Genomic DNA, 55,918 nt, shown 5'->3' with positions numbered 1-55,918 from the left:
ATTACAGCGGCGACATCCACAAGAACGACTACAAGTGGTTCCAGTTCAACGTGATGCACACCATCGATCAGCTGCCCTACGCTGAGTCCGAAGGTGGTTACAACGATACCTACTTCGAAATGGAGTTTGGTGGCCGTTCCGGTATCTTCGATCTGTACGGTTACGTCGACGTTTTCGACATCTTCCAGAACCGTCACGACGACAAGCACAACCAGGACAACCTGTTCATCAAATTTGCACCGCGCATCTCCATCGATGCCATGACCGGCAAAGATCTCTCCTTCGGCCCGGTGCAGGAAGTCTACATCGCCAACCTGATCAACGTCGGTGGTCCGGATGGTCTGTTTGAAGCCATGACCGGTCTGGGTGCAGACGTCATGGTGCCCTGGTTCGGCAAAATGGGCATGAACCTGTATGCCCGTCACGTCAATGAAGGCGGTGGCGAGCAGGGCTGGAACGGCTATCAGTTCTCCATGAACTGGTTCAAGCCTTTCTACACCTTCTCCAACGGCAGCTTCGTAGCCTATCAGGGTTACCTGGATCACCTGTTTGATGCCAAGGACACTTCCACCGACGGTACCGCCATGTTCAACGGCCTGTACTGGCACTCCGACCGCTACGCCGTCGGTTACGGTCTGAAGTACTTCAACGACATCTATGGCATCCAGAACGGCTCCTACGGTCTGAAGACCACTGGTTTCGGCCACTACTTCTCCGTGACCTACAAGTTCTAATCGAACTCGTCACACGGACACAAAAAAACCGGAGCAGCTGCTCCGGTTTTTTTATGCCCTCATGCTGGCAGTGGGGGGAGAGCCGCGCCCTCCCCGTTCGCCATCAATCGCGGAAGTTCTGGAACTGCATCGGCTGGCCCAGTTCGGCGCCACGCACCAGCGCCATGGTCTCTTGCAGATCGTCGCGCTTCTTGCCGGTGACCCGCACCTCGTCGCCCTGGATGGCGGCCTGCACCTTGATCTTGGAATCCTTGATGAGCTTCACCAGCTTCTTGGCCACTTCCTTGTCGATCCCCTGCTTGAACTTCACGGTCAGGTGGAAACGCTTGCCGGAGTGGACGCTGTCACCCACGTCCATGGAACTGTTCTCGATCTGGCGCTTGAGCAGGGCGCCGCGCAGGATCTCGACCATCTGCTTGAGCTGGAAATCGGCGTCGGCTTCCAGCTTTACTTCTTCCTTGTTCAATTCGAAGCTGGCTTCCACACCACGAAAATCGAAACGGGTCGCCAGTTCACGGTTGGCGTTATCAACGGCGTTCAACACCTCGTTCATTTTGACTTCAGAGACAATATCGAATGACGGCATAGCCGGGCTCCTCATGCTGTACTTCAGGTTGTGCTGACAGGTGGGCAAATCTACCAGAAAACGGGCAAATTTGCTGATTTCGATGGGATTGCTCTGCTAGAATCCCCTGCGCACAGGAATGGTGAGACCCGTTAGAACCCGTTTAGGAGCGACCGCGAGAGGTCCGACACTCGGTGAAGTGCAGCCCAGGAACCCGTATGGTCATGCATACATGAGGCTCCCTGGCTGCGCATGAGCCTTGAGCACGACCCGACAGCCAGCTCATGCACCGGTTCCAGGTATTCACCAAGCGACATCTTCCCTTATCCCGGGTTGGCGGTTGACAGGATGGCAGCCCTTCCCATGATCGAGCCTCTTCATGCCAAGCGGATTACGCGACAACAACCTGAAAACACGCCGTCACCCTGTCTCTCCCGAGTGGACCTTGCTGGGCTGCGGCGCCCTGGGTGGCGTCTTCGCCTCCCTGTTGACCCAAAGCGGCCAAGCAACCCGCCTCCTGCTGCGCGAGCGCCATCGTGCTACCTTGCACCCCGGCGTCGACTTTACCTCCCTTGAGGGGCATACCCAGCTCTTGGCCATCGAACGCGCCTTCATCGACAAGCCGGGCAGCATCAAACGCCTGCTGGTGATGACCAAGGCGGGGCAGGTGATATCGGCCCTCACTCCCCTGATCGGGCAACTGGCGGCAGGAGTGCCTATCGTGCTGCTGCACAACGGCATGGGGATCGCCGATCAGGTGGTCGCACTCTTCCCCGACAATCCGGTGATCGCCGGCGTCACCAGCCATGGCGCCATGCAGAGCGGCCACTTCGTGTTCCGCCACACCGGCAAGGGGGAGACCTGGCTGGGCCCAATCAACGAAGCGGCCCGTGCCCATGCCCACCTCGCCGACGAGCTGGCCAGCGCCCTGGGTCAGGCCGGCTGGGATGAGCAGATCCTGACACGCCAGTGGCAGAAACTCGCCGTCAACTGCGCCATCAATCCCCTCACCGCGCTCTACAAGCTCAAGAACGGCGAATTGGCCGGTCCGCGTTTTGCCGATGCCCTGCAGCAAATCTGTGTGGAAGTGGCTGACGTCATGCGGGCCGAAGGTCAGTCTACCGGCAGCGAAGAGCTGCTACGCCGTGTCATGATGGTGGTGGAGCTCACCGCCGACAATTACTCTTCCATGTATCAAGACATGGAACAGGGCCGCGAGACCGAGATCGAGGCCATCACCGGCTTCCTGCTGAACAAGGCCGCCCTTCACGGTATCGCGGTGCCGGTCAATCAGGGCCTCTATCAGGCCGTCAAAGAGAAGCGCTGAGCAGAGCAGCTGGCAAGCAAGGAGTGCTAGATGAGCGTACTGGTATTGGTGGCCCCCGGGTCGGAAGAGATAGAGACGGTTGCCATCGTCGATACCCTGGTTCGGGGTGGCATCGATGTGGTGCTGGCCTCCTGTTGCCCCACCGGAGCGCGCCAGATCCGCGCCTCTCGCGGGGTGCAACTGGTGGCGGATTGCCATCTCGACGAGCTGACTACCCGTGACTTCGATGCCATGGTCGTACCGGGCGGTCTGCCCGGCAGCGAAGTGATCCGCGACACCCCCCTCGCCATCGACCTGCTACGGGAGCAGGCAGGCCTCGGCCGCTGGCGCGCCGCCATCTGTGCCGCACCCGCCGTGGTACTGCACCATCACGGCTTGCTGGGAGATGCGAGCATCACCTGCCACCCGGGCTTTCAGGCCCGTCTGCCCGCGACACAATTGAGCACGGCAAGGGTAGTGACCGATGAAGCCCATCGCCTGATCACCAGCCAGGGCCCAGGCACCGCCATCGAGTTCGCTCTCGAGATAGTACGGGTACTGCGAGGTGACGAGGCCGCCCGTACGGTGGCCAGTCCCATGGTGTTGCCCCCTTCGCTATCGCCATAACCACATCGGGCACTCCTATGAAAGCGGCAGAGCCCCCTTGTTTGGTCTATGTTGGCTGCTCTTGTGCTAGATAAAACAATCCGGGCTTCCCCGGCCTGGCACCGACTGTTAACATGTGCCCCTTATGCCTGTTATGTGCTCTGGGGTGGCCGTCACGCCGCCCTGACCCTGCCCTGTGCGGCCTCTGCCGCCTGACTCCGGTTATGCCGACCGGCCGGTTTACCCGGCCATCAACAGCCAATCCAACCCTGTGATCCCCGCCATTTCCCCTGATTTGCGGGCCTGTGGCCATGGATCCTCAACGAGCGAGAAAATCCCCATGCTGGAACGTGCAAGACAAGAGTGGTTCTCCAACATACGGGGCGATCTGCTGTCGGGCATCGTCGTCGCCCTGGCGCTGATCCCGGAGGCCATCGCCTTCTCCATCATTGCGGGCGTCGACCCCAAGGTCGGCCTCTATGCCTCCTTCTGCATCGCCGTGGTCATCGCCTTCGTCGGCGGTCGTCCCGGCATGATTTCCGCCGCCACCGGCGCCATGGCACTCCTGATGGTGACCCTGGTCAAGGAACATGGCCTGCAGTATCTGCTGGCAGCCACCCTGCTCACCGGCCTCTTCCAGATAGCGGCGGGCTACCTCAGGCTCGGCAGCCTGATGCGATTCGTCTCCCGCTCCGTGGTGACCGGCTTCGTCAACGCCCTGGCCATCCTTATCTTCATGGCCCAGCTGCCCGAGCTCACCAACGTCACCTGGCAGGTCTACGCCATGACCGCGGCCGGGCTTGGCATCATCTATCTGTTCCCGCTCGTTCCCGTGGTGGGCAAACTGCTCCCCTCCCCCCTGCTGTGCATCGTCATCCTGACGGCGGTGGCCATCACCCTGGGCATCGACATCCGTACCGTGGGCGACATGGGCGAGCTGCCCGATACCCTGCCGGTCTTCCTCTGGCCCGACGTGCCCCTCAATCTGGAGACCCTGGCCATCATCTTCCCCTATTCAGCGGGGCTGGCGGTGGTGGGACTGCTCGAGTCCATGATGACGGCAGCCATCGTCGACGAGATGACCGACACCCCAAGCGATCGCAACCGCGAGTGCAAGGGTCAGGGGATCGCCAACATCGGCGCCGGTCTGCTGGGAGGCATGGCGGGGTGCGCCATGATTGGCCAGTCCGTCATCAACATCAAATCCGGTGGCCGCGGCCGCCTCTCCACCTTCGTGGCGGGGACCCTGCTCATCCTGATGGTGGTCTTCATGGATGAGTGGATCCGTCAGATCCCCATGGCAGCCCTGGTGGCCGTGATGATCATGGTCTCCATCGGCACGTTTTCCTGGGAGTCGGTATGCAACCTGAAGAGCCACCCCCTCTCCACCAACCTGGTGATGGTGACCACCGTCGCCGTGGTGGTCGCGACCCACAACCTGGCACTCGGGGTCTTCGTGGGGGTGCTGCTCGCCTCTCTCTTCTTCGCCCACAAGGTTGCCCGCGTCATGCTGGTCAAGAGCGACAGCGAGCGCAGCGGCGCCGTGCGTACCTATCTGGTGCGGGGCCAGATCTTCTTTGCCAGCGCCGAGCAGTTCCTGGCCGGTTTCGATTTCAGGGAGGAAGTGGAGAAGGTGGTCATCGACCTGACGCACGCCCACTTCTGGGACATCACCGCCATCACGGCCCTCGACAAGGTGGTCATCAAGTTCCGCCGTGAGGGGAAAGAGGTGGCGGTCATCGGCCTGAACGACGCCAGTGCCACCCTGGTCGATCGCTTTGCCATCCACGACAAACGCCAGGAGGGAGAGCCCCTGCTGGCCGAGCATTGATCCCGGCGCGCCCCAAGAGGGCGCTGCCTGCAAGCCATAAAAAAGCCCGTCTCTCCCCATGAGATGGGCTTTTTTGGGCTGTTGGATCACAGTCAACACACGCGCCTCGGCGCGCCCATCCCGAGCCGATGCGGCAATGCGGGGTCATGACCTGCCGTCAGGGTGCAAGAGGGGCCAGGAAAGCAGGAACAGGGTGCCGCCCCGCCCGCCGGATTGGCAGACCGCACTGCCGCCGTGAGCCTCGGCAATGGCCTTGACCACGGCCAGCCCGAGCCCGCTACCGCCACTCTTGCGTGAGCGTGACGGATCCCCCCGGCGAAACGCCTCGAAGATATGGGCGGCGACCTCCTCGCTGATGCCGGGCCCTTCGTCTTCCACGCTCAGGATGCACTGGGTGCCCGAACGATGCAGGCGCACTGTCAGCATGCCCGGCACCCCATGCTTCTGGGCATTTTCCAGCAGCGCCATCAGGGCCTGACGGATGCGAAGAGCATCGCAACAGACCCAGAGTTCGGCATCGAGCTCCCGCTTGATAGTGAAACCGCTCGCGGCCAGGGGGGTGGCAAACGCCTCAAGCACCACGGCAAGCTCGTCGGCCAGCCTGATCGCCTCTCGTTGCAGCTCCAGGTGGCCGCTGTCGTTGAGACTGAGTACCCGCAAGTCTTCGATCAGGTGGGTCAATCCCTCCACCTGGCGCAGCAAGCCTTCAAAGAGCGCACGTTCTGGCGGAAATACCCCTTCGGCCAGCCCCTGCAAGCGGCCACGCAAGATGGTCACCGGGGTGCGCAATTCGTGGGCGATGGCGGCATTCCAGAACTCCCGCTCACGGGTCATGCTCTGCAGCCGTTCGGCCATGGTGTTGAAGTCCCGCACCAGTTGCGCCGTCTCCCCGATCGCCTGTTCATCCAGCGGCACGCGCGCATCGAGTTTGCCCTCTGCCACCTCGCGCAGGCTGTTCGCCACCGAATTGAGCGGAGTCAGGATGCGGCGAGAGAGGCGCACCGCCACGTACAGCGCCATCCCCAATGCAATGAGAATGGTCGAGCCAATCCAGATCATCTCGACCCTGGAGGGCATCCAGCTCTCAGAGATGCTGCCAGGCACATAGGTCACGGCAATGGCGTAGAACACATAGGTGCCGATCACCGCGAGGCAGATGATGCCGAGCGCCATCAGCCCCAGGGAGCGGATGATTTGCCTGCGCAGGCCGGGTGCCGATGTCACGCATCACCCCCGAAGCGATAGCCGACGCCCCAGACACTGGCGGGCACCCCCTGGATGCCCTGTGCCTCCAGCTTCTTGCGCAGCTTGCTGATGTGGCTGTCCACCGTGCGCTCCTGGGTATCCCCCTCCGGCAGGCAGTGGGTCAGCAGTTCGGCGCGGCTGAACACCCGCTTGGGTGCCCGCATCAGAGAGGCGAGCAACTTGAACTCGGTAAGGGTCAGATCCAGCACCTGCTGCCCCTCATCGCGGCAAATGCTGGCCTCGTGGCTCTCCAGATCGATCTGGAAGGGGCCGACCCGCAGCACCCGGGCCATGGTCTGCTTCGCAGCCTGGCTGCGTCTGAGCACCGCCTGTACCCGGGCCACCACTTCGGCCGGGTTGAAGGGTTTGACCACATAGTCATCCGCCCCCATGCGCAGCCCCATCAGCTTGTCGAGGTCCTGATCCAGGGCGGTCAGCATGATCACCGGCGTGTCGCCACGGGCCCGGATCTCGCTGAGCACCTGCCAGCCATCGAGCTGCGGCATCTGCACATCCAGCAACAGGAGATCGGGTTTGCATGTCTGGTGCATGGCCAGGGCTTCGCGGCCATCGACGGCATGCAGGGTGCGCAATCCGTGGCGTTGCAGGTAAGCGGCGAGGATGTCGGCTATCTCGGCTTCATCCTCTGCAATCAGTACCAGTGACTGGGCCGCCGGGTTGGCGGAAGCAGGAAGATACGACATGGTCGGACTCGAAAATGGTGGGCTTGAACTTTATCACCGCCTCCATGGATTCTCCACAAAGCCTCGAATCATTCGCAATAGCCCCTCTCCATAATACCCGTTCGATGTGCTCTCGCGGCAGCACCATGCCCGGGAGACGGTTTAACGAGGTGAGTATGATGTTTGTCAAACAGCGGTATGCGGGCACCCTGCTCGCCGTCATTGCCGTATTCGGATTGGCAGGTTGCGATGGGGCGTCGCAAGCGCAAGATGCGCCGACCCGTCCTCAGGTGTCGGTGATGACGCTGGCAGGTCAGGACCTGGTCATCAGCGAGGATCTGCCCGCCCGGGTGGCCGCGGTGCGAAGCGCCGAAATTCGGGCCCAGATTAGCGGCATCGTGCAGCGCCGCCTGTTCGAGCAGGGCGCCGAAATCGGCGCAGGCACCGTGCTGTTCCAGATAAATCCGGCCCCCTTCAAGGCGGATGTCGACAGCGCCGCCGCAGCATTGCAGCGCGCGGAGGCCGTGCTGGCCCGCGCCCGTATCCAGATTGACCGTCTGGTGCCGCTGCTGCGCACCGAGGCCATCAGCCGCCAGACCTATGACGATGCGGTCTCCCAGCGTGATCAGGCGGCCGCCGACGTGGCTCAGGCCAGGGCGACCCTGGCCCGGCACCAGCTGAACCTGCAATTTGCCAGCGTGGAAGCCCCCATCGCCGGGCGCATCGATCAGGCGCTGGTGAGTGAAGGGGCTCTGGTGTCCCCCACCGACGCCACCCCCATGGCCAGGATCCAGCAGATCGATCAGGTCTACGTCGATGTCCGTCAACCGGCCTCTGTGCTCGACACCCTGCGCCAGCAGGCTGGCTCGACGGCACCGGAACTGGCGGTGGACATCCTCGGCAGCGACGGCAAGCCGCTCGGCATGCAGGGGCACATCCTCTTCTCCGGCATCGAGGTGGATGCCGGTACCGGTGACGTACTGCTGCGGGTACTGGTGGACAACCCGGAGCGGCGGCTCTTGCCTGGCCTCTACGTACAGGCGCGCATTCCCCGTGCCCGCTATGCCAACGCCCTGAGCGTGCCTCAGCAGGCGGTGGTGCGCACATCGGGCCAGACCAGCGTGTGGGTGGTGGATGGCCAGGGGCAGGCACAACTGGTTCCGGTCAACACCGCTGAACTGGTGAATAGCCAGTACCGCATCACGTCCGGGCTCAACGCCGGACAGCGGGTGGTGATCGAGGGGATCGACCGCCTGACCCCGGGGACGCAAGTCATTGCCCATCCCTGGCAATCCCCCGCAGTCAGCCAGCAGGCTGACGCCGGTAACCGTTGAATCGGAGACATTTCATGCCGCAGTTTTTCATTCATCGCCCGGTGTTTGCCTGGGTGATCGCCCTCTTCATCGTGCTGGCGGGGGTCATCGCCATCCCCAAGCTGCCCATCTCCCGCTATCCCTCGGTGGCGCCGGTGTCGGTGACCCTCTATGCCACCTATCCGGGCGCCACGCCGCAGACCCTGAACGATGCGGTGGTGAGCCTTATCGAGCGCGAGCTGTCTGGGGTGAAGAACCTGCTCTACTTCGAGTCATCGGTAGATGCCTCCGGCAGCGCGCAGATCACCGCCACCTTCAAGCCGGGCACCGATCCGAAGCTGGCCCAGATGGATGTGCAAAACCGCATCAAGGCGGTCGAGCCTCGCTTGCCACAGGCGGTGCGGCAAACCGGCCTGCAGGTGGAGTCCGCCTCGTCCGGCTTTCTGATGATGGTCGGTATGACTTCACCGGATGGCCGCTTCGATGAGGTCGCGCTGAACGACTACATGGCGCGCAATATCGTGCAGGAGCTGCGCCGCATCGACGGCGTGGGACGGGTGCAACTGTTCGGCGCCGAGCAGGCCATGCGCATCTGGGTGGATCCGGGCAAGCTCGCCGCCTACGGGTTGACCATCAGCGAGGTGGCGCAGGCCATTGAGCAGCAGAACGTGCAGATTGCACCGGGGCGCCTCGGCGACGAACCCGCCCTGCCTGGCCAACGACTGACGGTTCCCCTCACGGTAGAGGGGCAACTGACCACTCCCGAGGCGTTCGCCGCCATCGTGCTGCGGGCCGGAAGTGATGGCGCCAAGCTGGTGCTGGGTGACGTGGCCCGGGTCGAGCTGGGGGCGCAATCCTACGCCTTTTCCAACCGCGAGAACGGGGTGGCTGCCACCAGCGCCGCCATCCAGCTCTCCCCCGGCGCCAACGCCGTGCGCACCGCCGATGCGGTACGCACTCGCCTTGCCCAGCTCTCGCCAACCCTACCGGCGGGCATGGCCTATTCGATCCCCTTTGACTCGGCCCCCTTCGTCAAGGTCTCCATCGACAAGGTGATCCACACCCTGCTGGAAGCCATGGTGCTGGTGTTCCTGGTGATGTTTCTCTTCCTGCAGAACCTGCGCTACACCCTGATCCCGGCCATCGTCGCCCCCATCGCCCTGCTTGGCACCTTCGCGGTGATGCTGCTGGCCGGCTTTTCCATCAACTCCCTGACCATGTTCGGCATGGTGCTGGCCATCGGCATCATCGTCGACGACGCCATCGTGGTGGTGGAGAACGTCGAGCGCCTGATGGCCACCCAGGGGCTATCGCCCCGAGAGGCGACATCGCGGGCCATGAAGGAGATCACCGGGGCGGTGATCGGCATCACTCTGGTGCTCACGGCGGTGTTCATCCCCATGGCGTTCGGCAGCGGCTCCGTGGGGGTCATCTACCAGCAGTTCACCCTGTCGATGGCGGTGTCGATCCTGATTTCCGCCTTCCTCGCCCTGACCCTGACGCCGGCGCTCTGCGCCACCCTGCTGCGTCCGGTCAGCCCGGATCACCATGAGAAGCGCGGTTTCTTCGGCGCCTTCAACCGGGGCGTCGAGCGGCTCACCACAGGCTACGGCGTTCGGGTCACCCGGCTGGTCGGGCGCAGCGGACGCGTGATGGCTACCTTCGCCGTCCTCTGCGCCGTGCTGGCCATTGCGGCCACCCAGCTGCCCTCCTCTTTCCTGCCGGACGAGGATCAGGGCTATTTCATGACCTCCATCCAGTTGCCGACCGGCGCCACCAGCGAGCGCACCCTGGCCGTCATCAAGGAGTTCGAGGCCCATGTGGCCTCTCGCGAGGCGCTCGACACCAATCTGGTGGTGCAAGGCTTCAGCTTCTCCGGCGCCGGCCCCAATGCGGCCATGGCCTTCACCATGCTCAAAGAGTGGGATCAGCGCCATGGTGCCACGGCTGCCGAGGAGGCTGAGCTGGCACAGGCCGCCATGGCCAACAGCAAGGAAGGCACCGTGATGAGCCTGCTGCCGCCCGCCATCGACGAACTGGGCACCTCTTCGGGTTTCACGCTCTTCCTGCAAGACAGGGCCAACCAGGGGGAGGCCGCGCTGCTGGCCGCCCAGGCGCAACTGCTGGCACTGGCGGCCCAAAGCGAAGTGGTGAGCGATGTCTATCCCGACAGCCTGCCCCCCGGCGAGAGCATTCACCTCGAGATCAACCGGCAGAAGGCCGAGGCCATGGGACTCTCGTTCACCAGCGTGAGCAGCACCCTGTCGGCGGCGATGGGATCGCTCTACATCAACGACTTTCCCAACGGCGGGCACATGCAGCAGGTCATCCTGCAGGCCGACGCGTCGGCGCGCATGCAGCTCGATGACGTACTCGGCCTGCGGGTGCGCAATGCCAGCGGCGGCATGGTGCCCCTGCGGGAGGTGGTGACGCCGACCTGGCGCCAGTCGCCGCAACAGATGATGCGCTTCGAGGGCTTCCCCGCCGTGCGTCTCTCCGGGAGTGCCGCCCCCGGGGTTTCCAGTGGCGCCGCGATGGCGGAAATGGATCGCCTGGTGGCGCAATTGCCGCCAGGCTTCGCCCTGGCCTGGACGGGACAGTCGTTGCAGGAGCGCCAGTCGGCGGCCGAGGCCCCCCTGCTGATGCTGCTGTCGGCGCTGGTGGTCTTCCTGGTGCTGGCCGCGCTCTACGAGAGCTGGTCCATTCCGCTCTCCGTGATGCTGGTGGTCCCCCTGGGCCTGCTCGGCGCCGTGGCGGCGGTGATGCTGCGCGGCATGCCCAACGACGTCTTCTTCAAGGTGGGCATGATCACCATCATCGGTCTGTCGGCCAAGAACGCCATCCTCATCGTGGAGTTTGCCCGCCAGTTGCACGGCGAAGGGCGCTCGCTGCTTGACGCTGCGGTGACCGCCGCCCGCCTGCGCCTGCGCCCCATCCTGATGACGTCGCTCGCCTTCACCCTCGGCGTGGTGCCGTTGATGCTTGCCAGTGGTGCCAGCGCGGAGACCCAGCATGCCATCGGCACCGGCGTGTTCGGCGGCATGATCAGTGGCACCCTGCTGGCCATCTTCTTCGTGCCGGTCTTTTTTGTCTTCGTCATCGGCACCCAGGCGCGCATTCAGGCCTGGAGGGCCAGACGAGCCACGTAGCGGAGAGCGTCATGATGTTGCCCCCTGATGTCTGGCGCTCGGCAATGCCGGCAGGGGGCTGCAGGGAGTGGCTCTCAGCCCTCACTTCCAGTGTCATCACGGGCGCTGTGGTGGCGGCCAAGGTGAGAAGGCATGGGCTGGCAGGAGAGCACGGGAGGCGGGATTATCGTCACTGGCGGCAGCAATCTAACGGCCCAGACAATGACAGCGTTCAGACAACAGAGGCCATCGAGACCGTGAAAGAGACAGGCTCGGCGTTCGAGCCAGACATCCACCGGACTGACGGGCAGCCTGGCCGTGCTCGTCCGCATCTTGTTGGCCACCATTGAAGGAACTGACGGGTGGGAGAGCCCCGCTCAGGTTGTCACTCAATGGCACCTGCATGTAGCACGCGAATACGAAAAAGCCCAACTGAATAAATCAGTTGGGCTATATAGATGGCGGAGGAGGTGCCCGCCGTAATTAAGTCCAATCAACTCCACACCAATCCAGCAAGCCATTTACTATCAGTATATTAGAAACAAACACAGTCCAATCCATCCCAATCACATATTACCACTGCGCATGCTTGGTGGCATACTGAGTGGCATATTCAATTCTCAAGGAGGTTACCTGATGGCAATCCTCACCGATACCAAAGCCCGCAACATCAAGCCTGAAGATAAGCCCCTTGCTCATGGTGGCGTCACCGGGTTGACGCTACACCCCTCTACCATCAAGGGCAGAGGAAAGTGGGTGTTCCGCTATGTCAGCCCACTGACGAAGAAACGACGTAACGCTGGCCTCGGGACTTACCCCGAGATCTCTATCGCTGACGCTGCTCGAGACGCCCAGGCAATGCGGGAACAGCTGGCGAATAATCTGGACCCACTAGAGATCCGGCTGCAGGAGCAGAACAAGCCGAAGATCCCGACGTTGGAAGCATCCGCCAGACTCGTCTACGAAAGCTTGTTTATAACTCGGTACGAACCCTGGCGGCACGGCTCAAGTACTTCGAGGCGGTGAGTGGCGGCCTGACCCGCTATCTGCCGCTGACCTTGCGGTTGCGGGCCAAGAGCACCACCCAGTCTTACCGCACCCCGGTCTACTACGTGGATTTGACGCTGCGTGACGAGCTGACCCTGACCGAGGCGGTCGGTCAGGCACGGCAGGAGGCGATGCTGGACGATGAGGCAGGGCTGGCGATAAGCGAGATGGAAACCGTGGCGCGAGCGCTATTGCGTAATGGTCAGTTCGAGGACGTGGATGAAGAAGTGCCAATGCTACTGGAAGAGTTTTACCCCCAGGTGGAGGAAGGGGAGCATTTGACTACCGAACCAGCACCGCAAACAGTGGCCCAGCCACGGGGAACGCGAGCACGGGCATCCCCGTTAACCAACAAGCTAGGCAAGGGCGCCACACCGGCACCCAGTACACCCTGACTCAGGATTTGGCCAAGCGCTCGACCAGCCGCTCAAACGTCTCCAGCAGCAATGCCCGGTCATCGCTGTCCAGCCGGGCGAGTTTCTGCCCCAAGACGATACCCTGCTCGGTTGGGCGCGGGCTGGTTTCGCGCAAGAAATCGGCCAGCTCGCAGCCAAACAACTGAGCCAGTTCAGCCAGCCGGGCAATGGTCGGCACCACGATGCCGCGCTCCATCCGAGAGACGGCTTCCATCCCGATATTAAGGTGCTCTGCCACCTGATCCTGGGTCAATCCCGCCTGCTGGCGCTGCCGCCCGATCGCCTTGCCCACGCTTTTAGCCAACAGCTCACCTGGGCCTGGGATTCCCGTACCCTGACCTTACACAAATAGAATCGTCACTTTTCCACACTGATAACAGGGCACCCACGAGGTGCCCTGCTGCGTTTTTATGTCTGACCACAAGGAGTTATCTTCATGTCTCGATTCACCCCAGGCGATCATCTGGTGACCGCTCGCCTCGGTTATACCCACCACGGCCTCTATGTCGGGGGCGACCTCGTTATCCACTACCAGGGGCCTAATCACGGCCTACCCGGTGAGATAGTGATGACGTCTCTGGATGCGTTTTCCGATGGTAAGCCGGTCTGGTGCAAATTTTGCCCTGTTAGGCGGTATGACCGAACGGAGAGCCTCGAACGTGCCCGCACACGGCTGGGCGAACACCGTTACGATGTGTTGTTCAGTAACTGTGAACACTTCGTGATGTGGTGCATCCACGGTATCCACCACTCGACACAGGTTAGCCAGGTAGCAACGGCAGTGGCGAAAGCGGCCCTTCGTACTCCACAGGCCACCATCATTCCCCCAGCCATGACCGTGTTGAGCCGCGAGCGCACAACGTCTGATTGCATAACGCTCGCCACCTCTGCTATCACCCTGACCACCCTCGTGACATCGCCAAGCTGGGTCCCCCTGGCAACTGGCGCATTAGCCGTTTACGCAGTCAGCCGCCTCTGGTCCTGGCTCACCGACTGAGCCACTGCCTTACCCTCGCACAACAAGGAGCACTACCCATGACGATTCCCTTTCACCGGGACGGCTTTGCCCTGCCCGTTTGTCAGGCTCTACTGACCCTGCTCAGCCAAGAAGCCGAACGTACCGATCTCGATCTGGGGCGCTGCACCCAGCTGACCTTCAACTTCCGTAACCCCGGTTACAGCGCTGAACAGGGTGGCGTCCACCCGGTCGAGATCCGCTTGGTACGTGGTCTTGACGACTGGCTGGTCGATTACGTCACCGATTTCAGTTACCAGGGACTGGGCCAGGATGCCGAGCTCTGCAAGGAGCTTGATTTCAACTTCCTCGACGGGGAACACACCATGTTGGGCTGGGGGCCGCTACGGCTGGCTGAAGCCCGGGAGTTGTTCGATATCTGGCAGAGCAACTTCATTGCCTACTGCCGGTTGGAGTGTTTCACCGTTTCGGTCACTGGAGATTAGGAGGTTGCAATGAGCCAAGAATTAGCGCTTTCGCACTACTCACGCCAGTGGCTGGGACAGATCACTATCAAAGCAAAATTAAGGCCCACACAAAGTGGCAAACGCTGGTTGCTGCATCTGACACCTGGTAGCCCACATGCCCGCACCGTCACCTTACAAGTGCGTTGGTCTGGGGTTCAGTGGCAACTGCTCACCATCAGCAATGCTGACGACTGGCGCACCATGAGCCAACCGGTGGATGAGATCTGCGTTGATCCCAAGCGCAGGTGTTTCTGGCATTGCCAGGCAGGGCCGGTCCCGTTCACCGAGCAGCCCAGGGTACTGGCCAGCTTTCTGGCTGACCTGCAACGCATTTGTATTCATCGCGGTTTTACCGTGGAGAGTGACCCCTTACCCCATCAGGAAGGTGCCGATGACCAGAACACTGCTCGCCCTTGAGCTGGAGGGGGTTCACGACAACGGGGGGCAGACCCAGGTGGTGCTGGACTACGGTCTACGGGTCGATGGCTACGCCCTCTATCTGCGCTATCAGACCGAACGGGGTGACGCACTGGCCGAATGGCTGTGCGATCACCCGGAACGGGAGTGGCTTTATGGCATCGGCAACCTGCTGGCCACCAGTTACCAGATCCCGTTGCACGACCTGACACAGCAAAGGCTGCGCTCTGCCAATCACTGACCCACTCATCGCAATCACCACCCCCCTTATCGCAAAACACACCCCACCGGCCAGTGGGGCGAACGCTTTTGGAGAATGAATCATGTTGCATCACAAACTCAGTGCTGGGGAGCAACCCGGCACTTATCGGGTGACCGACTTAGTCACCGACGACGACTTGCTCACCATCGCCCAGGCACTGGCCCGCCAGAAGCTCGCCAAAGGCGTGGCCCTCACCGACAAGCATCTGGCCCACCACGCGCTACAAGGGCTGCTGCAAACGCGGGATCGCGAAGTGTTCGCCGCACTGTTCCTCGATAACCAGCACCGGATCCTGGCCTACGAGGAGCTGTTTCTCGGCACCCTCTCCGCTGCGACCGTCTACCCCCGCGACGTGGTCAAGCGGGCGCTGCACCACAATGCCGCCGCGCTGATGCTGGTCCACAACCATCCCTCAGGTTACCCAGAACCCAGCCGTGCAGATATCGAGATCACTCAGCGACTGCAAAGCGCCCTAGCGCTGGTCGATATCCGCACGCTGGATCATCTGGTGGTGGGGGCGGAGGGCGTGGTGTCACTGGCAGAGCGTGGACATTTGTAACAGTTGCGCCGATCAGGCCGTCCTTTTCGGGAGTAATGAGCATGGTCTGCGATGACCTGTGCAAGGACCCACCCTCATTTGGAGTAAAAACATGAGCACGATAGGCAGTTGGGGATTACACACCCAGGTTCAGCCCCGTTTTGGCGCACGAGCCATTGTCGAACGAAGCGGAGTCTCCCTGCTCTGGGATCGCAGCGGCGTCTATGGCGAGGCCGACGAGCAGTGGCTCACCGACATCGACACCGTTTTACCGGGGTTTATTGAGCGTCTTAGCAAACTATTTCAACAAGGGGAACTGCTGAGCGACCAAGATAAATTGGTAACATTGAGGCAAGGGGAATGGGTCTGCCTGGCCAATCCAAGGGCCAGCTATGGCTACCTCTATCTGGATGTCTACCGGCAAGAAAGCGGCAATGTTCCAGCCACAGAGGCATAAAGTCGACACAAAGGGTGAGCCACAGACTCACCCTTTGCCCAAAACTTCTTTTTTTGGCTCTCTACTGAACCCCTAATGCCTTGTAAACGGCATCAATCAGATCAAACTGACCGTTACCTGATTTTGCCGGTGCTAGCCTTCCTTGGTAGACTTTGCCACCCATTCATCGAACACAAAGCCTCTAATGAAGCTGCTCAACACTTACGACGACAAAGACGAAGCCGAAATTGCATTAACCAAGATCACGGGTGAAAAACGCTTGGCCAGTGAACGTGATAGCACAGTTGTGATCTATAACCTGTTCGGCCAGCCCACTTGGGGTAACTTTCATCGGCTCGGCATGTTCGATTTGCCTGAGCTGCAGAGCATGTTAGAACAACGAAAAGCAGGGCAGCCAATTGATACCGCCCGCCATCGTGAAATTCTCTCCATGCTGCGTTATGCCGCCAGATCTTTCGAGCTCACCATCCCCGAGCATTGGTTATAAAAAGGCCGGTTTCCCGGCCTTTTGTTTTTTTACTCTTCAAATTCAGCATTGCCAAACTTGAGCATACTGCAATTCTCTTTGATGGCTCGCTGCAAGTTGGCATCAAACCCTTTCCCTGAACGGGCGTTAATCTCAATTGAGATCTCCACATCCACTCCCAATTGGCTGGTGAAGTTTTGCACAACCTCATCCATCAGCGTGGCAAAATCCATCTTGGCCTTGATGGGGTCAATCCTGACCGAGCCATAGAACCGAGTTTTCTCGGCGATTGGAGGCGTAGGCAATGGACACAAGCCGTCTCCACCAGCTCCTTTTTCCCCATCAGTCCCTGTTGTTTTTTTGGTGTCGTTATCGCCGTCTTTTATAGAGGGCTTATCGATTTCCTTTTGTTCTTCTGTCTTACTTTTCTCTTTGTCCAGCTTGTCTCGATAACGTAGGGCTGCCTCGCGGTTTATCAGCAGGCTGTGCTCATCGATAAACACGGTGGCCGCTTTGCCAAAAGCAAAGCCCTCAAAACGATCTTCACGCTGGCTAGAGGCAAAGGCGAAATAGTCAGAGCCCTGGATAGCAGCTTCGATGCAGTGGCGCAATACCGAATCATTGACCAAGCGCGGCATATAAAGATACTGGCAAGCATCCTGCCACACCTTCAATGCGCTAACCGATTCAGCGCCTTTGCTGAAATAGTACTTATCCAACAAGTTGCGCAAATGAACGGGTGACCACTCTTTGATCAGCCACTCCTCTTCAACCAATCGGTTCTCGATCTCCTGGATCAATTTGGGCGCGCCTGAAGCGATCTGGGCTACCTCCCACTCCAGCATTTGGCCGGGTTCCTGCAACGGGGCCAGCAACCACTTGTAGGTATCACGGATCAAGCTATCAAACTGCTTTTTCGCACCATCACTGTTGGCTTTAGCCTGGGTCAGATGAGCCAGATCCTGATTGAGCACGCCGTTTTCAATATCGATGACAATGGAGTGCCAAGCCAGATAGGTTCTGCCCTGATCTTTCAAGCGACTCAGGCTGTCATAATCCGCAGCCAAAAAGAGCAGGCGGTTTTGCTTCACCCGAGGTTGCTCACCACGCTTGAGCAAGATGGCTTCTGCTGCTTTGAAAGCCTGATTGGTGCTACTGCTGCGGCTGTATGCCGACAACCCCTGAGGCTCCAGCACCACTAACCGTGGTCCACTGCCATATTCATCCGGCACATCGCCAGCAGGGGTAAAGACATGGATGCCAGCAAAGCCGTGCTGAGCACCAAAGCAGCCCGTCACCGACTTTTTCAACAGGGGGAGCAAATCCTCACGTTCGCTGACATTGCTCTTACGCGTTTCCATCTCCCGCCGCAGGTTTGGCTTGGTATCGAGCCACAGCCGCTCTTTATCGCCATAGAGATAGGTCAGGCGGTCTCGCAAGCGGGTCAACACATCCTTGAACGTGCCAACCGTTTGACCGGGAGAGCAGGCTCCGAGCAAGATCCGCTCCACTTCCAAACCACGGTGCATCTGATCACTGGAACTCGGCGCACTGCCCAAAAACAGCGTGCGCATCACTCGGCGGGCAGCATGATATTGCCCAAAACGGGTGTCATTTTTATCAAGATCGGCGGCTTCCGAGCGAACACCATCCACCTCTTTTTCGATGACCGGCTCCCACCCTTGCGGCAGATAATGGATGCTCTTGCCGCGCACATTGCTGTCATCAAGGGGCAGCGAACCCGGCATGATCAACGCATCGCGATTATCCGCTACCCACAAACGGTGGATCACGATGGCCATATACTGCAACACACCACGGGTACGCTGGAATTTGTCCAGGGTTGACCAGTCCTCATAAAGACGGTCGAAGACTTCCGGGTGGATGGGATATGACTTGCACAACCGATCGTAGTAATGGCCTGACTGCGTTTCGTTCGGAAAATCCGGTGCATGTTGGCGATAGAAATCTGCGTATTGTTGCGCAATGCCTTGCACCTGAGCTGGATCACCGGCTGATTCAAACAGGCGGCGGCGCACAATTTCAAACGCCTCTTCGGTTGCAACCGGCTTCCAGACCGATTCAACACGAGCAAAATACTTCTCAAGGGAATCAAGCGCCTTCTGCCCCATCGTGCCGCCGACTTCCAGTGCGGATTCTGGCAAAGAGGCCAACAGCATGGCGTTGGGTACAGCCTTCATCGCCTCGGTCAACGCCTGAATAAAGGTGATATTGGAGTCAAAGGTCCCGGCATTAAACTGCTTGCCCACCTCCAACTGGCGCAAGAACGCCACCAGCTCATCCATCAAGACGACGCAAGGAGCAGCCTTGGTCAGTAACGCAACCAGCAACTCCTTACCCGGTGAAGTACCATCCCGATCACTGTCAGCAACCAGCTCATAACCCTCGTCGCCCAACAGTTGCCAAGCCAACTCACCCCACAGGGTATTGGCCCGCACTGCACCATGCTGGCGCGGCTGACTCACCGACAAGTTGATGCCATCGATCACCGCGACTCTCGCGAGCGGCAATTGATCGATCCCGGCCGCATCCAGGATCGGCGGGATGCCCTGCAAACGATCCGTGGTCACGTTGCGTGATGCCAGATGATAAACGGCCAACATGGTGTGGGTCTTACCACCACCAAATGCCGTTTGGAGCTGAATAACCGGATCGCCTCCCTTGCCAGCCAACCGCTCGGCAACGGAGCCTAACAGCAGCCGCATCCCTTCGGTGATAAAGGTACGCGCAAAGAACTGCTCGGCATCTTGATACTCCAGCGGGGCCTTGCCGTTAGCCACCTGGGTAATATCTGCGGCAAACTCGGACTGTTTAAACGTGCCTTCCAGCACATCACGATGGGGGCGCGCAATCTCGCGCCAGGGTTTCAGACTCATTGTTAAGCCTCGTGCAATAAACGTTGAAGCCCTGTAATCAGAGCCTTAAAACTTGTTGAGCGATGGGCCTCATCCAGACGAAGGTAAGGCGCGATGCTTCTGGAGCCGCTCAACTTCTGATATGTGTTTTTTGTGATTTTTTTCAGTTCTTCAGCCGCGTTGACTAAGCGATCAGGATCACGAAATTTCTGGTTTCCTTGTAACTTGGCTAACCCTGCCAAATTCAATCCTTGTTCAACTGCTACTAGATCACCCAGATAAAAACTTTCCAGTTCACGACAGGCGATTCGGATCAAGGCGTTCGGTCGACCTGCCTGTTCGCACAAAGTGAATAATTGTGCTTTGATATCCACGCAATTACCCGAGTCTTGATCGCGCATCACAACAAACAGTGCATCCCCCTGCCAACCTCGCAAACGCATCACCAGTCTCTTATGGAGATCCTGTTTTCCTTCAAAAACGACAAAGCGAAACTGAATATCAGGAAATAAACGAGGGATCACTCCCTCCAGCATGGCCCTAGCGGATGGCTCCTCCAAGCAAAAAACCACTGTCGTCATTGAGGGTCTACTCCCTCAAAGAAGCCATGTTTCCACAGATAACCTAATTGATCGCCTTCAGCCATATAGGCAGCCACCTGCTTATTATCTCTGGCTCTGACAATCTCGGTTGCCCCTTGTTTTTTTACCAGCCAATAAACAGAGTCCAGCTCGACTGCATTAAGAAAATCAGGGGAATGGGTAGAGACGAACACCTGGCCACCGCGCTGGGCATAGGCGCTGAACTCTTCGGCCAGTTCCCACAACAACCCCGGATAAAGTTGATTTTCAGGCTCTTCAACACACAGCAGAGGATGGGGAACTGGATCATAAAGCAGCACCAGATAGGCAAACATCTTGATCGTGCCATCCGACACATACCGCGCCAGAAAAGGGTCCTCAAAGGCACCATCTTGGAAGCGTAATAGCACACGCCCCTCTTCTGTCGTTTTAGCATCGACCTTGGTAATGCCAGGAACTCTATGTGTCAGCTTGTCCAGAATGGCGGAAAAAACCTCCGGGTATCGGCTATGTAAATGCTGCGTCACCAGAGAAAGGTTATCCCCTTCACGAGAGAGGTGTTCAGCATAACCAGCCTCTTGTTCAGGACGAGCCCGATTGATATGGAAATCAGAGATATGCCAATTTTCGATCAGGGTACCGAGCGTGACGACAGCCGGGAACTGGGCAAATTGTGCCAACCCTTTAATCGCCAAAATGTCCGGCGACTTCAATCGCTGCTCCTCTCTCACCAACTGATTAACATCTTTGACTTTCTCGATTTCGTTGGTGACAGCCATACCCGCACCGCGAGAAAAATCCAGAAAATGCCATGGCTGTCCACCGCTACCGCGTCGGTACTTCAAAATTTCGCGCTCGACTATCGGGCGGCCGTTGTCTTCACCAATCTCAAGAAAATAGGTCACCAGCGGGGCTGTATCATGCTCACGAAATTTCAGCTCAATCTCGATATTGCCTTCTGCCCCGCGGCTTTTTACCTCCTGAAAGCCCCGACTTCCCCCGGCTTTCACCAAGGCAGTATGCAAATTGCTCGACAAGGCTTCACGCAGAAAATCAAATACCCCAAACAGGGTTGATTTTCCGGTTCCGTTTGCCCCCACCAACACACAAAACTTGGGGATCCCCTCCATCTGTGTGTTACGGAAACTTTTGAAGTTCTTTAAGGTGATCGACTCAATATGCATACGGCTGTCCTGTGTTCATGTTGTTGGCGAAAGCCAATCAGAAATCAAATCCTTGTTGGTCGCCAACCTGACCGCTTTCGACCATCGCGCCTTGCATCGCCTCCCACGCCATGACCAACTCGTTATAGGCGCGGGCATCGCTGGCCCAGCCTTTACGCTCGCAGAGGGTGTAAAGGCGATAGGCCAAGGAGCGGATGGCGTCGCTCTTGCTTGACATCAATGCCAGCATGGCCCCGGCGGCGCTGGCGCCTTGGCTATTTAACAGGCGAATCAGTTGATGCAACCCCTCCCACACCGGGGTGCGGCTGTCGCGCTCAGGCGTCCAGTCGCTCGGCAGTTCTGCCCATTTGAGCAGACGCAGGTCCCCTTGTCCGGCCTCAACGACCCCGGCCTCGACCAGGCCCGCGACGCTGGTGCCCTTGGCGCGGGCCAACACATCGGCCTCACCAAACTTGCCCACCCGCCAATCTTGCTGCTCAAACCAGTGCAAACAGAATTGGGTATCGGCGTCGAAGTCATCTTCGGCAAGGAAGCGGTTGATGAGTTGCAGTGCAGTTTTGACGCTCATCTTGCTGCCGTCGGCTTCCAGCACGGCGGCATATTTGCTGAAGATCCCCATACCGGGACCGATAATAGCTTGTGATAAATCCACCGGCGCGACGGCTGACTGGTTGTTGCCATGTGCATCGATGCCACCCTGCGTCATCTCATCCAAGGCATCGGGCAGCACGGCGTTAAGCTCACGAATAAACTGACGGCGGCTAATGGTGTCGGCGCTGGCCAAGCGCTTATTGCACACCAGTACCACGCTGGAAGCCAGCGCGTTAGTGCCAGAACCAATCATGCGATTTCCCATCTCGGTACGCATCGGCCAGGTGCCGCTAATCGCAAAGCCGGCATCGATCACCGCCTGCAAGAAGGTTTCCCAACCAGCGCTGGAGGTGCCGTCCGCCTTGGTTTCGGACTGCTTAAAGGCGTAGTAGATGGTGACCGGGAAGGCGGGGTGAGCCTGCTCGGCCATCTGGTGGATCGCCTTACCCATACCGTCCAAGAAGAAGGCTTCGGCCCCCTCTTTGCCACCGTGGCGATAGGGCGTGGCTACCAACTCCTCAGCCTTAGGTACCGCCATGGTGGCATAGAGATTCGGGAAGATCGGCCGTAACGATTTACGTAGCCAGACATAGAAAAAGTCCGACAAATCGGCGTAGCCGATATTGTCGTAATAGGGGGGGTCCGATGAAATTACCTTATTGCGACTAACAGTCTGTGTTTGAGCATCAGACTGGCTTACATTACCTCGTCCAGATGCTGGCAAATATTCACTTAATACTCGGATACCTTGATCCAGTGCATTTTCGTAGCTACCAGCCGACCCACCGATGAAGTTTGCTTCTGCAAAATCCCAGGTCATGGGAATAGCTTGTCTGCCAAAGGTATTTCTCAAGCTATCCCTAGTTGAGTCCCAGCCACAAATTGATGAGCCCCTGTCACTCATTTTATTGATACCAAAGCTAAGATACACCCCCACAGCCTGCGCATAAGCCGTTGCACCGGTGCCACCAGCATCCAACCCAACACCATCATCGGCCATCCCAGCAGAGAGGGCATCTTCGCGGCAACGCGCTATGGCTTCGCCAACCAACTCGGAAAACGTGGTTAACGCGACTAATTGGCGAGGGGTGAAAAGTTGGTCAAAGCGAGTCATCCCATATTCAACTACATTAGTCCTACCTGGCCAATGGGATATTTCAGGCGAAACGAACTGGGGAATATCCGCTGAGTCAGCAATCTGTTCCTGATCTGAACTTGGAGACAGATAGACTCTGCCACTCTTTCCTTCCGCAACGATCGCCATAAGTCGTCGACTAAATCTTCCGGCCTTAGCCTCAGCTCTTAGATATTTGAATTCCATTGGCGATTTGCTTATCAAACAAACCCCACCTTTACGACTAACCGTCCCATCTTTTAGTTCAGGTGAACCCTTGCCTTGTTTAACAACAAAACGGTACCCATCCCCTTCCACCACCGGCTCAACATAGGCCTCTTTACCGGCCTTGGAGGAGAGAATAAAGGTGGAGGCCAGCGGCACATCCACATGGGAGAACGCAGGGCTCGGGCTTTTTACTGTTCGAGCCCAGAGCCAAGCGATCACTGTCAGCTCTTCACCCAGATAGGGGGCCAAGTCGGGCCGCTCGGTCACCATCGCCTCGGTGATGACGACCTTGGGGTAGAGATAGCCGATACGCTTTAGCGCCTCTTCACGCATCCAGCCGCCGTAGCGGCGCACATCTTCCGCCAGCCCCTTGGCACCGGACCAATCCTCGAAAGCATCCTTGGTGGCTTTTTTCTTGCTTAGCTTATCACTGGCAGGCAGAGGCCCGACCGGCTCGCGTCCGGCAAATTTGGGCGGGATCTCGATCATCGCCTTATTGATGGTGACCGCCACCGGGTTGAGATCGGAGGCGTAGGATTCCAGCCCCAGCCGCTGCGCTTCCAGCGGCAGCGCACCACCGCCAGCAAAGGGGTCGTGAAAACCGGGCAATTTTTCGGGGTTAAACAGCTCGGCTGCTTGCGGGTGATCTTTGTTCAAATCGCAGATCTCGCGCCAGCTCTCCCAGATCGCGGCGCGGGCTTGGTTTAACACAGCCTCGTTATTGGTGTTTTCCCACTTCACCAGCTCGCGCAGGATATTAAACAGCTTTTCGCGCTTCTTGGCGGCTTCCTGCTTGTTGACCCCGTACTTAAACCCCGCCCCCTGCTGATAACCGGGATCGTTGACCATCTGGGCAAAGATTACCGCCCGCGCGGCCGCCAAGGGGCGACGCGCCCACCACAGATGCAATGTAGAAGGGTGACCATGACGAATGGATTTCTCGCGCGCCGCAGCAGCGTTGATATCATCCAGCGGCAAGGCCACTTCGATCAGTTTTTTGGGGGATTTGATGGGGGTCATGTTGATTTTTTGCCTGTTTAAGCGTTTTGCAGGGTATGTTTTATAGCTGTCGCAAATGGCAAATGCGCAGTAGCTGCGATTTCATCGGCCAGATATGCAGCAGCTAACAGAGGGTCATCGGCGGCCAGCTCAGCTATCTCTTCTGCTGTTTGCAGGTAGCCGGTTGCAGCAGCCTGGCGCTGCCAGCGCAGGGAGCCATCAGTTAAATTGAATAAGCGCAGCGTCTCGCTAGCACGCTCTTGGTCAGAGTCACTCAAGTCGGTGTGGACACTGATCGAGCCATCACTGTGAAATCGCAAGAACTGGTCTGGATCATCCTGATCCGGTTTGATCAATACAGCTGGCGGATAAACACCTTGTTTGTCCTTGTATGTGCCGCAGGTATTGGGGTTCCCGCAGGAACCCAACAGGTTTTGCCAAACAAAGGTTTGTGTTGGATCACGCCCCTTTTGACGGAAATGTTCGATATGGCGTTTGCCATCGCGGCTAATGTCGGCTTCACAATATGCGCAACGCTCACCTTGCATGGCAATCAGTTCGAGCCAGATCTCTTGCTTATCGACCGGGGTCACATTCTTCCAGTTGTCACGCCCATGCTGAAAACTACTTAAACATGCCGGGGCGACTCCTCGATTCAGCTTATGCATCGAAACTAGGCCCCTTCACAGGTTGGAGCACTGGCGGTAACCGTTTCTTGATCGTTTGCAGACGAATAAGGCGCTCACACTCCAGCATAAGCGGGTGAGTAGCACCAAAATGCGCTAACAACTGTTCACGCAATCGACCTGCATCTGGATGATTACTGAGCTGATCCATTTCTATCATCTGCTTGTAACGCGACAGGGCTTGCGCTTCTGACACATTGGGCACCGGATCAATACCCATAATTGTGGCCAGCACGTCTGCACTGGCTACGCCCTTGGTCTGCCACTGTGGGGTAATGACTGCTGTTCTCGTGACGCCATCTTGCTCACTCTGGCGTAAAAGACGAATGCAGTTGTTATCGATGGTCGTCAATACCTGCGGGCTATGAGTAGTGACAATAAATTGGATCTTGGGAAACGCCTGCTGCAACGAGGCCAATACTGTTTGCTGCCACGCTGGGTGAAGGAACATGTCCACTTCATCGATCAGTACGATGCCTTGGGTTTTGTGCGCCGCATCCACACCTAAGTGAGGGTTGAGCTTGATACAGCGAAAGGCGATATCCGACACCATGGCCACCATATTACGCAGGCCATCACTGAGCAGGGAAAGCGGCATATAGCCCAGTTCGGGATGCTCCATCACCAGTTGCTGCCCCATGCTGGAGCGGTATTGCAGATCCCGCCAACCGGTCAGCGAGGTCGTGAGGGTATTGATGGCGCGCTGCACGACTTCAATGGCAGCCGCGAAGTTGGCCAGCGCACTCTGGTCCTGCTTCTTAAGTCGATTCTCCAGCTGATCGATTTGCAGCTCGCGATAACTGCGAAATACCCAGCCATACCAGGTTTCAAACTGCTTATAGCTAGAGGTTGCCGTTAGGCAGTTCTGGTAGCCCCAAAGGCGGGAAAACACGCTGGTATCGAGCTTTTGATCTTTCGCTTCAGAGGCATAGCGCCCCTGATACCAGAGACGCCCAGTCCCTAAATAGACCACCAAGGGCAAATCGATAGCCTCTGGATCGGTTTGCTGCCCTTTATAGATTACTGACTGGTAACTCTTGGCGCTCTTAGTCAGTAGCTGTGTCGACTGATCCCCTTTGCTTTGGGTTCGTGACTTGACCTGATCGCGGCTCTGTTGCCACTGGAACGGAGAGGGCTTGTTATCCTTGACGGAGATGACTTGGATGATACCGCTGGCCTGTGCTGCGATCTGGCTGGGCAATATCGGTTCCATCTCTTGTTCACGGCGCTCAAGACGCACGTCTTCAATCTGAATAGTGGCCGACTTGCCGGTTTGGCTACCCAGATCAAAGCCTTTGACAAATGGCCACAGCGCAATGCGTACCGCATCGAGGATCGTAGTCTTGCCCGCACCATTGGGGGCGATCAAGACTGTCATCTGCGGATGAAAGGTCACATCCAGCAGCTCAAAACAGCGGAAATTTTTTAAGGTAATTTGTTCAATTTTCATAAGCTACCTTCGGCATCGGTGGCACGCGCCAGCAAATCCGCTAAGTCGTAATTAATGCTCGCCACCCCCATATCCGGCTCTTTGGTAAAGGGCTGGCGAATATAGAAGGGACCTTCGGCGTTGTCACCCTCTACCAGCACAATGGCCAGCAGGAATTTGTCGGCCTGGTTGAGGGCATAGAGGATCTCGTTGCGACTGACGGTGATGGTGGTCTGTCCCTTGCTGCGCCCTTTGACTTCGATATGGCGATCTTGTTGCAGCGAACCATCGGCATTCAACTGCGGGCGAGCGGTGATATCCCAGCCACATTTATCCGCCGATACGTCGATCACCATGTGGCCGAGGGCTTGCTCGGCCTGCGTCACAGCCTGCATTGCAATCTTCTCGATATGGGCCCGGCTGGCGGCATCTGGGCTAAAGATTGCTTCGCCTTTGCGTTTGGCCAGTAAACCTTGTGGGATCACTAAGGCACTGCCAATCACCACCGGGGTGCTAGAGACCACCTGCTTGAGTGCGGTGAGCTCTGCCGTGCGCTGTTGCAGACGTGCGGTCAATTCATCGACTCGGCGACGAGCGTTTTCGGGCTGCATTTTGGGTTGCTTGCCCGCTTTGACGTCATCGCTCAATTTCAAGAAGCGATCCTGCCAGTAGTTGATCTCTTTGATCAGTCGCTCATGCACAGCCGTGAGGGTTTTATCGGCTTGCAGTTCACGGCGCGTTTTCACTTCCGCAAAGTGTTCTGGCACCAGCTTTTCAGAGGCCAGTTGCAGCGCCAGCGGTTCGAGTGGCTGAGATAACCAGGGTGAGTGCAGGATATCCTGCACCAGTGCCAGATCAGCATCCGCTATCGGTTGCAGGTCTAAATGGGGGGCCCAACCGGCATAGCTGGCCCGACAGGCAGTATCGATGGCGACAAACTGCAACCGCCGTGAGGCGACACTCTTGGCTTGTTCGCTGGTTTCGCGGATTGAGTGCTCCAGCATCATGATGAGGCGAGGTTCGTCCCCTTCATCGGCCGGGTCCACCAGCACAGCCCCCTGCTTGAGCTTGGTGCGATGGGCTTGCAAGGTGAGATCGAGCAGCGAGTGCATCAGTGGATGTACGGGATGAAGCAGTTCGGCCAGCACCTTGCCGGTGGGCCTGATCAGCTGCTTTTCAAAACAGACGCGTTCATAACGGGACAACACAGGGGTGCGGCTTTCGCCGATGCTGCGATCCCGTTCGCGGATCACCGCTGGGACATGCTTTATTTCATAGCGGCCCTGTTCACGCTCCCTCAGTTCGCCGTTTAATCCGGCAAAGGCTTCTTGGAAAAACGCCCGAATAAAGAACGGCTGCAAGCGACGGGCTTCTGCTTTTTCCATCTGCTCTTTGATGGCGTAAAGCCCCTCTAAGCCCATATGGGATTCAACCAGTGCGTTGCGGCGCATGATCTCTTTGAGATGGTCGCTATCGAGTGCCCCTTCAATGACCTGATCCATCTTGGCGCGCACTGCGGGATCTTCACCATAGCGAATGGCGTCGATCAGCAAGTCTTTCAGAGAGACGTTATCAAAGGCTTCACCAAGGATGTCGAACACCTTACCACCCAAGGCTTTTTTTTCTATTTCCAGCTTATCAAACAGCTTTTGGAACACTTCCCCTTCACGGGTTTCATTGGCCACGATATTCCACAGGTGGCATACCTCTTTTTGGCCGATCCGGTGAATACGGCCAAAGCGCTGTTCGAGGCGGTTCGGGTTCCAGGGCAGGTCGTAGTTGACCATCAGGTTGGCGTTTTGCAGGTTGACGCCTTCCCCGGCCGCATCGGTCGCAATCAACACCAAGACGGTGGGATCACTGCGGAACTCGCTCTGGATCTTGCGGCGCTCATCCCGATTGGTGCCGCCGTAGATGACCCTGACTGCTTTGGGCTGACCCAGCAGATCACTGACACGTTGGCGTAGGTAATTCAGAGTGTCTTTATGCTCGGTGAAGATAATCAGTTTGCGACGACTGCCGTCGCGGTTCTTCATCTCGGGGGAGTCTTGCAGCAGTGATGAAAGCTGTTCCCACTTTTTGTCATTGCCAGACTGCACCAGCGTCAGCGCCTGCTGCTCAAGGTCTTTGAGTGAGTGGATCTCGGCGTCCAGCTCAATGATGGTTTCTGCTGCGGTGGCCTGATCTGCCACCTGTTCGGCATAGAGTTCGTACTCTTCGGCACTGAGATCTTCATCCAGCTCATCCCAGTTATCAGGCAGATCGATCTGTTTGGTGATGGTGTAAGTGCCGAGTGTTTCAGCAACACCCGCTTGTTTAGCCTTCTGGCCACGGGCTAGCAGCTTCATCTCAGCAAGTTTGTCTTGCAGTCGATTACGTCGGCGCTTCAGCGATTGATAGATTGCCTCCGGGCTGGAAGCCAAACGCCGTTGTAGCTGGGTTAATGCAAAACCCACTGTGGTTTTTTTCTTGTTATCGAGCTTGTCGGCCCGATTCATCTCTTCCCTGACGTACGTCGTTACCTGCTCATAAAGGCTGGCTTCAAGGGGGGAGAGATCATAGTTGGCCGTGTAGGCGCGGCGCTCAGGAAACAGGGGAGTGCCGTCGAAGGTGAGCAGCTCTTCTTTAACCATCCTGCGCATCATGTCGGTGATATCGACCTTGTGGGCGCCTTCGCGGAACTTGCCATAGAAGCGGTCGCTGTCGAGCAGTGACATCCAGACTTGGAAGTCTTCCTCTTTGCCATTGTGTGGGGTTGCTGTCATCAGCAGGAAGTGGCGGCAAATAGACCCCAGCAGCTCACCAAGGACGAAGCGCTTGGTTTTGTTGATTTTGCTGCCAAAGTAGTTGGCTGAGAGTTTATGCGCTTCATCGACGATGATTAGATCCCAGTCGGTATTGCGCAGCTTCTCTTGCAGCTCTTCGCTACGAGAGAGTTGGTCCAGTCGGCAGATCAGGCGATCGGTTTCAGAAAAATAGTTACCGGTCGCGCACTGCTCTTGTTTTTCTTTGCTAAAGATCTCAAATTGCAGACCAAATTTTTCAAACAGTTCGTCCTGCCACTGTTCAGTCAACGAGCCCGGCGAGACCACCATGACCCGTCGAGCATCTGCACGAAGCAGCAGTTCAGAGATGAACAAACCCGCCATGATGGTTTTGCCCGCACCTGGGTCATCGGCCAGAACATAACGCAATGGCTGCTTGGGTAGCATGTATTCGTAAACTGCTGAAATCTGGTGCGGTAGTGGGTCAACGTTCGCCATGTTGACCGCCATCATGGGGTCAAACAGTGCAGCCTGCGAGATCCGGTAGGCTTCCAAACCAAGTTTAAAATCTGCCCCTTTTGCATCAAATGACCAAGGACGGCCTACTGTGGCCAGATCCAATGCTATCTCATCGGTTCGGAACAACATTCGCTCAGCTAGATTGCCACTGCTGTCTTTGTAATAGACTGTCAGCGCATGTTCACCAATAGGTTCAACTGTCACAACTCGCACCACTTGCCCTTCGACAATGCCGCGAACCTGAGCATCCTTTTTGATTTCTTCGAGCTTGAGCATATTGTTCCTATCGATGGTCTGGCAGATAACGGGCTGGGGTAGGCAATGTCAGATCTTGGCTGGATCGAGCCCTGCCGCTTTCAAACGTGCAGTGAGGTTACGCATCTTGCTAAATTCGGTGCCAAGACTCTCTTTGAGTTCCACTTTTTCGCAAAACTCTTTAGCCGTCACGTGCTTGAGTTCGTCGGCATACTTGAGCATTTGCAGGTGCATTTCGACCATGTATTGCTTGCGAGGTGCAGCTAACAAGGCACTTTTGATCTGCTGGTAGATCTCTTCCTCAGTCACTCAGGGACTCCAAATCGGCAGGGCACAGCTAATTTAGCTAAATTAGCTTGCAGCCCCCTAAATGGCAAGACTGAAAAGTCTCAAATGTGACTTTCAACTCATACAACAGAACGCATTTACAGTGCATTCTCAGGCAAGATGCCCCATCACTCTCCTTCGAGAACCGCAGGCGGCGCACTCTGACCATCACACCTGACTTGCCCCAGGGAGTTGGTGCGACAGATGGTGCCATCGGAGGCGCGCAGGTTGCCGAGGCTATCCTTGCGCCAGGTGACCGTATCGCCGGTACCCGGATTGCTAACGCGCACATTGCCCAGGCTGTCTTTGCGATAGGTGGCGCCTTCGCTGCTGCGGACATTGCCGAGGGAATCTTTACGCCAAGTGGTGCCACTTTGCGAGTCTCTGACGTTACCGAGACTGTCTTTGCGCAGGGTGCCGCTCTTGCCATCGTCACACTGGTAGCGGGTATTGCCGAGGCTGTCTTTACGATAGGTGCAGTCAGCGGCCCCAGCACTCTGGGCCACCAGCAGCAACAATAAGACCGCACTGAACACAGTGCTAGATAAGAGTGACATTTCATGTCCTTGGGGCGGATTTTCAAGTTGGCTCAGTATATGTCGTCTGTATACTCATGCCGATACTGGTTACATTAACATGTCGCATTTTGGAGCACATATGCCCCCTAAGGCTCTCACTTGGGATCAGACCCTGCGCTTTCGACTACTTGAGATCGTGCTGCTATGGGAAGGCCGTCTTACCACCAATCACCTCTGCACCGCCTTCAACATAGGACAGCATCCGCTGCTCTACCCGCTGGTGCTGGCAAACCGGGACGAGTTGGTAGCCAAGGGCTGCATCTTCAAGCTCCGAAGCCCGGATTTGCGTGAGAGTTAAGGGACTTAGAGTGTTCCCAGAATAAAAACATGACTACAGGAAGGCTAGCCCCGTTTGTACCTACTTACTTGCTCAAGAAAGTAGCTGCCCAGTTCACCCTTATGCTGGCTTGCTTCGCTTTCTGCGCTGGCCAAGTGACCGTTGCGCTCCTTCCATACGGCATATGCGGCAGCCTTCTCGACCTCGACCCGTTCTTGCTGCTCTTTCGGTAGGGCACACAGATTGTGACCCATACTGACCTCTTTGTTATTTATTGGTGCCATGGTACGCCATCAGTGATATGCGGGACTTGCGCTGGTTCAAAGGTGGTGCGCTATAATACCTGTATATAAATACAGGTGTTGTTGCCATGAAGCTGTTAACCCCAGACCCATCACCCGCCGAGGTGACCATCCCGCTGTTCTTGCATCGCGCCTCTTGTGGCTTTCCCAGCCCAGCCAGCGACTATCTGGAAGGGAAGTTGGACCTCAACACCCACTGCGTGTCGCACCCTGCAGCAACCTTCTATCTGCGTGCCGAGGGGGAAAGCATGACCGGGGTCGGCATCTTTCCCGGTGACTTGCTGGTGGTCGATAAGAGCCTCACCCCACGCCATGGTGATGTGGTAATTGCACTGCTTGACGGCGGCTTCACGGTAAAGACCTTGCAGCTCAAGCCTAGGCTGCGGCTGTTGCCAGCCAATCCGGCGTTCGCGCCTATCGACCCTTGTATGAGTCTCTCCCTGGAGTTGTTCGGAGTGGTCACCCATGTGATTGGCAATCTGAGGCAGCGTGATGGCTATAGCGCTCGTTGATGTAAACAACTTCTACGCCAGCTGTGAGCGGTTGTTTCGCCCTGAGCTGCGTGGCCGCCCGATCGTGGTGCTCTCCAACAACGATGGATGCGTGGTGTCGCGCAGCCCCGAAGCCAAGGCGATGGGTATCAAGATGGCCGGGCCCTACTTCAAGATCCGCGAGCAGTTCGAGGCGCATGGCGGTGTGGCATTCAGCTCCAACTACGCGCTCTATGGAGACATGTCTGGCAGGGTGATGAGCACGTTGGAGACCATGGCCCCCGAGCTGGAGGTCTACTCTATCGATGAAGCATTCCTGTCACTGTCGGAGTCGTTTGCCGGGGACCTCATAGCCTATGGGCAACAGATCCGGCAGCGAGTGTGGCAGTGGACCGGCCTAACGGTAGGGGTTGGGATCGGCCCCACCAAGACCCTTGCTAAGCTGGCCAACTATGCAGCCAAAAAATGGCCTGCCACAGGCGGCGTCGTGGATTTGCGTGACGAGCTGCGCCGCGCACGGCTGATGGCTATCACCCCGGTGGACGAGGTGTGGGGCATAGGACGGCGCTTGGGAGCCAAGTTGGTGGCACAAGGCATCAACACCGTTGCTGACCTGGTGGCTAGCGACGCCAAAGGGTTACGCGCCCAATACGGCGTGGTGGTCGAGCGAATCGTACAGGAGCTGCGTGGCCTGCCTTGCGCAGAGCTGACCGTTGAACCGGCGGCGAAGCAGCAGATCCTCTCGAGCCGTTCCTTTGGTGAGCGCGTGACTGACCGTGGAGAAATGGCCCAAGCGTTGTCAGGCTTTATGGCTCGCGCAGCCGAGAAGTTGCGGGCCGAGGGGATGTGTTGCCAACGGGTGCACCTGTTCGTGCGAACCAGCCCCTTTGACGAACGAGCTCCTTACTACAGTGAGCAGGCTGGCGTCCGACTGGTCTGCCCTAGCGATGATACCCGGTTGCTGCTGCAGCAAGTGAACGTGCTGCTACCGCAGATTTGGCGCGACGGTTACCGCTATCAGAAGGGGGGCGTCATGCTGAGTGAGTTCACCCCCAAGGGGCAACAACAGGCAGATCTGTTTGCCCCGTCCTCCGCTCAATCGGACGCGCTGATGGCAGTGATGGACCAGATCAAAGCCAAGGGATTGGGGCGAGTAGGCTTTGCCAGCCAAGGTACGGGGTCGCCTGAGTGGATGATGCGACAAGAGCTCCTGAGCCCCTGTTACACCACCCGCTGGGAGGACCTGCCGGTGGCCAGGTAAGTGGATACAGTAATGTGCCTACCGTTTGCTAGATGTGGTACCCCACGTGGTACCCCAATACGAGGTTTTAGGATGATTTCTCAAGATCGACAAGTCGCGGCAGCAGACCGCGAGGATAGGCGCATCTCCTCCCCTCTGATAATCTGCCGTGGCCACGGTAGCCAACTATCCCGTTTTCATTTGGAGTTTTCATGTCACTGACCAAGAGTAAAACCTCGGCCAAGCGAAAAAAAGCCGAGCCGCGCCACGAGAGTCCGGCCCTTGCCTATTTTCATCGCCAGTGGCAGGCCATCGAAAAGCTGCAGGCCAAGCTGGCCAAACAGGAGCAAGAGGGGGCGGATATCTATCAGCGCTTTGTCAGCGACATTGAGCCTCTGGAGCGTGAGCAGTGTGGGCTGATTTTTCAGCTTTGCCAGCGGCTGGCCGGTTTCACCGCCCGCAAAAGTTTTACCCAGTGGCAGCGCGAGATGCTCCATGGCTGGATTGATGAATTGATGGGGTATCTTGAATCCAACCCGTTTCGGGGGGAGCTGGATCTGGAGTCACTCTATATGGCGGTGCAAGCGGGCAGCGTCAGCCAGCTCGATGATGATCAGCTCGAGGCGAGCTGCGATTTTATCACTGACATGCTGCAAGAGGCGTTTGGCGAGAGCCCCGATGATATCGAGCTGCTGCGCGAGATGGTCAGAAATCCCGAGAAGCTGCGCGACTATATGCAAGCCCAGGCCCAAAAACAGGGCGGTGATGAGCATGAGTGGGACGACGACGCGCCGGACTGTGGCGATGACCCCTTTGCCAATGACGAGGCTTTCGCACGTTGGCAGGATCATCATGACATGGCCGATCCGGATGAGGTTGCCAGGGTTGAGCAACTGCTCGATAACTCAAGCCTTAAGCAGCTCTATCGCAAGCTGGCTATGACGCTGCACCCGGATCGGGAGCAAGACCCGGTCAAGCGTGAAGAGAAGAGCCGCCTGATGGGCGAGCTCAGCCATGCGTGGGAAACGCGGGATATGTTTACTCTGTTGCACCTGGCTCACACCCATCTGCCCGAGGCAGACAAGCTGCTGAGTGAAGAGAATCTGGTGGCCATCAATCCGGCGCTCTGGCAGAAAAAACGTGAGCTCGAGATCTGCTTTTATAGTGGCCCGGAGGGAGTGCAAGGGGTTATCTTGCACAAGTTTAAACAGCGCTCGAAGAAGAAGACCGATCTCGCGTTCGAGGAGCATCAGCACTATCTACAGCGGGATATCAAGCAGTTGCATGGACAACTGGCGACCATCACCACCCTTGCAACCCTCAAACCCTATCTGGCCGAGCGCTGGGACGCACGTCAGCACGCCATCTGGGATGAAGAGCCGGACTTTGATGAGATCTTCTTTCGATAACACTTTTTTCGAAAACACATTTTTTGAAAACACCTATTTCGAAAACAAGAGAGAGCCAATGGCTCTCTCTTGTTTTGGGTAGCTTGAAGGATGTCGTGGCAATGAGACATCCAGATGAGTGCTATCGAGGCGCTGGACAGCCAAGGGCGCATGGAACACCAGCACAAGCTGACTGACCGAGTGAAAGGTGTTAGCGCCTTATTTATTCTCGGCCTGATACTGCACACCGCTCGCCGACATGGTAATGGCCGGTAGCTTTTGACGAACCGCCTCCCAAAAGCTGCTCTTGCGTTTGTGCTGCTGATAAAGCTGATTCAGATACTCCTGTGGCGAACAGAGAGGTCTCTCTCCATCCTCTTGTTCTACCTTTAAGGCCGCCTGATAATCCAGGCTCTTTTTCAGATCCGAGGCTGCCCCCGTGTAGTAGGTGCTCTTGCCCTGATTAACGACATTGGCCACCAATTGACGACGTAGCCGCACTGCCACCACGATAAATCCCTGCTGATAGAGGCGGCTCGACCAGGTTCGTACGGTTGAACCAGCAAGGAGTGAGAGATCCTCCTGCAAGTCTGCATCTGTACATTGCTCAAGCCGTTGTGCCAGTTGTGGCCATGCATCAACCTCCTCCAACAGCAACAAGACCTCGCGTAGCCCCCATGATTCGGCAATGGCAACAAACTGGCCTAATGCTACTTCTCTAGGCTCATCTCCACTTTGGCAATAACTCGCAAAAAACGAGTTTGCCCGTGTGCTAGCAAACGCGCGTAATGCCTGAGCATGAGCGTCAGCTCGGCGTCCCTCTTCCAGATAGGCCCGGATCAACACTTGATGCCACAGGTTCAATTGGCGGTGGCGCTGCAACAGAGCCGAGTCCATTGCCTCTAATACCGCGATGGCTTGATCGGCGCGTAATTCGTCGGTCAGCAGTCTGGCATAGTCAATCTGCTGACGGGGGTGGCTAAAGAGACCAGCCTGTTGCACCGAGTCAAAGAATGCAATATCACGCAACTCAAAGCTCAACCCCAACGCCTCTGGCAATAGACCTGCCGCCGCATAGTTATCGCGCAAGGCTCGCATCACTGGGGAGCCGAGCACATCACGGTAATCAAACAGGCAAGTAATGCTGATCGATGGATCAATGTCTGACAATCCGTCACGTAATCGACGAGCCAGCACCTCTGGGGGGACAGACTCTCGTTGAGCAGCGATCGCCATCAACCACTGTTCGACCAGCGCAAGATGGTAGTCCTCCCAGCTGCCACTGGATGTATCCATCTTTTCATACAAGGCTCTGGCATTCGCCAGCAACTCGAGGGCGAAGAGTTCTCCCTCCCTTGGAGAGGCGACGATCCCCTTGGCCAGCAACGGAATAAACTGATTTTGCAAGGTATCGAAGAAGGCATCCACCTCCTTATAATCCCAGGAAGGGGGGCGACGAGTGAGCTTGCTATACTCTTTTTTTGCCAATGCCAATAAGGCATCCTCAGCAGTAAGGTACTGGTTAATCAGGTGCTTTTTTGCGAGGGGAAGATGCGTTGCCAGGTCAAGCACGATAGCCAACAGCTCGGCTTGGCTTTTGCTTTCCAGTTTACTCAATTGCGCTTTGGTTAATATTCGTGCCATCAGCTGAACTACCCATTATCAGGTCTATCTAATCGAACATTGTGCCTGAGACCGATATAGATGCCTATCCATTGGAGCGACATCCCCCGGATGACAGAGACCATAAAGAACACATGGTTAAGAAACCATGTCTACGTCGCTGGAGGCGCTCAGCAATGAACACCTGCAAGAGCAAGCCACCAAGGCCCGATTTGCTGCTCGTATCCTTCATGCCCACTTTCTGGCACAACGTAGCGAACACCAGTGGTGGTACCCATCAAGATTGGCCGCAACGAGCCGTGTCCCTTTGGCTGCGGCTAGAAGTACAAGCAGTGCTGTTTGCACTGACCAACACAATAGATAGCAAGAGAGGGCCATTGGCCCTCTCTTGCTTTGGTTAAACTGAAAGGAGTAACGACGATGACCTGTCCAAAGAAATGCTATCGAGGAGCAGGACAGCCAACACCTAATGGCATACTCACTGGCATACCAAAAATCTCAGATACAAAAAAGCCCAACCGAATCAATCAGTTGGGCTATATATATGGCGGAGGAGGTGGGATTTGAACCCACGGATGGTCGCCCATCGCCGGTTTTCAAGACCGGTGCATTCAGCCGCTCTGCCACCCCTCCGCAGCAGTGCGACGCATATTACCCATGCCCCCAGCCCTTGTAAATCCCCACTCCGTTTGTTTGCCCATTTATTGGGCTATCTGGCGCACAAAACCGGCAAAACCGCTACAAACCGTGCTTTTTCAAGCGTATGGCTTGACTTGAAAACAGACTCACCCACTATAGGGGCCACTACCACATCCCCAGCAAGATGGACTTATGAGAATCAAACATGCCCTGTTCGCCGCCCTGACCGGCGCGACCCTGCTTGCGGCGCCCGTGCAGGCGAGCGAGCTGACCAAGAGCGATGTCGAGCAGATCGTGCGCGACTATCTGGTCAAGAATCCGGAGATCCTGGTCGAGATGTCCAACGCCCTGCGTGCCAAGCAGGAGAGCCAGCAGGCCGAGAACGACAAGACGCTGATAGAAGCCCATGCCAAGCAGCTCTTCGCCAACCAGGATCCCGAGAGCGGCAATCCCAAGGGCAGCCTGACGGTGGTGGAGTTCTTCGACTACAACTGCGGCTACTGCAAGCGCGCTCATCCTCTCATTCAGCAACTGCTCTCTGAGGACAAGGAGATCCGCTACATCTACAAGCAGTTCCCCATCCTGAGCGAAACCTCCTACTACGCCGCCCGCGCGGCGCTGGCGGTGAAGCTCGGCCAGCCCGACAAATACCAGACCTTCCACGACAAGCTGTACGCCCATCAGGGGCCCCTCTCCGACGAAGCCCAGGTGAAAGACATCGCCAGAGCCGCCGGCGTGGACTGGAGCAAGGTCGAGGCGAAGATCAAGGACGGCAGCATCGATCAGAATCTGGGTACCAACCGGGCGCTGGCCGAAGCCATGGCTATTTCCGGCACCCCGGCCTTCATCATCGGCGATCAGATCCTGCGCGGCGCACCGCGGGATCTGGCCAGCCTCAAGGCCATCATCAAGGATGTCCGCGCCGGCAAGAGCATTCAGTAACCCGCGCGTTGTGCATGAAAAAACGCCCCGGCATGCCGGGGCGTTTTGCTATTCATGCTGCAAACCATCAGGTCTGATGGGCCGTCGCGAGAAGCTGTCAGCAAGGCGAAGAGCAGCGCAGGGACCCGAGTTTATATGAATAAATGAGGTTCCTGAGCAGCGCATGACCCTTGATCACGGCTTCGCAGCAGGGCCATAACCGTTCGGGTTCTGGCTTTGCCAGCGCCAGGTATCCACCATCATCTGCTCCAGACCCCGCTCAGCCTGCCAGCCCAGCTCGTCACGGGCCAGGGCCGGTTCAGCCCAGCACTCGGCAATGTCGCCGGGGCGACGGGGCTTGATCTGGTAGGGAATGGCACGGCCACTGGCTGCCTCGAACGCCTTGACCATCTCCAGCACGGAATAGCCCTGACCGGTGCCAAGGTTATAGGTGAAGACGCCGGTATCACTCTTGATGCGGGCCAACGCTTTGAGGTGACCGATGGCGAGATCCACCACGTGGATATAGTCGCGCACCCCGGTGCCGTCTGGGGTCGGATAGTCGTTGCCAAAGACCCCCAGCTCCTTGAGCTTGCCCACGCCGACCTGACTGATGTAAGGCAGCAGGTTGTTGGGGATGCCGTTGGGATCTTCACCGATGAGGCCGCTCTCGTGAGCCCCCACCGGGTTGAAGTAGCGCAGCAGCACGATGGCCCAGCGAGGATCGGATTTGGAGAGGTCACGCAGGATCTCTTCAACCATCAGCTTGGAGCGGCCATAGGGGTTGGTGGCGCTGGTGGGGAAATCTTCCCGCAGGGGTACCGAGGCCGGATCCCCATAGACGGTGGCCGAGGAGCTGAACACCAGCCGGAACACGCCGGCCCTGGCCATCTCTTCGCACAGCACCAGGGTGCCGGTCACGTTGTTCTGATAGTAGGTGAGCGGGATCTGGCCGGATTCCCCCACCGCCTTGAGGCCGGCGAAGTGGATCACGGATGCTATCCTGTGTTCGGCAAACAGCCGTTGCAGGCAGGCTCTGTCCAGAATGTCCCCTTCCACGAAGGTGACCGGCTTGCCGGTGATCCGCTCGACCCGCTTGAGAGACTCGGGGGAAGCATTGGAGAGGTTGTCCAGTACTACGACCTGCTGCCCGGTACCAAGCAGCTCGACCAGGGTGTGGGAACCGATGTAACCGGCTCCCCCCGTCACCAGAATTGTCATTTTTTATCCCGTACTTTGCTGAAACTGGGGTTGAGTCTACCCGCACGACCCGCCCGAGAAAAGCTCGGGATACCAATGACGCCCGTCAATACTCCAGGCTCACATCCCCTCTGGCGGTGCAGGAACAGGCCAGCGCCACCCCGTTCTCGAGGTCCTGCGCGCTCAGGGTCATCACGCTCTGGCGCTCGATTTCGCCTTCCGTGGTGCAGCGACAGGCGCCGCACACCCCGGCGCGGCAAGCGGCCATCATGGTCTCCCCCGCCCCCTCCAGTGCCGCCAGCAGGGTCTGGCCAGGCAGTATCTTCACTTTCTTGCCGCTCTTTTTGAGGGTCAGCCAGAAGTGGTCGCTATCGGCCGCAACTGGCGCCGCACTCGATGTTCCAGCAGGCAGGCCGAACGACTCCTGGTGCAACTGCTCGGGGGGCAGCCCGAGCCCGGCCAGCATCTCGCTCACCACCGCCATATAGGGGGCTGGCCCGCACAGATAGACATGGCGGCTCAAGAGATCCGGCGCCAATTCCTTGAGCATCCCCGGTGTGAGCCGGCCAACCCAGGGATGAGCCGTTGGCGCCTCTTCCCCAACTTTCTCCAGCACTAAAGCATGGCGCACACCGGCATGAGCCTCGGCCAGTGAAGCCAGTTCCCTTGCGAAGATCACATCCCCGGGGGTTCTGGCGCTGTGAATAAAGCGGATATCGGCGTCCGGTCGCTTGGCGAGCTCGTCCCGCAGCATGGCCCACATGGGGGTGATGCCGGAGCCGGCGCTGAGCAGCAGCGGCCGCTCGCAGGGGAGCGCGGTCAGGTGGAAATCGCCGAAGGGGCCGTCTACCCGGATCTCGTCCCCCACTTGCAGGCTCTGGTGCAGATGGTGAGAGACCAGCCCCACATCCTTGATGGTGACCTGCCAGAAAGGATCCTGCGGGCTGGAGGAGAGGGTGTAGGCGCGGCAGTGGGGCTGGCCGTCAATCATCGTGTGCAGGGTGACGCACTGGCCAGCCAGCACGGAGGGCAGGTCGCCAGCCAGGGGTTCAAATTGCCAGCTCGCCACGTCGTGGGTCTCTGCCCGGCGGGCTATACAGCGCAGGCTCAAAGAGGTGGAGGTCATCGCAAGGCTCCTCTTGCTCGGAAATAGCGTTGAAAAAAGGCGAGCCATCAGGCTCGCCAAAGGCTTACAACATGCTGAGCGTGTAAGGCTGTATCTTTGCTCAGGCCGCCAGGATCTCGGCGAGATCCGCGTCTGCCGTGGTGGTTCCTTTCAGGCCGAACTGCTCCTCCAGCACCTTGAGCAGGGCCGGGGTGAGGAAGGCCGGGGCGGTCGGGCCGGTGCGGATGTCCTTCACGCCGAGCGCCAGCAGGGTGAGCAAAATGACGATGGCTTTTTGCTCGAACCAGGAGAGCACCAGGGTCAGGGGCAGATCGTTGACGCCGCACTCGAACGCGTCGGCGAGCGCCAGGGCCAGCTGGATGGCGGAGTAGGCATCATTGCACTGACCCACGTCCAGCAGGCGCGGAATACCGCCGATGTCGCCGAAATCGAGCTTGTTGAACTTGTACTTGCCGCAGCCCAGGGTCAGCAGCAGGCTGTCCTGCGGGATCGCCTTGGCAAACTCGGTGTAGTAGGCGCGCTCGGCACGGTCACCGTCACATCCCCCCACCAGGAAGAAGTGGCTGATTTCGCCAGCCTTGACCTTGTCGATCACTGCGGGAGCGGCCTGCATCAGGGCGTTGCGGGCAAAACCGATGGTGATGAAGTGCTCGAGCTCAACGTGCTTGAAGCCTTCCAGCGCTTGTGCCTTGGCGATAACGGCAGAGAAATCTTCCCCTTCCAGATGAGTCACGCCCGGCCAGCCGACGATGGAGCGAGTGAAGATGCGATCCGAGTAGTTGCCCACGTTCGGGTCGATGATGCAGTTGGAGGTCATCACCACGGCGCCCGGGAAGTTGGCAAACTCCTTCTGCTGGTTCTGCCAGGCAGAGCCGTAGTTGCCCACCAGGTGCGGGTACTGCTTGAAGAAGGGGTAGGCCAGCGCCGGCAGCATCTCGCCATGGGTGTAGACGTTGATGCCAGTGCCCCTGGTCTGCTCCAGGATGAGCTTGAGATCCACCATGTCGTGGCCGGAGACCAGAATGCACTTGCCCGGTACCGGAGTGACGCGTACCTGGGTCGGCTCGGGGTGGCCGAAGGCGGTGGTTTCACCGAGATCCAGCATCTCCATGATCTTGAAGTTCAGCAGGCCAATCTCCATGGCGCACTTGAACAGGGGATCCAGATCGCAGGGATCCGTGCCGAGCCAGCTCATGATGCGATGGAATTCGGCGGCTACCCCCGCATCCTGCTGATCCAGCACCCGGGCGTGTTCCATGTAGGCGGCGGCACCCTTGAGGCCATAGAGGCAGAGCAGGCGCAGCCCCATGATGTCTTCGTTGACGTCGTTCTTGCCCCGGTTGACCGCGGTCTGCGGCGCCTGGGCAAGCTGGGCCAGCAGATCGGCACCCGGCTCGAAGCTGGCCGCGGCGGGCAGTGTGTCGGCCTGCACCGCCAGCGGTGCCAGCTTGGCGGCCAGTTGCTGGCGATAGGCCAGCGCCTGGTTGACGTAGGCGACGATGCGAGCGGAGTCGAAGTTGACGTTGGTGAGGGTGGCAAAGAACGCCTTGGGCACGAAAGCGTCTATTTCGCTGTCGACGATGCCGTGCTCGCGGGCCGCCAGGGCCCAGGCGCTGAGCCCTTGCAGGGTATAGATCAGCACATCTTGCAGGTCGGAAGTTTCCGCCGTCTTGCCGCACATGCCTTGTGCATAGGCGCAGCCATTGCCTGCCGGGGTACGAATAGTCTGTTCACATTGCACACAAAACATCATGTCTCTCCTAATTGGACATTTCAGTTATCTGTTTTGTGGCGATTCTATTCCCCTCTTGGAAAACTTAATAGGCATTCAATTTACCAATTAACATTTCATTGATGCAGATCAAATAGAAAAAAGCCGCCCAAATCGGGCGGCAAGCGGGTGGGAAATCAAGGAGAGACAACTCGGGTTTGCAACAACAGGGGCAATGATACGGGCCGGAGCATGGGCAGCCGGCCCCAGGTTCATCAGGCCAGATAGGCGCGCAGCATCCAGACCAGTTTCTCCTGCTGCTGCACATAGTCGGAGAGGATGGATGCAGTCCCTTCATCACCGGCATCGGCGGCCTGACCCAGGATGCGGCGCTGGGCAACCAGCAGTTCGCGGAAGCTCGCCAGCAGGGATTCCACGCAGGCACGACCGTCATGCAGCCCCTTCTGCTCGGGGATGGCGGACACCTGGATGTAGTCGCTGAAGCTGTGCAGGGGCACGCCATCCAGGGTCAGAATGCGTTCGGCCAGGGCATCGACTTTCAGCAGCAGGTCGTTGTAGATCTCTTCGAATTTCAGGTGCAGCTCGAAGAACTGGTTGCCGCGGATGTTCCAGTGGAAGCCACGGACGTTCATGTAGAGGATCTGGTAGCTGGCCAGCAGCTTGTTGAGCTCGGCGGCCAGGGCTTGTGATTGAACGGTATCAAGACCAATGGGGCTCTTCATGATTCACCTCCAGGTGGTAAGCATTATCGGGAACGGAGTCAGCTTATCCAGAAGCAGACTCAAAGGACAATCGTCTGTGCCTTGCCGATCCATAGCCAATAGCTATTGTCGGCAAAAAATGCACCGGCTTTCATTGTTCAAGCCGTTCGATATAGAGGATCACCTCGCCGAGGTGAATGCCGAACTTGCTGATCTTCGCGCGGTTGATCAGGCGATCGTCGTCCAGCAGATACATCCAGTCATCAAAGCTCACCCTCACCACGCTCTCATCCGGCAGTGCCAGATCGAGTTGATAACGCCAATTGAGGGCAAAGCCCTCTGTCTTGCCTACCGCCTCCCCCACCACGTCTGAAGCCGTGCCGCGCCAGTGGCCATCCGCCCCCTTGCTCAAAAACCAGGTGCGGGTCTGCCGACGGCCATCATCGAAGTAGAACTGCTCGAACAGCTCCCCCTTGCCCTCTCGCCAGTGCCCCTGCATCTCGACCCGAAAGCGACTGGTCACTTCGCCGCTGCGGTCCGTCACCAGGCCGTGGGCCACCAGCTTGCCATTGAAGAAACGGGCGAGATCCCAGCCCGGCTGGGAGCCGCGATAATCGTCAAGACCCGCGCCGCAACCAGAGAGCCACAGCAGGGGCAGCAACCAGGCAAGACGCCACCAGGAAGAGAACTTCATGGAATACTCCATCAGGATTGGCCGCGCAGGCGGCGGGTCAGAGCGGGATCCCGGCTGTCGTCAGTCAGCCAGATGGCAAGAAACGCGGGGGCGAAGGCGGGATCATCAAGAGAGCCAAGGAGGCGATCTCGCAACCAGAAGTGGCCCGTGCCTTGCTCGTCCACATAAAAAACCAGCTTGTCGCCGGGGACGACATCCGGCCAGAGCGTGGCCAGTCGAGCCAGCCAGCGTTGGCGCTCACTCTCGCTGCCAAGGCCGAGTCGATGCCACTCGGCGGCGGTCGCCTCCAGCAGATCCTGGCGCTCGATGGCCCTCGCGTAGGTAATGCTGAGGGCCTGCGGGTAGCGCCCCGGCTGATAGCGACCGCTCTCGCTGTAGAGGGTGGCGTCATAGAGCTTGAACCAGAGCCAGCGCATCTCCCCCTGTCCCACGGTGCGCAGCCCCTGCCAGGGGGCGGCAACACTCTGGGCGGTCGCAAACAGTGGCAGGCTCAAGGCCGCCAGCAGCAGGCTAGTTCCACCCCATGTGCCAACGGGCGGGATCCTCCAGTTCATGCCAGTCCATCTCCTGTTCCTGCAGGGTGTTGATATCCTGCATCACCACGCTCGCCAGATGCCCCTGGGCATCGCGCTGGCAGGCCACCACCAGGTAGAAACGCTCGGCCAGCTCGCACTGGCCATCCCTGGTCCACTTGGAAAACAACAAGGTGTCGGTCGAAAAGGTGTTCATCTCGTCTCACCCTCCAGCTTGACCGTTACCCACAGGAGTACGGGTAACCACCACATCCAGATCACCGCCAGCAGCACTGCGCTTGTCCAGATGCCCCAGGGTAAGTTTACTGCCCCCATGGCGGCCCCCGCCATATAGGAGGAGGCGCCCCCTACCATGCCGAACAGCCCCTGTTGCCAGCGCGGCAAGGGGCGAAGCCAGCGAAGGCCGTGGGAGAGGGTCAGGGCGAAACCGCACCAGAGCAGCAACAGCCAGAGCGGAAAACCGGACGGAAAGTGAAACAGGCCGAGGCGCCAGAGCAGGATGTCGAGCAGGCAGCCTGCCAGGGCGACCGGGATGAGGCGCCAGTCATGCCCACGGCGGGGGGAGAAGATGAAATGGAGCAGCAGCATCCCGAGCAGCGGGCCCGGTTGCTGCCATGTCACCGCCAGCAACCAGTAGAGGTTGAATCCCAGCAGGTGGGCCCACTGCCACATGATCAGCGACCGTGTGCCGGCAAGTCCCCGGACCAGCCATGGGGCCCCGGCTTGGCGGCCTCCAGTTGCACCAGGCTGATGGCCCGCTCCCAGAATCCCCCTTCACAGTAGGCGAAATAGAAGTGCCAGAGCCGGATGAAATCCTGGCTGTAACCGAGCTTGGGCAGCTCCGGGGCCAGCGCCAGGAAGCGTTCGCACCAGTGGGCCAGGGTACGGGCATAGTGGTGGCCGTGATCGTGCAGCCGTACCAGCTGCATGTCGGTCTCCCGCGCCAGCAGACCCGCCATCTGGGAGACGCAGGGCAGGCAGCCTCCCGGGAAAATGTAGCGCTGGATGAAGTCCACCCCGCGCAGATACTGGGCGTGGCGCTGATCGGCGATGGTGATGGCCTGGATCAGCAGGCGTCCGCCGGGCTTGAGCAGGCGCGACAACTGGCGGAAATAGTCGGGCAGGAAGGCGTGCCCCACCGCCTCGATCATCTCGATGGAGACCAGCTTGTCATAGCGTCCCTCCAGCTTGCGGTAATCCTCCAGCAGCAAGGTGATGCGATCCCCCAGCCCCTCCCGCTCGATCCACGCCTTGGCATAGTCGTGCTGGGCCCGGGAGATGGTAGTGGTGGTGACCCGGCAGCCGTAGTGACGGGCCGCATAGACGGCGAGACCGCCCCAGCCGGTGCCTATCTCCAGCAGGTGGTCGTCCGGCCCAAGCTCAAGCCGCTCACAGATGGTGCGCAGCTTGGCCTGCTGCCCCTCCTCCAGGGTGGCATCCGGGTGGGGATAGATGGCGCTCGAATACTGCATGTGATCGTCGAGAAAGCCCTGATAGAGGGTGTTGCCAAGGTCATAGTGGGCGGCGATGTTGGCGCGCGAACCGGTCAGGGTATTGCGATTGAACCAGTGGCGCACCTTGTTGAACGGGAAGCTGAGCCAGCCGAGGCGCCGTTCCAGGGCGTCGAGCAGCGGCAGATTGCGGGCCAGCAGGCGCACCAGTGCCACCGGCTCCGGGCTGGTCCAGAGACCCTCCACCCAGGTCTCTCCTGCGGCGATGCTGCCCCCCAGCAGCAGGCGGCGATAAAACGCCGGATCCTGCACCACCAGCTCGGCATGCAGGTCGCTGCCCGCCTTGCCGAAGCGGTGGCACTCGCTGCCGTCGTGAAGCACCAGTTGACCCTGCTCAAGGCGCGCCAGCAATTTGAGCAGCAGTTGCTTGGCCCCCTTATCGATGAAAGAGGCAGAGAGGGTTGATTGAGCAAGTTCCATTAGCGGCTCTCCGAATGGGTCAAGAGTGGGGTCGTTCGGTTGGGATGAACCCGCACCATGGGCTGCTGACAACACCAGGAAGCGGAATTAAACGGGTGTGTCGGCGTCATGGGCGGCTCTCCGGATGGGTGAAGACGGGGGTGCGTTTGATAAAAAGGCGCAGGGCCTGCCAGTAGATCCCGAGCAGCACCTTCAGGGTCATCCAGGGCCAGCGAACCAGCAGCGCCGCCAGCCCCTTGCGCGACAGCGGCGCGCGGCGCAGGGCCAGGGTGGCGTCAAACAGCTTGCTCTCACCGGATACGGGGTGGCTCTCGATATGGATCAGCGCCTCCTCTTTCGGCGCCCGGATGCGCCAGTGGTAGCGCATCCCCAGTCCCATGAAGGGGGAGACATGAAAATCCTTGTCATGGGGGGAGAGCGCCGCCAGATCCAGCAGGTAGTAGTGGCGCTCGTTCCAGGGGGTATTGGAGACCTCCGCCAGCAGGTAGCGGGTCTCCCCCGCCCGATCGCAGAAGTAGAAATTGACCGGGCTGAAATAAAACCCGAGGCAGCGCACGTTGCCAAGGAGCAGCACCCGCCCGCCGGGCTCCGCATCCCCCCCAAGGGCCGCCACCTTGTCCCAGACCGCCTGCTTGAGGGGCCCTTCGCTGCCCCGCAGATAGTCCTCGCGGCGAAACGAGAGCAGTCCGGCCCGCTCCACGGCAAACCAGCGCCCCTGCTCAAGCCCGGGCAGTTCGTCCAGATCCAGCCCCAGCATGAAGAGGCTGTATGAAAAAGCGTGGGCCCTGGGGGCGAAGCGGCGATGGCGCACCGAGCCTTGCCAGATGGCGCTGATCCCCTCCCCCATTCCCTCGTCCCCTTGCGTCAAGGCCGCGGCGCCGCTCATAGCTCGGCCCCGAAGCGTCTGGCCACGTCCAGGGCGCTGCGCACCCCGTCCTCGTGAAAACCGTTGTACCAGTAAGCCCCGCAGAAGTGGGTGCGCTGATGGCCACAGATCTCGCCCCGTCGCTGCTGGGCGGCGATGGAGCCCTGATTGAATACCGGATGATGATAGACGAAACGGCGCAACACCTTGCTCTCGTCCACCCGTCCACGGGGATTGAGGCTGACGCAGAAGGGCGCTGGGGAGCTCACCCCCTGCAGGATGTTCATGTTGTAGCTCACCAGGGGGCGCGCCCCGTCATCCTCACCGAGCTGGTAGTTCCAGCTCGCCCACGCCTTGCGGCGCATCGGCAGGCAGGAGGCGTCGGTGTGCAGCCAGACGTCGTTGGCCTGATAGGGCATGTTCCCGAGGATGGCCCTCTCTGCGTCGCTCGCATCCGCCAGCAGGGCCAGGGCCTGATCGCTGTGACAGGCGAAGATCACCTCGTCAAAATGGGCCTCCTGCCCCTGGCTGGTGACCACGACGCCATCCGCCACCCGGCGCACCGCCTCCACCGGGGTAGCGAGGCGGATGCGCGACTGCCAGCCCGCCGTGAGCGGCCCTATGTACTCTCGCGAGCCACCCGGGATCACATACCACTGGGGCCGGTTCGCCACCTCCAGCAGCCCGTGGTTGGCGAAAAACCGCAGGAAGAAGCTCAAGGGGAAGGCACGCATGTCCGCCAGGGTGGAGGACCAGATGGCCGCTCCCATGGGCAGGATGTAGTGGCGGGCGAAATAGTCGCTGAATTTCCCCGCCTGCAGGAAGTCCCCCAGGGTCAGCTCGGGGGTCAGCTCCCGCTGGCGATGCGCGGCCAGCCAGGCCCGCGCCTCCCGGTTGAAGCGCAGTATCTCGGCGACGAAGCGATAGAAGCGCGGGCTCAGCAGATTGCGGCGCCGGGCGAACAGGGTATCGAGGTTGTGACCGTTGTACTCCATCCCCTCGGGACTCTTGACCGAGAAGCTCATCTCGGCGGGTTGGCGCCCCACCCCGATGCGCTCCAGCAATTTGAGGAAGTTGGGATAGGTGCGGTCATTGAAGACGATGAAGCCGGTGTCGATGGCATAGTGGCGCCCAGCCTGTTCCACCTCCACGGTGGCGGTGTGGCCTCCCAGGGTCGGCGCCGCCTCGAACAGGGTGATGTCATGCAGTTTGTGGAGCAGAAAACCGGCGGTGAGACCGGAGATACCGGAGCCGACGATGGCGATCTTTTTCTTCATGAAGGGCGTCCTTTCGAAACGAGTGTGCGGCCAAGGCGCAGCCAGAGCCCCGTCGGCAGGGCGCCGAGCAGGCGCAGCAGCCAGATGAAGCGACGGGGAAAGTGGATCTGGTGGCGACCGGCGGCAAGCCCCGTCATGATGGCGCGGGAAGCCTCTTCCACCGTCACCAGGCAGGGCATGGGAAAATCATTCTTGTCGGTGAGCGGCGTCTGCACGAAGCCCGGGCGGATCAGGGTCACCCCGATGCCCTTGCTGGCCAGATCCAGGCGCAGCGTATCCGCCAGATAATCGAGGGCCGCCTTGGAGGCGCCATAGGCCTCCGCCCGTGGCAGGGGCAGCCAGCTCACCGAGGAGCTGACGATGGCAAGCCGTGCACCCGCCCCCAGCCGCGGCAGCAAGGCGGCCAGGGCGTTGCCGGTGGCAATGAGGTTGGTCTCGATGACCCGGGCAAACAAGGCGCCGTCAAAACCTTCTGCCGGATCCATGTATTCACAGTTGCCCGCATTGAGGATGAGCAGGTCGAGGACGGGCAGGCTTGCGGCCACCCCGGCCATGGCGGCACTGTCTCGCGCATCGAATCGCAAAGGGGTGATCCCCAGGTCGGCCAGTGCCTGCAAGCGCACCTCGTCCCGGCCACAACCCCACACCTGCCAGCCGGCGCGCCGATAATCCAGCGCCAGCTGGCGGCCGATGCCCGAGGTGGCCCCGGTGATCAGCACCCGGCCGCTCATGTCCCCAGCCTCCCCTTGATGGCCCGTACCACGGGCCCCAGCAGCGGCAACTGCTCGTAGAGCATGGCCCCGAGATCGAAGTAGTCCCGGTGCAGGCACACCTTGCCCCAGGAGTCGAACGTCAGCCGGGTGGCACCCTCGACCTTGACAGCCCGGCCACCGGCAATCCTGGGGTGGGAGAAGGTCATGACCCAGGTGAGCCAGGCTTCGTTGCCCGACTGCTGCTGACTCGTTATCTCGAAACTGCACTGGGCAAGGCGCTCATAAAGGGAGGAAAAGTAACGGGTGAGCGCGGCCAGCCCCTCTATCCGGTGCGCAGGATCGATGAAGAGCACCTCATCGGCATAGACCTCCGGCAAGCGGTGCAACTGATGCTTGTCCAGTTGCAGGTAGAGGATGACAAAGCGGGCAAGCGCGTCATTCATGCTAGTTTTTCTCCAGTTCGCGGAACATCTCGATGGCCCTCACCCGTGCAACGGCATGATCCACCATGGGGGCCGGATAATCCTGCCGCCCCTTGAGCCGCAACCAGTCGTGGGGCTCGTGGAGATAGGCAGCAGGCACATCCGCCAGCTCAGTGACCCAGGTACGAATGAACTCCCCTTGTGGATCAAATCGTTGCCCCTGGGTGGTGGGGTTGAAGACCCGGAAATAGGGTGCCGCATCGGCCCCGGTCCCCGCCGCCCACTGCCAGCCGCCATTGTTGGCCGCCAGATCCCCGTCGATGAGCCGACTCATGAAGTAGTCCTCCCCGAGCCGCCAGTGGATGTGGAGATCCTTGGTGAGGAAGCTCGCCACTATCATCCGCAGCCGGTTGTGCATCCAGCCGGTAGCGTTGAGACAGCGCATGGCCGCATCGACCACGGGGTAGCCGGTGCGCCCCTCGCACCAGGCGGCGAAGGCATCCGGATCCCAGCTCCACGGCAGGGCCGCCGTCTCCGGCTTGAAGGGGCGGTTCATGGAGAGGCTCGGGATCAGCACCAGCAAGTGGCGGTAGAACTCGCGCCAGATGAGCTCGTTGAGCCAGACGAAACCGGGTTGGGCCTTCGACTGGGGCCGGTAGCCGAGACGCTGCTGCAGCGCCCCCACGCACTGGCGGGCACTGATGATGCCCGCCGCCAGATAGGGGGAGAGCACGGAGGTGCCCGCCAGCGCCGGAAAGTCCCGGGTCTCGCCGTAGTCGAGCACCGCCTGATCCAGAAAAGCATGCAACCGGCGGCTCGCCTCGGCCTCCCCCACCGGCCAGCGGGTGTCCGCCGTCAGATCCCCCAGCCCGTCGTCCACCCACTCTCGCTCGGCCAGGGGCAGCCACGGTAACGGCTCGCCGCGTGGTGCGGGGGCACGGTGAATGACGAAGCCATCCTCCTCGAGAGCCTTGAGCCAGGCGCGGCTGAAGGGGGTGAAGACCTTGAACATCTCCCCCGACCCGGTCAGTACCCGACCGGGCGGCAGCACGCAGCAGCCGTTGAACCAGTGGCTGGTCAGGCCCTGCTCCCCCAGCGCGGCGCTGACGGCGTGGTCGCGGCGCAGCTCGTCAATCTCGATGGCCTGGTTGGCGTAGAGCTGGCTCACCCCGAGCTCCCGGCAAAGCGCCGTCAGCGCCGTCGGCACCTCGGCAAAGGTCTCGACCCGCAGCAGATGAAGCGGAATGCCGAGGGCCGCCAGCTCTCGGCCCATGGCATCCACCTGTGCCAGCATGAAGCGCTGGCGGACCGGGGCCAGCTTGTGCGTCTGCCACTGGGTCAGCGAGACGATGAAGAGTGCGGCGACCGGTTCATCTCCGGCGCAGGCGTGGCGCAGGGCCGGGTTGTCGGCCAGACGCAGATCGTTGCGAAACCAGACCAGCCTCATGACGGTGTTCTCCCGCCCTTGCCCTTCGCCTTGGCAGTGCGGGGCGTCGCACTGACCTCTGCCAGGGTGGCGTGCCAGTTGCGGGCACGCCGCCACGGCTCATCGTAGAGGCGTCCCAGCTCGCCAAAGAAGCGGGTGCCCGCAGGCCATTCGGCGGCCTGGTCCTGTTTGCCGAGCCCGGCCCCCAGCAGGATCAGCCAGGGGGGTGTGGCGCGCCCCTCCAGCAGGGTGGCATGGCGGGGCTCCACCGCCCCCAGCAGTTGCACCTCATAACCCTGACCGATGAGCTCATACGCAGCCCAGACCAGATCCAGCGGCCCCACCTGCCCCCAGCTTGCCAGGGTGACGGGGATGCCCTTCTCCTGCTCGATGAGGTGGCGGGCGAAGCGGGTATGCAGCCAGCCGAGCCACACCTGTTGCAGCAGCTCGCCATCGGGGCGCTCGCGCCACAGCCCCAGCAGCCGCTCCACCAGGGGCTGCAGCACCCGACTGCGCACCAGCTCGAAGGGGTAGCTCGCCAGCAGATCGCCAAGCTCGGCCTCCGCCTTGCGCTGGTTGAAGGCAAGCAGCGCCTGGCTGAACTGCTCCAGGGTCTGCTGCCAGTGATCGCTCACTGGCGCACTCTGGGGCTCGCTCAGGAGCCCCTTCACCTGACCTATGCTCACCCCCCGCTCCAGCCAGCTCAGGATCTCGCCTATCTGGCGGATATCCTGCTCGCTGTAGAGGCGATGGCCCTTCTCGGTTCGGGCCGGTTGCACCAGCCCGTAGCGGCGCTGCCAGGCGCGCAGGGTGACGGCGTTGACGCCGGTGAGGCGGGAGACCTCGCGAATGGGGTAGACGCCCTCGTCGGGGAGAGGCGCGGCGGCTTGTGATTCATCAGACATGAGAGAGTCCATCAGACGTTGGGAAGAGGCCCCGGTGATCCGCCGGGGCCTGCACAGGGTGTTCAGAGCCCGTAGCGCAGCTTGAGCGTGTCGGGATGAAGGTCGAGGTAGGCCTGATCGGCCAAATCCAGCCACACCTTCACAGCCCGTAACGCAATTTCAGCGTGTCGGGATGGGGATTGAGGTACACCTGCTCGGCGAGATAGGGGTTCGGGTACTCGCGCAGGTAGTGGCGGATCAGGGTAAGGGGCACCAGCAACGGGAAGACCCCGGTGCGGTACTTGTCGATGGTGTCGCACAGCTCCTGCTTCTGGGCCGGGGTCAGCACCCGCTTGAAGTAGCCCTGCAGGTGCATCAGCACATTGGTGTGGCTGCGGCGGTTGGCCCGTAGGGTCAGCGCCGCCATCAACCCCTGGATGTAGCTGTCGGCCACCTCCTGCAAGTTGGCCTTGCCAAGGTTGGCGAGCAGGCGCCCCAGCGCCCGGTAGTGGGTGGTGGCGTGGGAGAGCACCAGGTACTTGTAGCGTGAATGGAAGCGGATCAGGGCTGAGGCGGTGATCCCCCGGGCGCAGAGCTGCTGCCAGTCGTGGTAGGCGAAGACCCGCAGCACGAAGTTCTCCCGCAGGATGGGGTCGCACAGGCGGCCATCTTCCTCCACCGGCAGCAGGGGGTTGGCCTCCATCAGCGCCTTGGCAAAGAGGCCGACCCCCTCCTTGGCGCTCCCCTCGTTGTTGGCGCCATAGATACGCACCCGCTCCATGCCGCAGCTGGGGGACTTGGCGCAGAGGATGTAGCCGGAGAGGAAGTCGAGCTGGCGTGCCTTCTGCTCGCTGAAGGCAATCAGCTTGTCGGTAACGTCGAAGCTGCCGTTGCTTGCCTCGGCCCGCACCTCGCCCTGGCGTTTCACCAGCCGGATGGCGGCGCGGGGTGCGCCCAGGCCAATGGCCATCTCGGGGCAGACGGGGTGATAGTCGAAATGGGCGCCCAGATCCCTTTCGCAGAAACTGGATCGTTTGTGGCCCCCGTCGAAGCGCACTTCCTGACCGAGCAGACAGGCACTGATACCGACCTTGATCTTGTACATGATGAAGCCCCTTGTATAAGCCTTGAGTAAGTTATAGCAGTTATACAAAAGATTGGAAGCTGTATAACTATTGCGAACTGATACGGCCAGGGGGCGGCGGGCGGATCAGCCCCCATAAAAAAAACCCATGACCGAAGTCATGGGTAAAGGTGAAGACCCTGCAGGAAGGATGATCAGAAGCTGTATTTCACACCCAGGCTGGAGATGGAGCCTTTTTGCAGATCCCAGTTGCGATAGGTGTAGTCGGCGGTGAGGGCCAGGTTCTGGGTCAGCTTGTACGCCGCCCCCGCCTTGAAGTCGTGCATGTCGTCGGTCATGTTGGCGTAGCGATAGCCGGTGGAGAGCTCGACGGCGCCGATGTCGTAGCGCAGGCCCACTTCTCCGTAGAGGCTGCCGCTCTTCTTGCGGGCCAGGGTATCCCAACCGGAGTGGTTCACGTCGGAGGCCAGCTCCCGTTCCAGGCTGTAGCCCATCAGGCCGGTTTCACCGTAGAGGTTCAGGCCGGTGCTGAGGGGGGTGTAGACACCCATCCCCAGGCTGGAGATGGCCATGCTGTCGTTGCCGCTGCTGCGGGAGGTGTATTCGCTGCCGATCCGGCCGTAGACATTGCTGGTGAAGCTCTTGGAGAGATCCAGGCTCAGGCCGCCGAAGTCGCGGTTCTCCCCATCCTTGCCACCGATGTAGTCAGACTTGGTGTGGGCCCAGGTGGCAGAGCCCTTGGCATAGCTGAAGGCATCTTGCGCCAGGACGGAGGTGGAAGAGAGACCGGCCAGAACCAGAACAGACAGTGCGATCTTTTGCATTTTGTTGACTCCATGGGTTGAGTTAGGCGGACCTAACTGGAATGGAGCCATTGTGACGGGCAAAGGGGGCAACGCCGAGGAGCAAGCTGTTGCCAAACCATGTCAGATGTAAGCGGATATTGCTGGCGGTTACCGGTGCAACACTCTGCGGGGGAGCGAGGGCTCCCCCGCTGTCATCCTAGCGGAACTCCACCTCGTCGATCTGCACCCGCACCAGCGGCTTGCCGATGAGGCCGGCGGGTCGTGCCAGCTCGATGGCCCGGGAGGCGCGTGCCTCCCCCTTGCGCAGGTAGGAGTCAGGCAGGCGGTTCTCCCCGACCCAGAAGCGCACGGGCTCGCTCGAGAGCTGCACCCCGTCGGCGCTGAACAGGGTCAGGCTGCCGTTGACGCGCACCACGTTGCGACTGCCGGTGTTGCTCACCACGAACTGCAGGCTGAGGGGATCGTCCCCCGCGACCTGGTCCAGCTTCACCGTGATGCCGTCCCGGGTCGCCTGGGAGAGCAAGTCGGGATGGGCCATGGCCTGCTCGGTCAGCACCGGGGCCGCGACACTCGCCGTCACTGCCTGACCGGCTACCGTGGCTGCCGGCTTGACCAGCAGGTATTCCCAGGTGAAATCGTCATTGAGTTGCACCTGGCGACCATCCGGCAAGGTGATCTGGTGCAGGGGAGCCGCCTCGGCCAGCAGAGGGCACAGACAGAGGGCGACCAGCAGTCGGGAGAGGGGTTTCATGGGCAGGCACTCGATAAAGGATGCGAAGGGGGCAGTATAAAGAGTCGTGCCCTCCTTGCCTATGACCCCCCTCACGTTACGCCCCGGCTCAGATGACCAGGGGGTGGGGATCCTCCAGCGTGGCCAGATCCAGGGTCACCAGATCGAACTGGGCACTCCTGAGGGCCTTCTGGATGGTGGGCTGCATGTCGAACACCAGGGCCCGCAGCCGTTCGGGCACCCGGATCCTCGCAAGGGTGGTGACCCTGTCACCCAGGGTATGGAAGAAGACCTGGGCGCCCCCCAGCCCCATGTCCACCAGCATCTGCTCGGCCATGTCGACCATCCGCAGGTGCCGCCTGTCCAGGGAAGTCATATCGACAAACCGCCGGCTCAGGCAGGCCTCCCCCACGTCTCCCCAGAGCGCCAGTTGCCGCTGGTGAAAGCCGTAGCGAAAATCCCGGTTGGTCATCCCCTGCTCGGCAAAGATCCAGAGGGTGTTGGCGGGCAGGCTGTGGAATCGGCGCAGGTACTCCCGCTTCTCCTCCACCGAGGCCGACATCAGCAGCGGCGGGCCCTCTTCATGTTCGAGCTGCTGGCAGAGGTAGCGCACCGGGTCGGTCACCTCGGCGAGGTGGCCCAGGTGGGCGCTGAAGATCATCTCGTCGGTCTTGAGCACCTGATGGGGGATGCCGTAGTGCCGGCAGTAGCGCTGTGCCCTGGCCACCGACTGGCGGCTGAGGGTGGGGTTGTCCAGGGTGATGGCGCGAAATCGCACCCCGCTGGCCCGGCACAGATCCATGCTGTAGCAAGATTCCAGTCGGCCGGAGAAGGAGACAAGCAGTTCGCTGTAACCGGCCAGGGTGTTGATGAGCCTCTGTTCCCTGGCTTGAAAGGTCTGATCGTATCCCCGATGCAGCGCAACGACATTGGCATCCATAACAACAACTCCGGATGATGAACTGGATACCATTTTGCCCGCACCAAGCTGAATATACACTTAAAGAGCATGGATAAAGCTGTACGTTATTTGCCCTCAATCAAGGTTTTGCACACTTTTTTCGCTGCGAAGCGAAACTGGCTCTCCTCAGGCAGGCAACAACCCCTGAGCGATCAGATGCGCCCGGCACCGGGCCGGATCGGTGAAGATCAGCCCCCGCAGACCGAGCGCCTCGGCCGCCGCCACGTTGGCCGGGCTGTCGTCGATAAAGAGGCACTCCCCAGCCTTGAGGTCGAACGACACCAGCAGATAACGGTAGATGTCGGGCTCGGGTTTGAGCATCCGCACCCGGGCCGACACCACCTTGCCGCTGAAGAAGCGCCAGAAGGACTGATGCTGCTCCAGCCAGTCGATGCTGGCGTGCCCCATGTTGGAGAGGGCATAGAGGGTGTGGCCTGCACCGTGCAGTTCTTCGATGAGCGCCACCATGGCGGGATCCGGCACAAGGGAGGGCGGCACCGCCTGCAAGATGGCCAGATTCTCCGCCATCGACAGGCCGGTGCGCCCCTGCGCCTGACGGGCCATGGTGTGCAGGGAGAGGGTCCCCCTGTCCACCTCCAGCCAGTCCGGGTGGTTGAACAGCTGCTCCGCGATCGCAGTCGCCCCCTCGGGTCCGCGCACCGCACTCACTATGGCCACCGGATCCCAGCGCACCACCACCCTGCCCAGATCGAAGATCACCGCCATCGTCTCGTCCCCTCTATGTGTTGTTGCCACGGATGTGGTCACGGCGGTTGCCACAAACAGGGACCAGAACGACGCTCACTCCCCCTCGGCAACCCGAGCCACCACCCTGCCCCGTTCAACGCCCCCGGGCAAGTTTTACTTGCATCGCACCGCCAAATCCCTTAATGGTTATGGCGTTACATTCAGGACACGCCCATGAACACACCATTCTTCTTTGTTTTCTCGTTTACCCGGCCCACATGAGGGAAGGCCCGTCGTCACGTGAACCATTCGCGTAAACAGAAACCAAAGACGAATCGAGCCTCCCCAGCGGAGGCTTTTTTTTGCACCACACACCACAGAATCACTGGATAGGGAACCACCATGGCAACGCTCGACGAGATCAGACACGACATCACCCAGTTGGATCAGGAGCTGCTCGCCCTGCTGGCCAAACGCAAGACCCTCAGCATCGAGGTCGCCCGCGCCAAGCAGGCCAATCCCCGTCCCATCCGTGACCACCAGCGCGAACAGGACTTGCTGGTCGCCCTGATCCAGAAAGGGCGCGCCCTCGGACTGGATGCCCAGTACATCACCCGCATCTACCACACCATCATCG

General features: G+C 59.5%; 56 protein-coding genes, 1 tRNA gene and 1 other annotated feature (2 of these 58 cut by a window edge). Of the genes, 21 read left to right on the top strand and 36 right to left on the bottom strand.

Annotated features, from left to right (window positions below; translation table 11 throughout):
• Positions 1-734, top strand: partial view of an outer membrane protein OmpK gene (locus ACNPAA_RS01800; protein WP_010673358.1) — the 3' portion only. Its footprint begins 73 nt before the window's first position; 734 of the gene's 807 nt are visible here — the last part of the coding sequence; the start codon falls outside the window, past its left edge; its stop codon occupies positions 732-734.
• 103 nt (positions 735-837) lie between these two features.
• Here ACNPAA_RS01800 and ACNPAA_RS01795 read toward each other — a convergent pair whose 3' ends face one another.
• The gene (locus ACNPAA_RS01795) at positions 838-1,320 is read right to left on the bottom strand and encodes a YajQ family cyclic di-GMP-binding protein (protein ID WP_010673357.1); all 483 of its coding nucleotides are present in this window, start codon (positions 1,318-1,320) and stop codon (positions 838-840) included.
• Positions 1,321-1,678: 358 nt separating this feature from the next.
• Between ACNPAA_RS01795 and ACNPAA_RS01790 the strand changes: the two genes are divergently transcribed.
• The 3 genes from ACNPAA_RS01790 to ACNPAA_RS01780 all read left to right on the top strand — a co-directional run bounded on the left by ACNPAA_RS01790 (position 1,679) and on the right by ACNPAA_RS01780 (position 5,042).
• Complete coding sequence (locus ACNPAA_RS01790) at positions 1,679-2,626, top strand: ketopantoate reductase family protein (RefSeq protein ID WP_114523167.1); 948 nt, start codon at positions 1,679-1,681, stop codon at positions 2,624-2,626.
• Between the two features lie 30 nt (positions 2,627-2,656).
• Positions 2,657-3,232 (top strand): DJ-1 family glyoxalase III, encoded by a 576-nt coding sequence (locus tag ACNPAA_RS01785; protein ID WP_114523166.1) that lies wholly within the window; start codon positions 2,657-2,659, stop codon positions 3,230-3,232.
• A 319-nt stretch (positions 3,233-3,551) separates the two neighbouring features.
• Positions 3,552-5,042: a SulP family inorganic anion transporter gene (locus ACNPAA_RS01780; protein ID WP_417891539.1), complete on the top strand. Its 1,491-nt coding sequence runs from the start codon at positions 3,552-3,554 to the stop codon at positions 5,040-5,042.
• 144 nt (positions 5,043-5,186) lie between these two features.
• Here the strand turns inward: ACNPAA_RS01780 and ACNPAA_RS01775 are convergent, their stop codons facing one another.
• Both ACNPAA_RS01775 and ACNPAA_RS01770 read right to left on the bottom strand, forming a co-directional pair.
• A complete protein-coding gene (locus tag ACNPAA_RS01775) occupies positions 5,187-6,266 on the bottom strand; it encodes an ATP-binding protein (protein WP_114523164.1) in 1,080 nt (359 codons plus the stop codon).
• A complete protein-coding gene (locus tag ACNPAA_RS01770; protein WP_119197810.1) occupies positions 6,263-6,991 on the bottom strand; it encodes a response regulator in 729 nt (242 codons plus the stop codon). Before ACNPAA_RS01770 ends, ACNPAA_RS01775 begins: the two co-directional genes overlap by 4 nt.
• A 155-nt stretch (positions 6,992-7,146) precedes the next feature.
• On the opposite strand from ACNPAA_RS01770, the gene ACNPAA_RS01765 reads away from it, so the two are divergent.
• From ACNPAA_RS01765 to ACNPAA_RS01750, 4 genes are all read left to right on the top strand, one after another.
• The gene (locus ACNPAA_RS01765) at positions 7,147-8,304 is read left to right on the top strand and encodes an efflux RND transporter periplasmic adaptor subunit (RefSeq protein WP_010673351.1); all 1,158 of its coding nucleotides are present in this window, start codon (positions 7,147-7,149) and stop codon (positions 8,302-8,304) included.
• Between the two features lie 14 nt (positions 8,305-8,318).
• Positions 8,319-11,432 carry a multidrug efflux RND transporter permease subunit gene (locus ACNPAA_RS01760; protein ID WP_417891538.1) on the top strand — a complete coding sequence of 1,038 codons (3,114 nt, stop codon included), beginning with the start codon at positions 8,319-8,321 and terminating at the stop codon, positions 11,430-11,432.
• A 615-nt stretch (positions 11,433-12,047) separates the two neighbouring features.
• Positions 12,048-12,437, top strand: coding sequence for an Arm DNA-binding domain-containing protein (locus tag ACNPAA_RS01755; RefSeq protein WP_270835560.1), 390 nt, complete (start codon positions 12,048-12,050; stop codon positions 12,435-12,437).
• Positions 12,434-12,853, top strand: a complete 420-nt coding sequence (locus ACNPAA_RS01750; protein WP_270835561.1) for a hypothetical protein — start codon at positions 12,434-12,436, stop codon at positions 12,851-12,853. Before ACNPAA_RS01755 ends, ACNPAA_RS01750 begins: the two co-directional genes overlap by 4 nt.
• Before the next feature lies 1 nt (position 12,854).
• Here the strand turns inward: ACNPAA_RS01750 and ACNPAA_RS01745 are convergent, their stop codons facing one another.
• Positions 12,855-13,199 carry a helix-turn-helix domain-containing protein gene (locus tag ACNPAA_RS01745; protein ID WP_043170874.1) on the bottom strand — a complete coding sequence of 115 codons (345 nt, stop codon included), beginning with the start codon at positions 13,197-13,199 and terminating at the stop codon, positions 12,855-12,857.
• Positions 13,200-13,310: 111 nt separating this feature from the next.
• Here ACNPAA_RS01745 and ACNPAA_RS01740 point away from each other — a divergent pair, with 111 nt between their 5' ends.
• The 7 genes from ACNPAA_RS01740 (at position 13,311) to ACNPAA_RS01710 (ending at position 16,517) form a co-directional block, all read left to right on the top strand.
• Entirely contained in the window at positions 13,311-13,871 is a 561-nt protein-coding gene (locus tag ACNPAA_RS01740; protein WP_111896687.1) for a lecithin retinol acyltransferase family protein, read from the top strand.
• 38 nt (positions 13,872-13,909) lie between these two features.
• On the top strand, positions 13,910-14,335 hold the full coding sequence (locus ACNPAA_RS01735; RefSeq protein WP_201871418.1) for a DUF2787 domain-containing protein: 426 nt from the start codon (positions 13,910-13,912) through the stop codon (positions 14,333-14,335).
• A 9-nt stretch (positions 14,336-14,344) separates the two neighbouring features.
• Positions 14,345-14,773, top strand: coding sequence for a hypothetical protein (locus ACNPAA_RS01730; protein ID WP_129146649.1), 429 nt, complete (start codon positions 14,345-14,347; stop codon positions 14,771-14,773).
• Positions 14,748-15,014 (top strand): hypothetical protein, encoded by a 267-nt coding sequence (locus tag ACNPAA_RS01725; protein ID WP_041211638.1) that lies wholly within the window; start codon positions 14,748-14,750, stop codon positions 15,012-15,014. Before ACNPAA_RS01730 ends, ACNPAA_RS01725 begins: the two co-directional genes overlap by 26 nt.
• A gap of 82 nt (positions 15,015-15,096) precedes the next feature.
• Positions 15,097-15,594 (top strand): RadC family protein, encoded by a 498-nt coding sequence (gene radC, locus ACNPAA_RS01720; RefSeq protein ID WP_041212667.1) that lies wholly within the window; start codon positions 15,097-15,099, stop codon positions 15,592-15,594.
• Positions 15,595-15,685: 91 nt separating this feature from the next.
• A complete protein-coding gene (locus tag ACNPAA_RS01715) occupies positions 15,686-16,030 on the top strand; it encodes a type IV toxin-antitoxin system YeeU family antitoxin (RefSeq protein WP_103858984.1) in 345 nt (114 codons plus the stop codon).
• Positions 16,031-16,214: 184 nt separating this feature from the next.
• Positions 16,215-16,517 carry a hypothetical protein gene (locus ACNPAA_RS01710; protein WP_103858985.1) on the top strand — a complete coding sequence of 101 codons (303 nt, stop codon included), beginning with the start codon at positions 16,215-16,217 and terminating at the stop codon, positions 16,515-16,517.
• 29 nt (positions 16,518-16,546) lie between these two features.
• On the opposite strand, the gene ACNPAA_RS01705 is transcribed toward ACNPAA_RS01710, so the two are convergent.
• The 9 genes from ACNPAA_RS01705 to ACNPAA_RS01665 form a co-directional block, all read right to left on the bottom strand.
• Complete coding sequence (locus tag ACNPAA_RS01705) at positions 16,547-19,393, bottom strand: ATP-binding protein (protein WP_417891537.1); 2,847 nt, start codon at positions 19,391-19,393, stop codon at positions 16,547-16,549.
• Positions 19,394-19,395: 2 nt separating this feature from the next.
• A complete protein-coding gene (locus tag ACNPAA_RS01700; protein ID WP_244812703.1) occupies positions 19,396-19,953 on the bottom strand; it encodes a DUF4276 family protein in 558 nt (185 codons plus the stop codon).
• Positions 19,950-21,137 carry an AAA family ATPase gene (locus ACNPAA_RS01695; RefSeq protein ID WP_216991886.1) on the bottom strand — a complete coding sequence of 396 codons (1,188 nt, stop codon included), beginning with the start codon at positions 21,135-21,137 and terminating at the stop codon, positions 19,950-19,952. The genes ACNPAA_RS01700 and ACNPAA_RS01695 overlap by 4 nt, the downstream gene beginning before the upstream one ends.
• Positions 21,138-21,174: 37 nt before the next feature.
• Positions 21,175-24,090 carry a DUF1156 domain-containing protein gene (locus ACNPAA_RS01690; protein WP_417891536.1) on the bottom strand — a complete coding sequence of 972 codons (2,916 nt, stop codon included), beginning with the start codon at positions 24,088-24,090 and terminating at the stop codon, positions 21,175-21,177.
• A 17-nt stretch (positions 24,091-24,107) separates the two neighbouring features.
• Positions 24,108-24,737, bottom strand: coding sequence for a retron Ec78 anti-phage system effector HNH endonuclease PtuB (ptuB, locus tag ACNPAA_RS01685; RefSeq protein WP_417891535.1), 630 nt, complete (start codon positions 24,735-24,737; stop codon positions 24,108-24,110).
• Positions 24,730-26,205, bottom strand: coding sequence for an AAA family ATPase (locus ACNPAA_RS01680; RefSeq protein WP_417891534.1), 1,476 nt, complete (start codon positions 26,203-26,205; stop codon positions 24,730-24,732). Before ACNPAA_RS01680 ends, ptuB begins: the two co-directional genes overlap by 8 nt.
• Positions 26,202-29,744 (bottom strand): helicase-related protein, encoded by a 3,543-nt coding sequence (locus ACNPAA_RS01675; RefSeq protein WP_319898681.1) that lies wholly within the window; start codon positions 29,742-29,744, stop codon positions 26,202-26,204. The genes ACNPAA_RS01680 and ACNPAA_RS01675 overlap by 4 nt, the downstream gene beginning before the upstream one ends.
• 48 nt (positions 29,745-29,792) lie before the next feature.
• Complete coding sequence (locus ACNPAA_RS01670; protein WP_103858993.1) at positions 29,793-30,032, bottom strand: transcription factor; 240 nt, start codon at positions 30,030-30,032, stop codon at positions 29,793-29,795.
• Positions 30,033-30,178: 146 nt separating this feature from the next.
• On the bottom strand, positions 30,179-30,607 hold the full coding sequence (locus tag ACNPAA_RS01665) for a hypothetical protein (protein ID WP_103858994.1): 429 nt from the start codon (positions 30,605-30,607) through the stop codon (positions 30,179-30,181).
• A gap of 100 nt (positions 30,608-30,707) precedes the next feature.
• Between ACNPAA_RS01665 and ACNPAA_RS01660 the strand changes: the two genes are divergently transcribed.
• Complete coding sequence (locus tag ACNPAA_RS01660; RefSeq protein WP_234924878.1) at positions 30,708-30,926, top strand: hypothetical protein; 219 nt, start codon at positions 30,708-30,710, stop codon at positions 30,924-30,926.
• Positions 30,927-30,970: 44 nt separating this feature from the next.
• Here ACNPAA_RS01660 and ACNPAA_RS01655 read toward each other — a convergent pair whose 3' ends face one another.
• A complete protein-coding gene (locus ACNPAA_RS01655) occupies positions 30,971-31,159 on the bottom strand; it encodes a DUF3283 family protein (protein WP_103858995.1) in 189 nt (62 codons plus the stop codon).
• A gap of 116 nt (positions 31,160-31,275) precedes the next feature.
• On the opposite strand from ACNPAA_RS01655, the gene umuD reads away from it, so the two are divergent.
• The 3 genes from umuD (at position 31,276) to ACNPAA_RS01640 (ending at position 34,347) form a co-directional block, all read left to right on the top strand.
• On the top strand, positions 31,276-31,719 hold the full coding sequence (gene umuD / locus ACNPAA_RS01650) for a translesion error-prone DNA polymerase V autoproteolytic subunit (RefSeq protein WP_024941056.1): 444 nt from the start codon (positions 31,276-31,278) through the stop codon (positions 31,717-31,719).
• Positions 31,700-32,959 (top strand): translesion error-prone DNA polymerase V subunit UmuC, encoded by a 1,260-nt coding sequence (gene umuC / locus ACNPAA_RS01645; protein WP_052815106.1) that lies wholly within the window; start codon positions 31,700-31,702, stop codon positions 32,957-32,959. The genes umuD and umuC overlap by 20 nt, the downstream gene beginning before the upstream one ends.
• A 191-nt stretch (positions 32,960-33,150) precedes the next feature.
• Positions 33,151-34,347: a J domain-containing protein gene (locus tag ACNPAA_RS01640; RefSeq protein ID WP_042649079.1), complete on the top strand. Its 1,197-nt coding sequence runs from the start codon at positions 33,151-33,153 to the stop codon at positions 34,345-34,347.
• A gap of 198 nt (positions 34,348-34,545) precedes the next feature.
• On the opposite strand, the gene ACNPAA_RS01635 is transcribed toward ACNPAA_RS01640, so the two are convergent.
• Together ACNPAA_RS01635 and ACNPAA_RS01630 are read right to left on the bottom strand one after the other, a co-directional pair.
• Positions 34,546-35,970, bottom strand: coding sequence for a hypothetical protein (locus ACNPAA_RS01635; RefSeq protein WP_042649080.1), 1,425 nt, complete (start codon positions 35,968-35,970; stop codon positions 34,546-34,548).
• 524 nt (positions 35,971-36,494) lie between these two features.
• Positions 36,495-36,582: transfer RNA gene (locus ACNPAA_RS01630), tRNA-Ser, on the bottom strand.
• Between the two features lie 198 nt (positions 36,583-36,780).
• On the opposite strand from ACNPAA_RS01630, the gene ACNPAA_RS01625 reads away from it, so the two are divergent.
• A complete protein-coding gene (locus ACNPAA_RS01625; RefSeq protein ID WP_103858963.1) occupies positions 36,781-37,530 on the top strand; it encodes a DsbA family protein in 750 nt (249 codons plus the stop codon).
• Between the two features lie 174 nt (positions 37,531-37,704).
• On the opposite strand, the gene galE is transcribed toward ACNPAA_RS01625, so the two are convergent.
• The 20 genes from galE to ACNPAA_RS01525 all read right to left on the bottom strand — a co-directional run bounded on the left by galE (position 37,705) and on the right by ACNPAA_RS01525 (position 55,320).
• Positions 37,705-38,730, bottom strand: coding sequence for a UDP-glucose 4-epimerase GalE (galE, locus tag ACNPAA_RS01620; protein WP_042017704.1), 1,026 nt, complete (start codon positions 38,728-38,730; stop codon positions 37,705-37,707).
• 85 nt (positions 38,731-38,815) lie between these two features.
• Entirely contained in the window at positions 38,816-39,835 is a 1,020-nt protein-coding gene (locus tag ACNPAA_RS01615; protein WP_109421953.1) for a hybrid-cluster NAD(P)-dependent oxidoreductase, read from the bottom strand.
• Positions 39,836-39,935: 100 nt separating this feature from the next.
• Complete coding sequence (gene hcp / locus ACNPAA_RS01610) at positions 39,936-41,585, bottom strand: hydroxylamine reductase (protein ID WP_336577906.1); 1,650 nt, start codon at positions 41,583-41,585, stop codon at positions 39,936-39,938.
• Between the two features lie 236 nt (positions 41,586-41,821).
• Entirely contained in the window at positions 41,822-42,289 is a 468-nt protein-coding gene (locus tag ACNPAA_RS01605; protein ID WP_010673329.1) for a Dps family protein, read from the bottom strand.
• A gap of 130 nt (positions 42,290-42,419) precedes the next feature.
• A complete protein-coding gene (locus tag ACNPAA_RS01600) occupies positions 42,420-42,962 on the bottom strand; it encodes a DUF3833 domain-containing protein (RefSeq protein WP_109421952.1) in 543 nt (180 codons plus the stop codon).
• A gap of 11 nt (positions 42,963-42,973) precedes the next feature.
• Positions 42,974-43,516, bottom strand: coding sequence for a chalcone isomerase family protein (locus ACNPAA_RS01595; protein ID WP_167292763.1), 543 nt, complete (start codon positions 43,514-43,516; stop codon positions 42,974-42,976).
• Positions 43,473-43,691 carry a TIGR02450 family Trp-rich protein gene (locus tag ACNPAA_RS01590; RefSeq protein ID WP_010673326.1) on the bottom strand — a complete coding sequence of 73 codons (219 nt, stop codon included), beginning with the start codon at positions 43,689-43,691 and terminating at the stop codon, positions 43,473-43,475. The genes ACNPAA_RS01595 and ACNPAA_RS01590 overlap by 44 nt, the downstream gene beginning before the upstream one ends.
• Positions 43,688-44,167, bottom strand: a complete 480-nt coding sequence (locus ACNPAA_RS01585) for a DUF2878 domain-containing protein (RefSeq protein ID WP_109421950.1) — start codon at positions 44,165-44,167, stop codon at positions 43,688-43,690. Before ACNPAA_RS01585 ends, ACNPAA_RS01590 begins: the two co-directional genes overlap by 4 nt.
• Positions 44,168-44,169: 2 nt before the next feature.
• Positions 44,170-45,426, bottom strand: a complete 1,257-nt coding sequence (locus tag ACNPAA_RS01580; RefSeq protein WP_039041352.1) for an SAM-dependent methyltransferase — start codon at positions 45,424-45,426, stop codon at positions 44,170-44,172.
• A gap of 106 nt (positions 45,427-45,532) precedes the next feature.
• Positions 45,533-46,312 (bottom strand): DUF1365 domain-containing protein, encoded by a 780-nt coding sequence (locus tag ACNPAA_RS01575; RefSeq protein WP_039041353.1) that lies wholly within the window; start codon positions 46,310-46,312, stop codon positions 45,533-45,535.
• Entirely contained in the window at positions 46,309-47,568 is a 1,260-nt protein-coding gene (locus tag ACNPAA_RS01570) for an NAD(P)/FAD-dependent oxidoreductase (protein ID WP_201996112.1), read from the bottom strand. Before ACNPAA_RS01570 ends, ACNPAA_RS01575 begins: the two co-directional genes overlap by 4 nt.
• Complete coding sequence (locus ACNPAA_RS01565; protein ID WP_111896706.1) at positions 47,565-48,299, bottom strand: SDR family NAD(P)-dependent oxidoreductase; 735 nt, start codon at positions 48,297-48,299, stop codon at positions 47,565-47,567. Before ACNPAA_RS01565 ends, ACNPAA_RS01570 begins: the two co-directional genes overlap by 4 nt.
• The gene (locus ACNPAA_RS01560; protein ID WP_048208213.1) at positions 48,296-48,724 is read right to left on the bottom strand and encodes a nuclear transport factor 2 family protein; all 429 of its coding nucleotides are present in this window, start codon (positions 48,722-48,724) and stop codon (positions 48,296-48,298) included. Before ACNPAA_RS01560 ends, ACNPAA_RS01565 begins: the two co-directional genes overlap by 4 nt.
• A 1-nt stretch (position 48,725) precedes the next feature.
• Positions 48,726-50,150, bottom strand: a complete 1,425-nt coding sequence (gene phrB, locus ACNPAA_RS01555; RefSeq protein ID WP_048208214.1) for a deoxyribodipyrimidine photo-lyase — start codon at positions 50,148-50,150, stop codon at positions 48,726-48,728.
• The gene (locus ACNPAA_RS01550) at positions 50,147-51,034 is read right to left on the bottom strand and encodes a MerR family transcriptional regulator (RefSeq protein ID WP_324022794.1); all 888 of its coding nucleotides are present in this window, start codon (positions 51,032-51,034) and stop codon (positions 50,147-50,149) included. The genes phrB and ACNPAA_RS01550 overlap by 4 nt, the downstream gene beginning before the upstream one ends.
• A 139-nt stretch (positions 51,035-51,173) precedes the next feature.
• Positions 51,174-52,118, bottom strand: a complete 945-nt coding sequence (locus tag ACNPAA_RS01545; protein WP_010673317.1) for a YbgA family protein — start codon at positions 52,116-52,118, stop codon at positions 51,174-51,176.
• Positions 52,119-52,291: 173 nt separating this feature from the next.
• The gene (locus ACNPAA_RS01540; protein ID WP_039041374.1) at positions 52,292-52,921 is read right to left on the bottom strand and encodes an outer membrane beta-barrel protein; all 630 of its coding nucleotides are present in this window, start codon (positions 52,919-52,921) and stop codon (positions 52,292-52,294) included.
• A 178-nt stretch (positions 52,922-53,099) separates the two neighbouring features.
• Entirely contained in the window at positions 53,100-53,654 is a 555-nt protein-coding gene (locus ACNPAA_RS01535; RefSeq protein ID WP_103244402.1) for a DUF3157 family protein, read from the bottom strand.
• 88 nt (positions 53,655-53,742) lie between these two features.
• Positions 53,743-54,573 (bottom strand): hypothetical protein, encoded by an 831-nt coding sequence (locus ACNPAA_RS01530; RefSeq protein WP_041211243.1) that lies wholly within the window; start codon positions 54,571-54,573, stop codon positions 53,743-53,745.
• A gap of 147 nt (positions 54,574-54,720) precedes the next feature.
• A complete protein-coding gene (locus ACNPAA_RS01525; protein WP_417891541.1) occupies positions 54,721-55,320 on the bottom strand; it encodes an HAD family hydrolase in 600 nt (199 codons plus the stop codon).
• 191 nt (positions 55,321-55,511) lie between these two features.
• Positions 55,512-55,645 (top strand) — a sequence feature (Phe leader region).
• Positions 55,646-55,683: 38 nt separating this feature from the next.
• On the opposite strand from ACNPAA_RS01525, the gene pheA reads away from it, so the two are divergent.
• On the top strand, positions 55,684-55,918 hold the start of the coding sequence (gene pheA, locus ACNPAA_RS01520) for a prephenate dehydratase (RefSeq protein WP_010673312.1). 938 nt of this gene lie beyond the right edge of the window; only the first 235 of its 1,173 coding nucleotides appear in the window; it begins with the start codon at positions 55,684-55,686; the stop codon falls past the right edge of the window.

Source organism: Aeromonas sp. PS2Canimalfood6, from assembly GCF_048276795.1.
Taxonomy (GTDB): domain Bacteria; phylum Pseudomonadota; class Gammaproteobacteria; order Enterobacterales; family Aeromonadaceae; genus Aeromonas; species Aeromonas caviae.
This window is presented reverse-complemented; position numbering and strand designations above follow the sequence as displayed.

Coding starts and splice junctions, on each gene's coding strand:
- ACNPAA_RS01795 (WP_010673357.1), bottom strand. CDS start 1,320: ATGCCGTCATTCGATATTGTCTCTGAAGTCAAAATGAACGAGGTGTTG.
- ACNPAA_RS01790 (WP_114523167.1), top strand. CDS start 1,679: ATGCCAAGCGGATTACGCGACAACAACCTGAAAACACGCCGTCACCCT.
- ACNPAA_RS01785 (WP_114523166.1), top strand. CDS start 2,657: ATGAGCGTACTGGTATTGGTGGCCCCCGGGTCGGAAGAGATAGAGACG.
- ACNPAA_RS01780 (WP_417891539.1), top strand. CDS start 3,552: ATGCTGGAACGTGCAAGACAAGAGTGGTTCTCCAACATACGGGGCGAT.
- ACNPAA_RS01770 (WP_119197810.1), bottom strand. CDS start 6,991: ATGTCGTATCTTCCTGCTTCCGCCAACCCGGCGGCCCAGTCACTGGTA.
- ACNPAA_RS01765 (WP_010673351.1), top strand. CDS start 7,147: ATGATGTTTGTCAAACAGCGGTATGCGGGCACCCTGCTCGCCGTCATT.
- ACNPAA_RS01760 (WP_417891538.1), top strand. CDS start 8,319: ATGCCGCAGTTTTTCATTCATCGCCCGGTGTTTGCCTGGGTGATCGCC.
- ACNPAA_RS01755 (WP_270835560.1), top strand. CDS start 12,048: ATGGCAATCCTCACCGATACCAAAGCCCGCAACATCAAGCCTGAAGAT.
- ACNPAA_RS01740 (WP_111896687.1), top strand. CDS start 13,311: ATGTCTCGATTCACCCCAGGCGATCATCTGGTGACCGCTCGCCTCGGT.
- ACNPAA_RS01735 (WP_201871418.1), top strand. CDS start 13,910: ATGACGATTCCCTTTCACCGGGACGGCTTTGCCCTGCCCGTTTGTCAG.
- ACNPAA_RS01730 (WP_129146649.1), top strand. CDS start 14,345: ATGAGCCAAGAATTAGCGCTTTCGCACTACTCACGCCAGTGGCTGGGA.
- ACNPAA_RS01725 (WP_041211638.1), top strand. CDS start 14,748: ATGACCAGAACACTGCTCGCCCTTGAGCTGGAGGGGGTTCACGACAAC.
- radC (WP_041212667.1), top strand. CDS start 15,097: ATGTTGCATCACAAACTCAGTGCTGGGGAGCAACCCGGCACTTATCGG.
- ACNPAA_RS01715 (WP_103858984.1), top strand. CDS start 15,686: ATGAGCACGATAGGCAGTTGGGGATTACACACCCAGGTTCAGCCCCGT.
- ACNPAA_RS01710 (WP_103858985.1), top strand. CDS start 16,215: ATGAAGCTGCTCAACACTTACGACGACAAAGACGAAGCCGAAATTGCA.
- ACNPAA_RS01705 (WP_417891537.1), bottom strand. CDS start 19,393: ATGAGTCTGAAACCCTGGCGCGAGATTGCGCGCCCCCATCGTGATGTG.
- ACNPAA_RS01700 (WP_244812703.1), bottom strand. CDS start 19,953: ATGACGACAGTGGTTTTTTGCTTGGAGGAGCCATCCGCTAGGGCCATG.
- ACNPAA_RS01695 (WP_216991886.1), bottom strand. CDS start 21,137: ATGCATATTGAGTCGATCACCTTAAAGAACTTCAAAAGTTTCCGTAAC.
- ACNPAA_RS01690 (WP_417891536.1), bottom strand. CDS start 24,090: ATGACCCCCATCAAATCCCCCAAAAAACTGATCGAAGTGGCCTTGCCG.
- ptuB (WP_417891535.1), bottom strand. CDS start 24,737: ATGCATAAGCTGAATCGAGGAGTCGCCCCGGCATGTTTAAGTAGTTTT.
- ACNPAA_RS01680 (WP_417891534.1), bottom strand. CDS start 26,205: ATGAAAATTGAACAAATTACCTTAAAAAATTTCCGCTGTTTTGAGCTG.
- ACNPAA_RS01675 (WP_319898681.1), bottom strand. CDS start 29,744: ATGCTCAAGCTCGAAGAAATCAAAAAGGATGCTCAGGTTCGCGGCATT.
- ACNPAA_RS01665 (WP_103858994.1), bottom strand. CDS start 30,607: ATGTCACTCTTATCTAGCACTGTGTTCAGTGCGGTCTTATTGTTGCTG.
- ACNPAA_RS01660 (WP_234924878.1), top strand. CDS start 30,708: ATGCCCCCTAAGGCTCTCACTTGGGATCAGACCCTGCGCTTTCGACTA.
- ACNPAA_RS01655 (WP_103858995.1), bottom strand. CDS start 31,159: ATGGGTCACAATCTGTGTGCCCTACCGAAAGAGCAGCAAGAACGGGTC.
- umuD (WP_024941056.1), top strand. CDS start 31,276: ATGAAGCTGTTAACCCCAGACCCATCACCCGCCGAGGTGACCATCCCG.
- umuC (WP_052815106.1), top strand. CDS start 31,700: ATGGCTATAGCGCTCGTTGATGTAAACAACTTCTACGCCAGCTGTGAG.
- ACNPAA_RS01640 (WP_042649079.1), top strand. CDS start 33,151: ATGTCACTGACCAAGAGTAAAACCTCGGCCAAGCGAAAAAAAGCCGAG.
- ACNPAA_RS01635 (WP_042649080.1), bottom strand. CDS start 35,970: ATGGCACGAATATTAACCAAAGCGCAATTGAGTAAACTGGAAAGCAAA.
- ACNPAA_RS01625 (WP_103858963.1), top strand. CDS start 36,781: ATGAGAATCAAACATGCCCTGTTCGCCGCCCTGACCGGCGCGACCCTG.
- galE (WP_042017704.1), bottom strand. CDS start 38,730: ATGACAATTCTGGTGACGGGGGGAGCCGGTTACATCGGTTCCCACACC.
- ACNPAA_RS01615 (WP_109421953.1), bottom strand. CDS start 39,835: ATGACCTCCACCTCTTTGAGCCTGCGCTGTATAGCCCGCCGGGCAGAG.
- hcp (WP_336577906.1), bottom strand. CDS start 41,585: ATGTTTTGTGTGCAATGTGAACAGACTATTCGTACCCCGGCAGGCAAT.
- ACNPAA_RS01605 (WP_010673329.1), bottom strand. CDS start 42,289: ATGAAGAGCCCCATTGGTCTTGATACCGTTCAATCACAAGCCCTGGCC.
- ACNPAA_RS01600 (WP_109421952.1), bottom strand. CDS start 42,962: ATGAAGTTCTCTTCCTGGTGGCGTCTTGCCTGGTTGCTGCCCCTGCTG.
- ACNPAA_RS01595 (WP_167292763.1), bottom strand. CDS start 43,516: ATGAACTGGAGGATCCCGCCCGTTGGCACATGGGGTGGAACTAGCCTG.
- ACNPAA_RS01590 (WP_010673326.1), bottom strand. CDS start 43,691: ATGAACACCTTTTCGACCGACACCTTGTTGTTTTCCAAGTGGACCAGG.
- ACNPAA_RS01585 (WP_109421950.1), bottom strand. CDS start 44,167: ATGTGGCAGTGGGCCCACCTGCTGGGATTCAACCTCTACTGGTTGCTG.
- ACNPAA_RS01580 (WP_039041352.1), bottom strand. CDS start 45,426: ATGGAACTTGCTCAATCAACCCTCTCTGCCTCTTTCATCGATAAGGGG.
- ACNPAA_RS01575 (WP_039041353.1), bottom strand. CDS start 46,312: ATGAGCGGCGCCGCGGCCTTGACGCAAGGGGACGAGGGAATGGGGGAG.
- ACNPAA_RS01570 (WP_201996112.1), bottom strand. CDS start 47,568: ATGAAGAAAAAGATCGCCATCGTCGGCTCCGGTATCTCCGGTCTCACC.
- ACNPAA_RS01565 (WP_111896706.1), bottom strand. CDS start 48,299: ATGAGCGGCCGGGTGCTGATCACCGGGGCCACCTCGGGCATCGGCCGC.
- ACNPAA_RS01560 (WP_048208213.1), bottom strand. CDS start 48,724: ATGAATGACGCGCTTGCCCGCTTTGTCATCCTCTACCTGCAACTGGAC.
- phrB (WP_048208214.1), bottom strand. CDS start 50,150: ATGAGGCTGGTCTGGTTTCGCAACGATCTGCGTCTGGCCGACAACCCG.
- ACNPAA_RS01550 (WP_324022794.1), bottom strand. CDS start 51,034: ATGTCTGATGAATCACAAGCCGCCGCGCCTCTCCCCGACGAGGGCGTC.
- ACNPAA_RS01545 (WP_010673317.1), bottom strand. CDS start 52,118: ATGTACAAGATCAAGGTCGGTATCAGTGCCTGTCTGCTCGGTCAGGAA.
- ACNPAA_RS01540 (WP_039041374.1), bottom strand. CDS start 52,921: ATGCAAAAGATCGCACTGTCTGTTCTGGTTCTGGCCGGTCTCTCTTCC.
- ACNPAA_RS01535 (WP_103244402.1), bottom strand. CDS start 53,654: ATGAAACCCCTCTCCCGACTGCTGGTCGCCCTCTGTCTGTGCCCTCTG.
- ACNPAA_RS01530 (WP_041211243.1), bottom strand. CDS start 54,573: ATGGATGCCAATGTCGTTGCGCTGCATCGGGGATACGATCAGACCTTT.
- ACNPAA_RS01525 (WP_417891541.1), bottom strand. CDS start 55,320: ATGGCGGTGATCTTCGATCTGGGCAGGGTGGTGGTGCGCTGGGATCCG.